The 56632-nt window shown below is 42.6% G+C and carries 43 protein-coding genes; 25 read left to right on the top strand and 18 right to left on the bottom strand.

Annotated features, from left to right (window positions below):
- The first annotated feature begins 114 nt into the window (after window positions 1-114).
- The 3 genes from DSL64_RS26150 to DSL64_RS26140 all read left to right on the top strand — a co-directional run bounded on the left by DSL64_RS26150 (window position 115) and on the right by DSL64_RS26140 (window position 2372).
- Entirely contained in the window at window positions 115-516 is a 402-nt protein-coding gene (locus tag DSL64_RS26150) for a hypothetical protein (RefSeq protein ID WP_115833915.1), read from the top strand.
- Window positions 517-629: 113 nt separating this feature from the next.
- The gene (locus tag DSL64_RS26145) at window positions 630-2093 is read left to right on the top strand and encodes a nicotinate phosphoribosyltransferase (protein WP_115833914.1); all 1464 of its coding nucleotides are present in this window, start codon (window positions 630-632) and stop codon (window positions 2091-2093) included.
- Window positions 2094-2135: 42 nt separating this feature from the next.
- A complete protein-coding gene (locus tag DSL64_RS26140; protein ID WP_115833913.1) occupies window positions 2136-2372 on the top strand; it encodes a DUF3820 family protein in 237 nt (78 codons plus the stop codon).
- Between the two features lie 61 nt (window positions 2373-2433).
- Here the strand turns inward: DSL64_RS26140 and DSL64_RS26135 are convergent, their stop codons facing one another.
- The 3 genes from DSL64_RS26135 to dinB all read right to left on the bottom strand — a co-directional run bounded on the left by DSL64_RS26135 (window position 2434) and on the right by dinB (window position 9639).
- Entirely contained in the window at window positions 2434-5241 is a 2808-nt protein-coding gene (locus DSL64_RS26135; RefSeq protein ID WP_115833912.1) for a M16 family metallopeptidase, read from the bottom strand.
- 158 nt (window positions 5242-5399) lie between these two features.
- On the bottom strand, window positions 5400-8363 hold the full coding sequence (locus tag DSL64_RS26130) for a DNA polymerase III subunit alpha (protein WP_115833911.1): 2964 nt from the start codon (window positions 8361-8363) through the stop codon (window positions 5400-5402).
- 46 nt (window positions 8364-8409) lie between these two features.
- A complete protein-coding gene (gene dinB, locus DSL64_RS26125; RefSeq protein WP_115833910.1) occupies window positions 8410-9639 on the bottom strand; it encodes a DNA polymerase IV in 1230 nt (409 codons plus the stop codon).
- Between the two features lie 129 nt (window positions 9640-9768).
- Between dinB and DSL64_RS26120 the strand changes: the two genes are divergently transcribed.
- Window positions 9769-10527 (top strand): LexA family transcriptional regulator, encoded by a 759-nt coding sequence (locus DSL64_RS26120; protein WP_115833909.1) that lies wholly within the window; start codon window positions 9769-9771, stop codon window positions 10525-10527.
- 11 nt (window positions 10528-10538) lie between these two features.
- Here DSL64_RS26120 and DSL64_RS26115 read toward each other — a convergent pair whose 3' ends face one another.
- From DSL64_RS26115 to DSL64_RS26105, 3 genes are all read right to left on the bottom strand, one after another.
- Window positions 10539-10931, bottom strand: a complete 393-nt coding sequence (locus DSL64_RS26115) for a type II toxin-antitoxin system VapC family toxin (RefSeq protein ID WP_115833908.1) — start codon at window positions 10929-10931, stop codon at window positions 10539-10541.
- Window positions 10922-11131: a hypothetical protein gene (locus tag DSL64_RS26110; RefSeq protein WP_115833907.1), complete on the bottom strand. Its 210-nt coding sequence runs from the start codon at window positions 11129-11131 to the stop codon at window positions 10922-10924. Before DSL64_RS26110 ends, DSL64_RS26115 begins: the two co-directional genes overlap by 10 nt.
- 85 nt (window positions 11132-11216) lie before the next feature.
- Window positions 11217-12998 carry an ABC transporter ATP-binding protein gene (locus DSL64_RS26105; protein WP_115833906.1) on the bottom strand — a complete coding sequence of 594 codons (1782 nt, stop codon included), beginning with the start codon at window positions 12996-12998 and terminating at the stop codon, window positions 11217-11219.
- Between the two features lie 466 nt (window positions 12999-13464).
- Here DSL64_RS26105 and nusB point away from each other — a divergent pair, with 466 nt between their 5' ends.
- The 6 genes from nusB to coaE all read left to right on the top strand — a co-directional run bounded on the left by nusB (window position 13465) and on the right by coaE (window position 17256).
- Window positions 13465-14631: a transcription antitermination factor NusB gene (nusB, locus tag DSL64_RS26100; protein ID WP_115833905.1), complete on the top strand. Its 1167-nt coding sequence runs from the start codon at window positions 13465-13467 to the stop codon at window positions 14629-14631.
- A 95-nt stretch (window positions 14632-14726) separates the two neighbouring features.
- Window positions 14727-15029, top strand: coding sequence for a YtxH domain-containing protein (locus DSL64_RS26095; RefSeq protein ID WP_115833904.1), 303 nt, complete (start codon window positions 14727-14729; stop codon window positions 15027-15029).
- 11 nt (window positions 15030-15040) lie between these two features.
- Window positions 15041-15481, top strand: a complete 441-nt coding sequence (locus tag DSL64_RS26090; protein ID WP_115833903.1) for a DUF1573 domain-containing protein — start codon at window positions 15041-15043, stop codon at window positions 15479-15481.
- A 50-nt stretch (window positions 15482-15531) separates the two neighbouring features.
- A complete protein-coding gene (gene yajC, locus DSL64_RS26085) occupies window positions 15532-15834 on the top strand; it encodes a preprotein translocase subunit YajC (protein ID WP_115833902.1) in 303 nt (100 codons plus the stop codon).
- Window positions 15835-15916: 82 nt separating this feature from the next.
- Complete coding sequence (locus DSL64_RS26080) at window positions 15917-16609, top strand: YbbR-like domain-containing protein (RefSeq protein ID WP_229217234.1); 693 nt, start codon at window positions 15917-15919, stop codon at window positions 16607-16609.
- Window positions 16610-16623: 14 nt separating this feature from the next.
- Window positions 16624-17256, top strand: a complete 633-nt coding sequence (gene coaE / locus DSL64_RS26075; RefSeq protein ID WP_115833901.1) for a dephospho-CoA kinase — start codon at window positions 16624-16626, stop codon at window positions 17254-17256.
- A gap of 185 nt (window positions 17257-17441) precedes the next feature.
- Here the strand turns inward: coaE and DSL64_RS26070 are convergent, their stop codons facing one another.
- Together DSL64_RS26070 and DSL64_RS26065 are read right to left on the bottom strand one after the other, a co-directional pair.
- On the bottom strand, window positions 17442-19208 hold the full coding sequence (locus tag DSL64_RS26070) for a DNA polymerase III subunit gamma/tau (RefSeq protein WP_115833900.1): 1767 nt from the start codon (window positions 19206-19208) through the stop codon (window positions 17442-17444).
- 35 nt (window positions 19209-19243) lie between these two features.
- Window positions 19244-20098 carry a glycoside hydrolase family 16 protein gene (locus DSL64_RS26065; RefSeq protein WP_115833899.1) on the bottom strand — a complete coding sequence of 285 codons (855 nt, stop codon included), beginning with the start codon at window positions 20096-20098 and terminating at the stop codon, window positions 19244-19246.
- 184 nt (window positions 20099-20282) lie between these two features.
- On the opposite strand from DSL64_RS26065, the gene DSL64_RS26060 reads away from it, so the two are divergent.
- The 6 genes from DSL64_RS26060 to DSL64_RS26035 all read left to right on the top strand — a co-directional run bounded on the left by DSL64_RS26060 (window position 20283) and on the right by DSL64_RS26035 (window position 29466).
- Window positions 20283-21287 carry a GSCFA domain-containing protein gene (locus DSL64_RS26060; RefSeq protein WP_115833898.1) on the top strand — a complete coding sequence of 335 codons (1005 nt, stop codon included), beginning with the start codon at window positions 20283-20285 and terminating at the stop codon, window positions 21285-21287.
- Between the two features lie 115 nt (window positions 21288-21402).
- A complete protein-coding gene (locus tag DSL64_RS26055; RefSeq protein WP_115833897.1) occupies window positions 21403-22509 on the top strand; it encodes an Mrp/NBP35 family ATP-binding protein in 1107 nt (368 codons plus the stop codon).
- 116 nt (window positions 22510-22625) lie between these two features.
- Window positions 22626-22883, top strand: coding sequence for a NifU family protein (locus DSL64_RS26050; RefSeq protein WP_115833896.1), 258 nt, complete (start codon window positions 22626-22628; stop codon window positions 22881-22883).
- 124 nt (window positions 22884-23007) lie between these two features.
- Window positions 23008-24738, top strand: a complete 1731-nt coding sequence (locus DSL64_RS26045) for a D-alanine--D-alanine ligase family protein (protein ID WP_115833895.1) — start codon at window positions 23008-23010, stop codon at window positions 24736-24738.
- A gap of 151 nt (window positions 24739-24889) precedes the next feature.
- On the top strand, window positions 24890-27580 hold the full coding sequence (locus DSL64_RS26040; RefSeq protein WP_115833894.1) for an MGH1-like glycoside hydrolase domain-containing protein: 2691 nt from the start codon (window positions 24890-24892) through the stop codon (window positions 27578-27580).
- Window positions 27581-27702: 122 nt separating this feature from the next.
- Window positions 27703-29466: a phospho-sugar mutase gene (locus DSL64_RS26035; RefSeq protein WP_115833893.1), complete on the top strand. Its 1764-nt coding sequence runs from the start codon at window positions 27703-27705 to the stop codon at window positions 29464-29466.
- A 56-nt stretch (window positions 29467-29522) separates the two neighbouring features.
- Here DSL64_RS26035 and DSL64_RS26030 read toward each other — a convergent pair whose 3' ends face one another.
- Together DSL64_RS26030 and DSL64_RS26025 are read right to left on the bottom strand one after the other, a co-directional pair.
- Window positions 29523-31256 (bottom strand): M56 family metallopeptidase, encoded by a 1734-nt coding sequence (locus DSL64_RS26030; protein ID WP_115833892.1) that lies wholly within the window; start codon window positions 31254-31256, stop codon window positions 29523-29525.
- Window positions 31257-31278: 22 nt separating this feature from the next.
- Window positions 31279-31647 (bottom strand): BlaI/MecI/CopY family transcriptional regulator, encoded by a 369-nt coding sequence (locus DSL64_RS26025; protein ID WP_115833891.1) that lies wholly within the window; start codon window positions 31645-31647, stop codon window positions 31279-31281.
- 196 nt (window positions 31648-31843) lie between these two features.
- Here DSL64_RS26025 and DSL64_RS26020 point away from each other — a divergent pair, with 196 nt between their 5' ends.
- The gene (locus tag DSL64_RS26020) at window positions 31844-32887 is read left to right on the top strand and encodes a carboxypeptidase-like regulatory domain-containing protein (RefSeq protein ID WP_229217233.1); all 1044 of its coding nucleotides are present in this window, start codon (window positions 31844-31846) and stop codon (window positions 32885-32887) included.
- A 5-nt stretch (window positions 32888-32892) separates the two neighbouring features.
- On the opposite strand, the gene DSL64_RS26015 is transcribed toward DSL64_RS26020, so the two are convergent.
- From DSL64_RS26015 to DSL64_RS25995, 5 genes are all read right to left on the bottom strand, one after another.
- The gene (locus DSL64_RS26015; protein ID WP_158547981.1) at window positions 32893-34197 is read right to left on the bottom strand and encodes an FG-GAP repeat domain-containing protein; all 1305 of its coding nucleotides are present in this window, start codon (window positions 34195-34197) and stop codon (window positions 32893-32895) included.
- A gap of 268 nt (window positions 34198-34465) precedes the next feature.
- Window positions 34466-36244, bottom strand: a complete 1779-nt coding sequence (locus tag DSL64_RS26010) for a RagB/SusD family nutrient uptake outer membrane protein (RefSeq protein WP_115833888.1) — start codon at window positions 36242-36244, stop codon at window positions 34466-34468.
- Between the two features lie 28 nt (window positions 36245-36272).
- Entirely contained in the window at window positions 36273-39848 is a 3576-nt protein-coding gene (locus DSL64_RS26005) for a TonB-dependent receptor (protein WP_115833887.1), read from the bottom strand.
- A gap of 203 nt (window positions 39849-40051) precedes the next feature.
- The gene (locus DSL64_RS26000) at window positions 40052-41137 is read right to left on the bottom strand and encodes a FecR family protein (RefSeq protein ID WP_115833886.1); all 1086 of its coding nucleotides are present in this window, start codon (window positions 41135-41137) and stop codon (window positions 40052-40054) included.
- A gap of 74 nt (window positions 41138-41211) precedes the next feature.
- The gene (locus tag DSL64_RS25995; RefSeq protein WP_115833885.1) at window positions 41212-41811 is read right to left on the bottom strand and encodes an RNA polymerase sigma factor; all 600 of its coding nucleotides are present in this window, start codon (window positions 41809-41811) and stop codon (window positions 41212-41214) included.
- 719 nt (window positions 41812-42530) lie between these two features.
- Here DSL64_RS25995 and DSL64_RS25990 point away from each other — a divergent pair.
- Complete coding sequence (locus tag DSL64_RS25990) at window positions 42531-42896, top strand: T9SS type A sorting domain-containing protein (protein WP_115833884.1); 366 nt, start codon at window positions 42531-42533, stop codon at window positions 42894-42896.
- A 376-nt stretch (window positions 42897-43272) separates the two neighbouring features.
- Here the strand turns inward: DSL64_RS25990 and DSL64_RS25985 are convergent, their stop codons facing one another.
- The 3 genes from DSL64_RS25985 to DSL64_RS25975 all read right to left on the bottom strand — a co-directional run bounded on the left by DSL64_RS25985 (window position 43273) and on the right by DSL64_RS25975 (window position 46354).
- Window positions 43273-44112: a hypothetical protein gene (locus tag DSL64_RS25985; protein WP_199539509.1), complete on the bottom strand. Its 840-nt coding sequence runs from the start codon at window positions 44110-44112 to the stop codon at window positions 43273-43275.
- Window positions 44113-44405: 293 nt separating this feature from the next.
- Complete coding sequence (locus DSL64_RS25980; protein ID WP_115833883.1) at window positions 44406-45443, bottom strand: Gfo/Idh/MocA family oxidoreductase; 1038 nt, start codon at window positions 45441-45443, stop codon at window positions 44406-44408.
- 65 nt (window positions 45444-45508) lie between these two features.
- Window positions 45509-46354: a sugar phosphate isomerase/epimerase family protein gene (locus DSL64_RS25975; protein WP_229217232.1), complete on the bottom strand. Its 846-nt coding sequence runs from the start codon at window positions 46352-46354 to the stop codon at window positions 45509-45511.
- Between the two features lie 441 nt (window positions 46355-46795).
- Here DSL64_RS25975 and DSL64_RS25970 point away from each other — a divergent pair, with 441 nt between their 5' ends.
- The 7 genes from DSL64_RS25970 (at window position 46796) to DSL64_RS25940 (ending at window position 56497) form a co-directional block, all read left to right on the top strand.
- On the top strand, window positions 46796-48091 hold the full coding sequence (locus DSL64_RS25970) for a Gfo/Idh/MocA family protein (RefSeq protein ID WP_115833882.1): 1296 nt from the start codon (window positions 46796-46798) through the stop codon (window positions 48089-48091).
- Window positions 48092-48242: 151 nt separating this feature from the next.
- Window positions 48243-48686, top strand: coding sequence for a tRNA (adenosine(37)-N6)-threonylcarbamoyltransferase complex ATPase subunit type 1 TsaE (gene tsaE / locus DSL64_RS25965; protein WP_115833881.1), 444 nt, complete (start codon window positions 48243-48245; stop codon window positions 48684-48686).
- A gap of 51 nt (window positions 48687-48737) precedes the next feature.
- The gene (locus tag DSL64_RS25960) at window positions 48738-49964 is read left to right on the top strand and encodes an alanine dehydrogenase (protein WP_115833880.1); all 1227 of its coding nucleotides are present in this window, start codon (window positions 48738-48740) and stop codon (window positions 49962-49964) included.
- A gap of 114 nt (window positions 49965-50078) precedes the next feature.
- Window positions 50079-50483: a hypothetical protein gene (locus DSL64_RS25955; protein ID WP_115833879.1), complete on the top strand. Its 405-nt coding sequence runs from the start codon at window positions 50079-50081 to the stop codon at window positions 50481-50483.
- Between the two features lie 210 nt (window positions 50484-50693).
- Window positions 50694-51608, top strand: coding sequence for an ABC transporter ATP-binding protein (locus DSL64_RS25950; protein ID WP_115833878.1), 915 nt, complete (start codon window positions 50694-50696; stop codon window positions 51606-51608).
- A gap of 61 nt (window positions 51609-51669) precedes the next feature.
- Window positions 51670-52986 carry an ABC transporter permease gene (locus DSL64_RS25945; RefSeq protein WP_115833877.1) on the top strand — a complete coding sequence of 439 codons (1317 nt, stop codon included), beginning with the start codon at window positions 51670-51672 and terminating at the stop codon, window positions 52984-52986.
- Between the two features lie 538 nt (window positions 52987-53524).
- Window positions 53525-56497 carry a glycosyltransferase family 117 protein gene (locus DSL64_RS25940; RefSeq protein ID WP_115833876.1) on the top strand — a complete coding sequence of 991 codons (2973 nt, stop codon included), beginning with the start codon at window positions 53525-53527 and terminating at the stop codon, window positions 56495-56497.
- Window positions 56498-56632 lie beyond the last annotated feature (135 nt).

Genomic DNA, 56632 nt, shown 5'->3' with positions numbered 1-56632 from the left:
CATTGCATTCTTTTCTCGCTTTTCCAGTAGAACGAGATCAGCAATGCTTTCCTTAATAATGTCAGCATATTTCATACTTAAATATACGACTTTTTATTTTGAAATTAGTATTATATGGATGGGACACTTATATTTTGGAAGTTTGAAAATCCGTTGACCCAAGGTTTTAACAAGCAGCAGGAGCTTGAATATTTTTATCGTTACGATTTCACTCCCGGTGAATCTTATGGTGGGGCGGGACTTGAGTTTATCGAAATTAATCTTCTGGCAATAGATCGACAATTGAGCATTGGATTGAGAGGTAAGGAGATACAATATGTCAAAAACGGACAGCTTGTAAAATCTGAAGTGTACGTGCAATATGGTGATTGTGAGAATGGATATCCTAATACTATTTACTTCGTGAAGAGACGTCTATGGCGCAGATTTTATGAAATCTTCTTTAAGGCGCGATCTGAAGAGGGATTTGTGACTAGAGAAATTGATCTGTCAAAAATTTTTGCTGGACTTGAATGATCTGTCGTTGGAATACACCGTTAACTCCTGCTATGAATAAGTATTAACGGAGTATGAAATTTAAATAGCCGGGATTTTTTAGTAAATAGGCATTTCAAACTAATGACACCAATATGATTAACCGGCTTTACGACACTTCACTTGGATTACTTACTGATTTGTACCAACTCACCATGGCTTATGGCTACTGGAAATCCGGAAAGGCAGAGCAGGAGGCTGTGTTTAATTTGTACTTTCGGAAACATGCTTTCCAGGGTGGGTTTACGATTGCCTGCGGACTAAGCAGCGTAATAGATTATCTGAACGAATATCGCTTCGACGAGGCGGATCTTGAATACATAGGCTCTCTTACAGGGAATGACGGCAAAAAGCTTTTTGAATCCGGTTTTCTGGACTACCTGAGTAAAATGGAGCTTAAATGCAGTGTAGATGCAGTTCCGGAAGGTACAGTTGTTTTTCCTAATGAACCTTTGCTTAGGATTCAGGGCCCGATACTGCAATGCCAGCTGTTGGAAACACCATTATTGAATCTGATCAATTTTCAGTCATTGGTGGCGACCAAAGCGGCTCGTATGCGTTTGGTGGCAGGTGATGATACTTTGCTGGAGTTTGGTTTACGCAGGGCTCAGGGCCCCGATGGCGGAATGACAGCCAGCAGGGCAGCCTATATCGGAGGATTTGATGCTACTTCGAATGTACTTGCCGGTAAGCTCTATGGAATACCGGTAAAAGGAACGCACGCGCATAGCTGGGTGATGTCGTTTGACAGCGAACTGGAAGCTTTTGAAACCTATGCACAGCACATGCCTAATAACGTAACGCTGCTTGTTGATACGTACGATTCATTACAGGGTGTGAAACATGCGATAACAGTAGGGAATAAGTTGCGCGAACGAGGTTATGATTTGGGAGCGATTCGACTCGATTCCGGTGATTTGGCCTATCTGAGTATAGAAGCGCGACGATTGCTGGATGAAGCAGGTTTTGAAAAAACGGGAATTGTAGCCAGTAACGACCTAGACGAATACATCATGGATAGCCTTAAAATACAGGGAGCCCGGATATCTGTGTGGGGAATAGGGACTAAGCTTGTCACAGCATTTGATCAGCCTGCACTGGGTGGTGTTTTTAAATTGGCCGCGATTCGAAATGAAGAAGGGGAATGGGATTATAAACTAAAACTTTCTGAGCAGGCTATTAAGGTTTCAACCCCGGGAATTCAACAGGTGCGTCGTTTTAAAGATCAGAAAGGTTTTGTGTCTGATATGATCTTTAATATTGAAATGCCACTGCCGGGCAAATCAACCATGATTGATCCTTACGATTTTACCCGAAACCGCTCTTTTTCGGAAGCCGTAGCTTATGAAGATTTACTTGTGCCGGTATTCTCGGATGGGCATCTGATCTATACCTTGCCGTCGATTCACGAAACGCGGGAGCGGGTGAAAGATCAACTGACACATTTTCACAAAGGCATCAAACGGTTTGTAAACCCGCATACTTATCCTGTAGGTCTGGAAAAGCAGCTGTTTGATCTGAAAACAGATTTGATTGTCAAACTCAGAACAAATGAATAGGTATGCTGACAACCAGCAAATTCATTTTAAAAATATAGATTGATGGAGAATGTACCGCCTTTTGATTCAACCATATTGAAAGAGCTGATCACCTATCGGATGCCATTTGGTAAACACAAAGGTCAGTTGATTATAGAATTGCCCGTTTCTTATCTTGAATGGTTTGAGCGCGAAGGATTGCCGCAGGGAAAATTAGGTGTCATGCTCAACACGATGTATGAGATCAGGTTGAACGGACTGATGTTTCTGATTGATGGCTTAAAAGCCAGAGTGAGGTGAAAAAACAGAACGGCGACCATGCTGGAATGCATAGCCGCCGTTCTGTTCCCAGAGAAAGTAATTACTTTTTCTCAGGCATCAGAACCATCTTAATCAGATTATCTTCATTAAAATATTTGTTGGCAGCCACTTTGGTGCTGTCGACCGTAATAGATTTAAGCAATTTTTCACGCTCGAATACTTCTTCAAGATCATCCCCCAGAAAAACATTGTCATCCAGGTAATCCAGCCAAAAGTTATTTGTTTTGATCGCAATTTCCATTTCGCGATTGCTTTCAGCTACAAACTTTTCAATATCCTTTTTGTCTGCACCGTTGGTTTTGATCTTACCGATTTCGTCAATCGTTCGTTTCACCAACTTGTCTACATTTTCGGGAGCGCAACCAAAACCGATACTGAAACGGTAATGTCCGGAGGGGATTTTTTCGGTGCTCTGAGACACACCTACGCCATAAACACCACTTTCTTCTTCACGAAGAGCCTCAATCAGTTTGATCTGTAAAACTTCCTGCAGTGCTTCAATCTGAACATTGTTTTCCGGGCTATAGTCATATTCTCCGCTCAGAATCAGCGATACCTTGCTCTTTGGTTCCATCCCTTTGTAAACCGTTTTTTCTATACGTCCCTTCGGCGGAAAAATGTTAGGATGTTTAAAAGTATCATCACGATCCGTTGAAGGAAGTCCTCCAATGTATTTTTCAAGAAGTGGTTTGATTTCTTCTATCTTGAAAGCACCTACAAATGTGAAGATAAAGTCAGAAGCATCCGCGAACCTGTCCTTATACATAGTCAGAGCTCTGTCCAGATTGACTTTGTCAATGGTCTCAGGAGTAAGCGGGCGGCGATCCGGATTATGATTGGTGAGTATTGCGTTGAGCGAGTCCGAAAACACTTTATCGGGAGTGACGGTTTTCTGCTGGTTTTCCAGGTAAGCTCTTTGATTCGCCAACAATCCACCTACTACTTCTGCGTCTTTCCTTGGTTCGGTGAAGTAAGCATACACAAGTTGCAATGTAGTCTCCAGATCTTTAGGATTAGTACTTCCGCCAATTCCTTCAGTCAGTTCGCTGATATAGGGCCCGGCATTAACAGTTTTTCCCGCCAGAAATTTCTGAAGCTGAGTCTGGTTATACGGCCCAACGCCGCCCGATTCCATCATGTAACTGCTGAACATACCTGTGGGACGTTCGCCTGGAAAGAGAGAATAGCCTCCTTTGGCAGTTGCTTTCAGTAAGATTTGGTCGTTTTTAAAATTGGTAGGCTTCAGCATCACTTTTACTCCGTTAGACAAAGTAAGCTCCGTCATTCCCAACTTTGGAAATTGCTTTTCAGAAACCACTTTTCCTGCTTTGGGTTCTGTGGAAAGCAATGGAGAGTCCAGCACATCGTCGACATAAGCCGTAACATCTTTTCCGCTTTCAGCGAGGATTTTCCTGATCTGAGCTTCTGCCAGCATATCCGCTTTGCTTTTTTCCGGACCCATCAGTACCACCGAGCGGTTTTTATCTGTAATGTATTTGCTGGCTACATGGTTGATTTCAGTAACTTTAATACCGTCAATATTCTTTTTCACCAGGTCAAAATAGGCTTCAATACCCATGAATGGCTTATCGTTCAGGAAATGGCCGATGTATTCCCTCGTGTAATTCACAGATTTCGTTTTGTCTTTTTCTTTAAAAGCTCGTTCTGACGCGTTTAGCATATCTTTTTTAGAACGATCCAGTTCTGCTTCTGTGAACCCGAATTTCTGAACCCGGGCATTTTCCTCTAAAACCGCTTTCAACGCGACTTCCATGGAGCCTGCGTCTTTGGCCAAGGCTACAGATGTATAGGCATCCAGGTCACCCATAAAACTGCCGTACTGGCTCATGCCAAATAAAAACGGAGGGTTGGCTTTCTGGGTAAGTTCCTGCATACGCTGGCCAATCATGGAGTTGTAAAGGCCGATAATGATATTGTCACGAACATCTTTCAGTGTTTTTTCTTTTTGTTCAGGTTGCTTGTAAATCACCTGAATCAGGTTCTGAGGATATTCCGGATCTGTTACAATGGCTACATTGGTGGAGCCGTCAAGCGGAATACGGTAGGTAGGTCTTTGTTTGGGTTTGGTCGGGGCAGGTATGGAACCAAATTTTTGCTTAATAGCTGCCTCGACCACATTCGGGTCAAAGTCGCCAACTGCTATCACAGCCATCAGGTCAGGACGGTACCAGTCTTTGTAAAAAGCTTTGATTGTCGCGGGTTTGAATGTTTTCAGAATACTGTCTTTCCCGATTGGCAAGCGCTCAGCATAGCGGGAGTTATTCAGAATTTGTTTCAAAAACTGATCACGCATACGTTGCTGCGCACCTCTTCCCATACGGGATTCTTCGAGCACAACGCCTCGTTCTTTCTCTATTTCTGACGGATCAAGTAAGGCACCGTGTGCCCAATCTTCAAGTACCAGAAGTCCTTTATCAAGCAAGCCTGCCGAATCAGTAGGAATGGGTAGCTCATATATGGTTTCATCAAAACTGGTATAGGCATTCAGATCCGCGCCAAAACGAACCCCGGTTTTCTGTAGAAAGTTGACAAGTTCGTTTTTAGGGAAATGCGTGGTCCCGTTAAAATTCATGTGCTCCATGAAATGTGCTAACCCCTGCTGATCGTCCGTTTCCAGAATAGATCCTGCTTTAATGGCAAGTCGCAATTCAGCTCTGTTCTTCGGCTCTTCATTTTTCCGAATGTAGTAAGTTAGTCCGTTTTTAAGTTTTCCGATCCGGACATTAGGATCCAACGGTACTTTTTTTGATAAATCCTGAGCAGATAAAGAAGGGGTTATGCCAGATGCAGCTCCGAAAAGACAACAAATGAAAAAGAGTTTTTTCATTATTTTTAGTTTGAATTGATAAAATACTTTAGAAACGAAATATATAGGTAATGCTTATCATTCCCAAAGTGTTGGTCAAATGTTTGAGGTGTTGTACCCGATCGGGTATATATTGACAATCATTTACATTTTTATATCTTATCGGGTATAGTTTACTCCTAAAACCTCTCCGCGGAATCCATTCGTGTCATTTCCGAAACTTCTATAGTCAGAAAGCCGAATTCTTCGGTCACCTTACCTGATATTTTATATACACCTCTTCCTGAAAACCGGTATCTGGCTGCAACAGGTGGGAAGTGAACAGTATCGATAAATTGGCCTTCCTGATCCAGAAACGTGCCAAAATACATGGTTTCCCCGTTGGCTGTTCTGGTGTTTTTAGTGGCCACCAAATAGCCGTATTGCACCACATCCTCATTGATATACAGATGAAGGTCACTTGACATTACACTTCGTGGAATCCCATATTTGACAAGTTCAAAAGGGCTGCAAAGCGGAAAGCCGATCAGTTCGATCTGGTCATAGGCATCGTCGATCGGGGAGGACTCGAATGACGGTAGCGCGAAATCTCTGGTTTCAGTTTGGAATAATTTTTTCTGAGGCGTTTCCTGCGTTTTATTGATGCGGAAATGTGCTTTCCATAATAATGTTTTTTTATCCAGACCTGTAAACCGGAATGCGTCAATACGTACCAGAATCGTGATCTGCTCAATCGATATGGCTACCCGATCAAGAAAATCGTTCAGAGATAAAAACTGGCCGTCTTCCTCTCTGGCACGGACAATTTTTTCAATTGTTTTCTCTTCGATGTCCTTTAACAATGAAAAACCGAGGTAAATATCTTTGCCATTGATAATCGTTTCACTACGACTGTGATTGACACAGGGTGCCATCATATTGGCTCCGAGCATCCGGGCTTCGTGTACATACAGCTCAGGAGAATAAAATCCGCCTCCATTGTTGAGTACTGCGACCATATATTCCAGCGGATAATAAGCTTTAAGGAAAAGTGTCTGGTAGCTTTCTACAGCATAGGAAGCAGAATGTCCTTTGGCAAAGGCATATCCGGCAAAGCTGGCAATCTGATTCCAGATATCATTCATCACTTTTTCTTCATAACCTCGCGCTTTGCAATTGATAAAATATTTACGTTTTACGCGTTCAAATTCATCTCTTCCGCGAAATTTTCCGCTCATTCCACGTCTGATCACATCCGCTTCTCCCAGTGTGAGTCCGGCAAAATAATGGGCTACTTTGATTACATCTTCCTGGTATACCATAATACCATAAGTATCCTTCATCAGATCCAATAAAATCGGGTGGGAATCTTTCATTCGTTCCGGTTTCTGATGGCGCAGGATGTATTCGCGCATCATACCACTTTTGGCAACACCCGGCCTGATAATAGAGCTGGCCGCCACAAGTCCGAGGTAATTGTCTACTTCCAGTTTTTTGAGCAGCATGCGCATAGCCGGCGACTCTACATAAAAACACCCGATGCACCTGGCCTCTTTAATCAGGTTATTGATTTTAGGATCTGTCTTGAATTTTTTGACGTCATCGATATCAATCTCCGGTGATTCAGGTCGGTTATAACGGATTACTTCCAGCGTTTCTTTGATTTTGGCAAGTCCCCTTTGTCCGAGTATATCATATTTATTCAAGCCTACATCCTCCGCAATGACCATGTCAAACTGTGTGGTAGGAAATCCTTTGGGCGGAACATCGGTAGCCGTGAAGTAATGAATTGGCTTTTCAGAAATAAGAATACCGCCCGCGTGAATGCTCAGGTGATTGGGTTGATTATTCTCCCTAAGATATTTAGCATAATTAATAACAAGGCCTGATAGCTGATCCAGTTTGGTTGGATCATATTTGCCGTCACTGAGTGCATCTATTTCATAAGCAGGCAATCCGAATACTTTTCCCAGTTCGCGAACTGCAGCACTGTGCTGGAATGTACTGTACGTTGCCAGTAAGGATGCCTGTCCGTTCTTTCCATAAGTATCAAAAATGTAGCGCGTTACATCTTCCCGATCACGCCAGGAAAAGTCTATGTCAAAATCAGGAGCATTTTTGCGGTGAATGTTCATAAACCGCTCAAAGTATAAATCCAGCTCAATGGGGTCAACATTAGTAATATTGAGCAGATAGGCAACAATGCTATTGGCGCCGCTTCCACGGCCTACATAGTAATATCCCTTGTGCCTGGCGTAACGCAGGATATCATGATTGACCAGAAAAAAAGGGATAAAGTTCTGCTTCTGGATCAGATCGAGTTCTGAGGCGATTCTGTCAAAAACCAAATCAGTGACGCTGTCACCATACCGATGACCGATTCCGTCGTAGGTTAGTTTTCTGATCAATTGATAATCCTCAGCTGCATTCCTGGTAAAAACGCGAAGATTTTGATGTTCTTTATTATCTCCGAATTGAAAGGAAATGTGACAGGATTGCATCAGCTTTTCGGTGTTTGTCATGATTGTGCCAAACTCTTTGAAGTGATAGCGGAGAATATGGCAGGGGAAGATTTGTTCGTTTTCGTTCGCGGTTTCTAATGGAGATAATTTACTGAGAATTGTATTTCCGTCTATTGCTCTGAGCAGTCTGTGGGCATTGAAATCTTTTTTTGTACGGAAAGTCAGCGGTTGCAAAATCACCATTTTCTTATCGGAGTGACGTAATGGTGAAAACTGAATTTTTATAGGGTCTGTGTGGGCGACACCTATGTATTCATCTTCAGTAAAAACTGTTTTTCCTGTTCGAAGCAGTTGCTCATAAGGATAAATAAATGCTATATTTTCTGAGCATGGAGCCTGATCAGGAAACGGCTCTCCCGAAAATAGGTGTTGAGACAAAAATGCATTTAACTCCTGGAAACCGGCATTGTTTTTGGCTAATCCTACGTATTGTTGCCCGTTGCCGTTCCTGAAATCGATACCTACAATAGGTTTGATGTCATATTTCGGAGCCATTCTGATAAAATTCAGGCAGCCCGAAGTATTATTGATGTCGGTAAGTGCAATGCATCCATAGCCATTTTCTTTGCTCAGTTTGAGCAGTTCTTCTTCGGGAATCAAACCGTAGCGGAGGCTGAAGAAAGAGTGGCAGTTGAGTAGCATTTTAAATCAAAATTGGTACAGGTCTTTTGTAATATATAATTAACCCTTATGCATTCCGATGGGCAGGAATAATAGGTGGTTCGCCGTTAAACGGATTTCCCATGCTCGCGATATTGGGTATTCCAAGTGTACTTCCCCAGCTCAAAATAGAGTTTCCACGCTCGTCTGTTCCATATCTGTTCCGGATATAATCCATCGCCATGTATAGGTTCAGTTTTTCTTCAGAGTCATCAAAAAGGTCAATCTGGTAGTTTCCGGTAACAAGGTCGCTGCAATGCACACCCACCAGTCTAACCATCATACGCCGGTTGTACAGCTGGTCAAAGAGGCGTTCAACGTGTGGTATAAGTATATGATCCGCAGAGGTATAAGGTATTTTCAATTGTTTCGAAAAAGTGTTAAAATCAGAATAACGGATCTTCACTGAAACACAGGAGGTAAGTTTATTGCCATTCCGAAGCTGATATGCCAGGTTTTCTGCCATCGCTCTGACCATCTCTCGCATGAGTTTTACATCTCCGGTGTCCTTGCCAAATGTGCGCTCATTGGAAATCGATTTTCGTTCATGAAACGGAATAATGGGAGAGTCGTCGCGTCCGTGGGCACGGTTCCACAATGCTATTCCATTTTTCCCAAGTACTTTCCCCATCATTTCCATGGGCATTTCCTGTATCGTTTTTACATAGCGTATTCCGAGGTTTTGCAGCAGTTGTGTCGTTTTTTCGCCGACCATCGGTATTTTTTGTATCGGCATAGGAGCGAGGAAAGTCTTTTCGTCTCCGCGCTCAATTCTTTTTTCATTATCAGGCTTTGCAACGCCCGTTGCCACTTTGGAAACCAGCTTGTTGGCTGAGAGACCAAAGGAAATCGGCAGACCACTTTCGCGTTTAATCTTCTGCCGTAGTTCTGAGGCCATCTTGTGGCAACTGTAAAATTTATCGAGTCCTGAAAGGTCAGCATAGAATTCATCGATACTGGCTTTCTCAAAAATGGGTACTGTTTCCCTGATAATTTCTGTTACAACTTTCGAATGTTTGGAGTAGGTGCCGCCATCGCCTCTGATTACAGTCGCTTCCGGACAAAGCTGACGTGCCATCTTCATAGGCATGCCGGAATGTATACCATAAGGCCGGGTCTCGTAACTGCATGCAGCCACAACCCCGCGATCGCCGATACCACCTACCAATACAGGTTTGTTATTTAAACGAGCGTCTATTTTTCTTTCGACAGATACAAAAAATGTATCAAGATCCATATGTAATATCGTGCGATCCATGATTTTGGAATTTTTACAAATATATGGAATATATCCAAATTTATGGAAATGATCCGGATATTGTCAAGGAAATATTCCAAAAAATATTATCTTTGAGATTGTCAATCAGTTAATCTTTAAATCGGTCTTATGTCAGTTGAAGAAGAATTCAAACGGTTCAAACAGATAAGAGAGGAATTGAAGTTAACCCAGGCTGTCTTTGCCGAAGAGCTTGGCATCGGATCTACCACAGCAGATATTGAACGTGGCAGAACCAGAATTCCCGGGCATGCTGTAAAGGAATTATTGAAGAAGTATCATATTAATCCGCTCTGGCTTTTCGGTGAAAGCGGGCAAAAATACCTGAGAGCTGAAGTTTCTGCAGGACCTAAAGTCATTACTGTGGATGGTTCAGGAAAAGAAAATATAGTTCTTGTAAATGCCAAAGCAGCAGCAGGTTATCCTCTCAATATCGGCGATGCACAGTGGTTCGAGAGTTTACCAGCTTTTGGTATTCCGCTTCCTGAGTATCGCAATGCAACTTTTCGGGGTTTTCAGGTGGATGGTGATAGCATGAAACCGGTGCTTCAATCAGGAGAATGGATACTTGGCCGGGCATTGGACGATTGGGATAATCTGGGTCGTAATAAAATGTATGTGGTTGTAACAGCCGACAGTATTCTGGTAAAGAAGATACAAAAAGATGCTGCTACTACATTTGTCAATCTGATATCACTCAATCCCGATTATGCTCCGATACGCCTCGACAGGAGTGAAATACGCGAAATGTGGCAGGTGAATAGTAAACTCAGTTTTGATCTGGAAGCCGATTTTCAAAATGTCAGCCTGCAAAGTTTACATCAGGAAATGAAGGAGCTGAAAGAAGAAGTGAGGAAAATGGCGAAGTGAGGTTTTTTTGTTCAAACCTCGTAGGGATTCAAAATTTTCAATTCGGAGATTTCTGAGAAATCTTTAACATTTCGGGTGATCAAAATAAGATTATAAACAATTGAGGTTGCTGCAATGATAGCATCCGGGAGTTTTATCTTATACGCTTTGCGTAGCTCTGCAGTTTTGAATTTGATTTCTTTTTCAAGCTCTATTACCACAGAATCTTTTACGAATTCATGAAGTATTATCAGATCTTCCGGAGTCGCGTATTTCCAGCAATATAACTCTATCTCGGTAATAGCAGAGATGGCTATTTTATAATTTCCGACAATATTATCAATTAGCTTTTCGGAATGGAGTGGAAATTGTTGCTGTAGGTAGTAGATAGATGTGTTGGTGTCCCATAGATATTTTATTCCCATCCGCTTCGCAATTCGTTTAGTTGTTTGTCAACTTCATACAATGGCTGTTTTTTTATAGCGCCCTTATATTTATGAATATTTGAATCTTCTGTTGGTCTGTTTGATTCTTTATGTAAACGTATAAGGTTCAGGCGCTCCAGATCAACCAGGAGGTTAAGTACCTTATCGTCAATAATATCCAGCATTATGGTCTGAGACATAGGGAATTTTTTAGGTGTATCGCTAATTTAGCAAATTTGTGGCAGAAGATAGAATTTAATAATGGTAAAATAAATCATCTATTTTTTAAACCTCCTCAGCCATCAACTGCTTATCATACAATTCCTTATATGACCCGTTCTTATTGATCAGTTCCTGATGTGTGCCCTGCTCGATGATTTTGCCATCGTCCAGTACCACAATGCGGTCGGCGAGCTTGGCCGATGAAACACGGTGTGATATAATGATTGATGTACGCTGATCCATTATCCTTTTCAGATTATTCAAGATGATGTTCTCAGTATTGGTGTCTACCGCTGAAAGGCAGTCGTCCAGAATAAGAATTTTGGGGTCACGGGCAATGGCGCGCGCAATGGAGAGTCTTTGCTTTTGTCCACCGGATAGAGTGATCCCGCGTTCGCCCAACATCGTCCCGTAGCCGAGCGGGAAGTTTTTAATGTTATTATAGAGATCTGCGTCTTTTACAGCCTGCTCAATACGTTCGAAAGGCATGTCGGTAGTTCCGAAGCGTACATTGTTTTCAATTGAATCAGAGAACAGGAACACATCCTGCGGTACGTAACCAATTTGGCGACGATATTCCTGAATATTGTAATCTTTCAAGGGAAGATTGTCAATCAGGATTTCTCCTTCGGTAGGATCGTAGAGCCGGCATATCAAATGAGCAAGCGTACTTTTTCCTGATCCTGTGGTTCCCAGAATAGCTACAGTTTCTCCCTTTTTCACCGTAAGATCAAAGTTTTCCAATGCCTGTATTCCCGAATCCGGATAAATAAAGTTGATGTTTTTGAACGTAATGGAGCCGTCCAACGGATGAACAATATTTTTTTCAGAAACCAATGTCGTTTTTACATCCAGAAATTCATTGATCCGCTGTTGAGACGAAGCTGCGCGTTGGATCTGGCTCGTTGTCCAGCCAAGAGCCATTACAGGCCATGTAAGCATATTCACATATAGGATGAACTCCGTGATGTTACCCGGTGTAAGGTTTCCGTTGATAATCTCTTTTCCTCCAACATAAATAATCAGAATGTTACTGAGTCCGATCAGCAAAAGAATAATCGGAAAAAAGAATGAATCGACTTTGGTAAGCTTCAGAGACTTATTTTTGAAATCTTCTGCTTCATTCTTAAAATTCGTAAACGAGTGTTTTTCCTGCACAAACGATTTGATCACCCGTATTCCTGAAAAGGCTTCCTGTACATAAGTAGACAATCCCGAAAGCTGTTTCTGGATTTCCTGAGAGCGCTTCATGATCATGCTGTTTACGATATACACGCTGATAGACAATAAAGGCAGAGGAAGCAACACATAGAATGTAAGCTTTACATTCACTGTCAGCATGTAAGAGATAACCAGAATAAAAAGTACGATCAGGTTGATTCCGTACATGAGCGCCGGACCAACATAGATACGCACATTACTTACATCTTCAGAAATTCTCGCCATTAAATCCCCCGTACTGTGTTGCCTGAAGAAACTGGTAGGGAGTGTCTGGTAATGCTGGTAAACGTCGTTCTTTAAATCAAACTCAATGTGCCGTGACATCACGATGATTGTCTGCCGGACAAGGAACAGAAAAATACCCTTCAATAATGCCATCGCCAATATGAGCAACCCGTACAACAGAATACTGAATGCGAAAATGTCGTACATTTTGCTTTGGAGTACTGAGCCTGAAAACAGGTAATAAATATCCAGCGTATCAATCACCAGATCCAGTGCATACCGAACCAATTGAGCGGGTATGATGCCGAAAAGGTTAGATATGACCGTGAAAATGATTCCCAGAATCAGGTACCATTTGTATTTAAGAAGGTACTGGTTGAGGTACTTTAGAGCTTTCAAGAGATATAGAATTAAAAAACAAATGCTGCGGAGCAGGTGATTTAATAAGCCAAAACTGTATGAAAATGTTCACTTTCAGTCTTCCGGGCTTCAATTTTTGCCAAAGTTAAAGAAGAAGGCGGATGTGCGGTACAGAAACGTCGCAGAATATCAGTTTTGTGAAAGACGGAGAATGCCAATTTTCCCTGTACTAAAAATGTGCTTTCCCATATTTAATGAGGATTGATGCCGGTGATGCCAAATATCAATTTGTTTAAAGACCAGTTTAGGCTCTTCCGGTAGCGCATCATTGTGAAAATAAGCATGAATGCATGTCTTCATTTTTTTCTATTGTTAACAAAATAGTCTAATTTTGCGCTCTATTTAAATAAAGAAACGCGGGGGTATTGTAACTACTAACCTTGCATTAAAATGCAGACACGTTCTTTGGTTTACTGTACCTTTTTATCCATTAGTATTCCGGCATATGCTGAATAGAAGATTATTAAGAACTAAGGCTGTTCAGGCGCTTTATGCGCGTAAATTAACTGCTGATGCCAACAGGCTGATTGCATTAGATCAAATTGAAGAGGCTTTTGCGCCGGATCTTAACTCCATGGAGTTTCAGGATCGTGCAAAGCTGACTGCCATGAAAAAGCAGGCTGGTGTGATTCTGGATGAGCTCATCAATACCGGAGATGCGAAAGAAGGAGAAGATGTTCCTGCAAAAGTGAGTGTTGTTGCCAAAAGCGCATTTCTTGCTTATCAGAGACAAACTAGCAGTGACGGACAGAAAATGGTTCGTCGTGTGCTGAATGAAACAGAAACCATTTACGATGATTTTATAAGAGTCCTTTCAATCTTTATTGAATTGTCGCATCAGGCAAGGATCGACAGAGAAAGAAAGTACGATGATCCCGAAGCCCCTTTCCCAAAGGACGGAGGATTGAATTCCAACCGGGTAATCCAGGTTCTGGAAACAGACAAAACACTTGCTGAAGAGATCATTCGCAGCGGTATCAACTGGTCAAACGAAATGAATCTGATCCGTAAGATTTACCGTGAAGCGCTCCGCAAAGATGAAGAGTACACCAAATACTGCAGCCAGGTAGAGCATACTCCGGAAGAAGATCAGCTGATCGTTCAACATATTCTTCGTCAGGTACTTCTGAAACATGAGATTCCATTAGGCTATCTGGAACAACGTGATTTGTACTGGACAGACCACAATGAATTGATCCGCAGCCTTGCTATCAAAACTTTGAAAACTGCGGACAGCAGTGAAACCATGCAGCTTGCCCCATTTACGAAAGACTGGGAAGAGGATAGTTCATTCGTGGAAGAGCTGTATGAAACCGTTGTGAAGCAAAACGATCAGTATGACAACTATCTGGACGATCAGTTGAAAAACTGGGAGCTCGACAGGATCGCACTTGTAGATTTGATTATTCTGAAAACAGCTTTGGCAGAATTGATAAACTTCCCGGGTATACCTGTGAAAGTAACGATCAATGAGTACATAGAAATCGCAAAAAGGTACAGTACGCCCAAAAGTGGTAAGTTTATAAATGGTGTATTGGATGTGTTGTCTGTAAAGCTTGCCAAAGAAGGAGTTATCCGTAAGAGTGGCCGGGGATTGATCGACAACAAATAATAAATGAGGGTTTGTTTGTTGGGTATGGAATAATTTTTTGACAAAATTGACTTACTTGCGGCGCAATGCCGTGTGAAATAAAAAACTAACAAACCATGAGCAAAACAACAAATGGCTTGATCGCATTCCTGACCGGATGTGTGACAGGAGCAGCACTTGGGGTACTATATGCACCTGATAAAGGAGAAGTATTACGTACGCAATTAACATATCGTTTGTCGAAATACCGGGAGAAACTTCAGGAAGTAATTGAAGACCTGGTGGACAAGAAAGATCAGCCAGACAGCTTCGCCCGGGCAGAAGGAGAAAAAGTGGTGAATGATGCGCGGGAGAAAGCAGAAAAGCTGCTCGAAGATGTTGACCGATTGATGGCGCAGATCAAAGGGCAGGCAAGCTGATATTCGAAACTATGAAGAAAATATGCACTTATGCATTTCTTTTGGTGATTGCACTTGCAATGGTAAATTGCTCAGGCAGTGAGAAAAACAAAGATTCCAAACAGGCAGACTCAAAACTGCCTGTTTTGGCGCTTATAGACAGCTCCTCATTTGATTTTGGTACCATTCAGGAAGGTGAGGTTGTGGAGCATACTTTCAATTTCAGAAATGATGGTGAGTATCCGCTCATACTGAGTAATATTACCTCTTCATGCGGATGCACAACGCCCGAATGGCCGAAAGAACCGATTAATTCGGGAGCAACTTCCAACGTCAAAGTACGATTTGATAGCAGAAATAAAGTGGGGCCGCAGGTAAAAACCATTACGGTTTATGCCAATACAGAACCTGCTTACACAGAGCTGAGATTGAGGGGCATCGTGAAAGCGGCACCCAAAGCAGCTACTGAATAACAGACTTAGTAATACAATTAATTAGTTAAAATCCGATCTCTTCTTTTATAATGAAATTATCTCTTTTAGCACAAGCTGCAGCAGGCGGCGATCAGGCCATGATTTACCAGGTAGTAATGTGGGTGGGTATCATTGGTGTATTTTATTTCTTTATGATCCGTCCGCAGCAAAAGAAGGCCAAAGAACAAAAAACATTGTTGGGCAATCTGAAAAAAGGCGATTCAGTCGTTACTATTGGTGGGATACATGCAAAAGTTTATGCAGTTGAAGAAACAATAGTGATACTTGAACTGGATAAGGGTGTAAAATTAACCGTCGAAAAGTCGGCGATTTCCCGTACAGTAGCGGAATAGGAAAGCAGAAAAGTGATAGTTGTTTGTTGAAAAACAATTCCGCATCTTGCTTTTCAATGATTAAACTAACCTGTGATTTACTGTGAGTGAAGTTCCTTCAGGAAAGAATAAAATAAAGACATTTATTGGCTGCGTACTGGCAGCCACATTTTTTTGGTTAATGAATGTGCTCAACAAGGATAACTATTCTATCAAGCTTAGTTATCCTCTTTCTGTTGAGTATGACAATTCCGCCTATGTGCCGTTGGAGCCGCTGCCAAAGCGCGTTTCGGTAAATGTTTCGGGCAATGGCTGGAATCTGCTCAGAAAATCCTGGCTTAACTTCAATGCGGCGCCTGTTGTATACAAAGTGAATAATCCTAATATGTCGAGTTATATCAATTCGACTGCACTTACGGATCAGATCACAGAATTGTTTCCCGATTTACATGTCAATTATGTCGTTTCCGACACGTTTGAACTTAGTTTTGAACGTAAGATCAGGCGCATCATTCCGATACGCGTCGACAGCGCAGGAATTGACATTCCTGAAGGATATGCAATTTCCAGCATCATTAATGTTTCTCCGTCATTGATTTCAGTAGATGGTCCGGTATCATTGATCAGAACTTATCCTGATACCATCAGAATTCGTATCCCCGTTCCAAAAATTCAGAGCCATTTTGACGAAAGCCTGCCTATACCTTTGCCGGTATCTCCATTGGTGGAAGTGAGCCACAGATCAGTATATGTCAGCTTCGAAGTAGCGCAATTCCTGAATCAGCCTAATCAATAAATTTCTCCCTGGATATGGCCACAGCACAAAGCTTGCCTCTGCAAATCGGAATTACAGGAGGAATAGGGTCGGGAAAAAGTATTGTGTGTAAGGTATTTGCTTGTTTGGGTATATCCATTTATGATGCCGATACAAGAGCAAAGTGGCTTACAAATCATCATCCTGAAATAAAAAGCAAAGTGATAGGGTTGCTTGGTGACGAAGCTTATAACATACATGGTCAATATAACAGACCTTATGTTGCTTCCAGGGTGTTTGATAACGAGCCGTTGTTGAAAGAACTGAATAAAATTATCCATCCTGTTGTGTTTCAGGATACCGAGGAATGGATAGCCGGGAAAGCTGGTGAGCCTTATGTAATTAAGGAAGCTGCATTGATGAAAGCTGCAGGAGACGGCAATACACTTGATTACGTAGTAGTTGTTCAGGCTCCTGAGGCGATCAGGATTCAGAGAATTTTACATCGCGACAACAGGAGTGAGCCGGAAATCAGAGCGATTATTGCACGACAGGTTTCGGATGAAACACGTGCTGCTATTGCGGATTTTACAATTCTGAATGATGGTGATACAGCCCTGATCCCGCAGGTACTCGATTTGCACAAGCAGTTTATGGCTCTTGCGAGGGCTTCGACAGGCTGGGACTGACAGTAGCTTGAACAAGCTCTAACACAAAAGTCTTCGCGTCCTTTGCGCATTTACTTCGTGCCTTTGCGTTTAAATATTTTTGTAGGCGAATTTCTATTTGGAATGAGAGTTGAGGGCTTCGACAGGCCTGACAAAGTGCTTGTGTATCTATTGTGTTATCACTTTGAGCTTAAGTGTTTATGATCTTAGAAATCCACATCCAACCCCAGTGCCTGTCTCAATTCCAATAAGTGCGGGTTTTTTTCTGCAAGGAAACTGAATTTTTCGGCTGGGGTATAGGGCAGGCGATTTACTTCCTGTGGTGCAACACGCGGGTTAATATCCAGTCGGGACTCATTAAAACGGCTTTTCAGGAATCCGAGCAGGTCATAACGCATGCCCTGAATTGCTTCCAACTGGTGGTCATTATCCAGAATGACTTCTATAATAAAGCCGTGGAGGCGAAATTCTTTCCTGAGCGCAATTTCTTCTGTAGTTGAGTTTTTTGACTGTCTTCTCTTTTCGGCAAATTCGTACCAGGCACTTTGAAGTGTTTCAAAAGACAATTCTTCTGTTCTGCCTGCGGGAGTGGTAGTCCGTAGATTTTCTGCTTCGGTACTGCTCTTTTGTTCAGGAGCAGCAACAGTCGCCGGCATCTGGGGCGTAAGCTGGGCTGTACTTTTTAGCTTAGATGGTTTGGCAGGTTGGGTAACCGGTATGGCACCATTTTGGGATGGTGCATTTGGAGGAGATGATGTAACAGCTGCCCTTTCAGAAGTAACGGCAGTTTGCAGATTGTTTACTGGCTGAGATTGTTCTGGCTCAACTTTTTTTTTTGCCGTTTCATCAACGGCTGTAAGAGAATTAAGTTGAAGAACGTGTGTCAGGTTGGCCAGTTTCATCAGGCAAAGCTCTACATGCAACCGCTGATTCTTCGCTGATTTGTAATTGATATCACATTGGCTGGCTACACTAAGTGCTGACAACAGGAAACTCATATCAGCAGACACAGCCTGTTCGAGATACTTTCTTTCAGCTGCTTCTGATACCTGCAAAAGCGTAACAGTCGCAGGATCTTTACATACAAGCAGGTTTCGGAAATGCTCCAGTAAGCCCACGACAAACAAATGACCGTCGAAACCCTTTCTCAGAATTTCGTCAAAAAGAACCAGTGATCTCGCTACACTACCGGCAGTTAGGGCGTCTGTAATTTTGAAATAATAATCATAATCAAGAATGTGCAGGTTCTCCAGCACCGCCGCGTAAGTCAGGTGGTTGTCTGTTGAGAATGTTACATTCAGGTCGAACATCGAAAGCGCATCGCGAAGCCCGCCGTCTGCCTTCTGTCCGATCAGTTCCAATGCTTCCTGCTCCGTTTGTATGCCTTCCTTTTTTGCTATATCAGCAAGGTGGTAGGCTATATCTTTAGGCTGAATTCTATTGAAATCGAAGATTTGGCAACGGGATAAGATCGTTGGCAATATCTTATGCTTTTCCGTCGTAGCCAGGATAAAAATGGCGTAGCCCGGTGGCTCTTCCAACGTCTTCAGGAAAGCATTAAAAGCCGCCTGAGAAAGCATGTGAACCTCATCAATAATATAAATTTTATACTTTCCGGTCTGAGGCGGATAACGTACCTGGTCAATCAGGTTTCGTATGTCTTCCACAGAGTTGTTAGAGGCAGCATCCAGCTCATGGACATTGAATGATGCATTATTCTGGAAGCTGACACAGGATTCACATTGTCCGCACGCTTCTACTTCCTCACTCAGATTCTGGCAATTGATTGTCTTTGCCAAAATACGTGCACACGTGGTTTTTCCAACCCCCCTCGGACCGCAAAACAGGAAAGCCTGCGCCAGGTGATTGGTACGTATTGCATTTTTAAGTGTAGTAGTAATGTGTGACTGGCCAACAACCGAGTCAAAGGTGACAGGGCGGTACTTTCTGGCCGAAACAACGAAATGATCCATGGTGCAAGTTACTTCCCTTGTCTGGGATTTCAAAGCTACTTTTTTTCAAGCAGAGGGTAAACACGCACGTAATCGATCTCTAGTTTTTGCGGGAAAATGCTGTCATCCACGCCTTTCTGTCCTCCCCAGTCACCGCCAACAGCGATGTTCAATAAAAGATGAAAAGGTTTATCAAATGGCCATTCTTCCCAGCCGTAGTTGATATTCTTTCTGAATTTGAAATATTGGACACCATCAATTGAAATCGTGATTTCTTCGGGAGTCCACTGGCAGCCGTATACATGATATCCGGTAGAAACATTGGTTGTCATGATCTTACCACCTTTGTTTGTTTTGATGCTATGGTTGAAAGCTTTGGTGTGGATATTTCCGTGAATTCTGTTGGGATCAAATCCTACATGTTCCATAATATCGATCTCACCGTTGTCGGGCCAGCCGTTATTCCCATATGTGCCATCACTTGGCAGCATCCATATAGCAGGCCAGGTTCCTGTGCCGGCTGGCAATTTGGCTTTGATCTCAAATTTCCCATATAAAAAATCTCCTTTTCCTTTTGAAATGAGACGTGCTGAGCTGTAATTCAATTTTCCTGAAGATTCCTTTTTTGCTTCAATGATCAGTCTGCCATCTTCGACCCGCGCATTTTCGATCCGATCCGTATAGTTTTGTAATTCATGATTTCCCCATCCATGATCGCCAAGATCGTACCCCCATTTTGTAGTATCGGGTTTGCCGGTATAATCGAATTCATCTTTCCAGACAGGAATTTTACTGAATTCATATTTCTTCGGAACAGGGTTCTTTGGGATCACAAGTTGCGCATGAGCTTTCAGTATAGGCAAAGAAAATGTCAGAAACAGCAGGCTTTTTATAAGTATTTTCGGGGTCATTGTAAATCAGGTTAATAGTTTTCGGGAAGCGGCAAGTCACCATGACATGTGAGTTTCCTTTCATTCTTAAACGAAATGAGGCATCAAAACTGCTCCTTTAAATGCAAATAAACAAACGGAAGTCTTCTCTTGATAATACCTTGGGATTTCGTATTAATTTTGCAGCCTACTCGATTTTTTTAACATGAAGCCTTTTAAATTGAATACACAGGTGGCAGTTCCTGCCTCTGAATGGAAAATTAACCTCGATTCCAAAATAGTAACAATAGGCTCTTGTTTTGCGGAAGTAATGGGGCAGCAGTTGGGAAGTTATAAATTTCCGGTTCTTAATAACCCCTTCGGTACTGTATTTAATCCACTTACCATTTGCAAACTGTTAGATAGTGCATTGAGTGAAAGACTTCCATCGCCGGCATTATATACTGAAAATGCAGATAAAATATGCTTTCATCATGATTTTCATTCGTCATTGTGGGCTCCTGACAAAGCTCAGCTTGAACAGAAACTGACAAGAATACTTTCTGAGGTAAAATCTTTTCTGAATATTGCTGATGTGCTTGTTATCACATTCGGGACTGCTTATGCGTACAGGCATAAGCTGGCGAATACCCTGATCGGTAATTGTCATAAAGTGCCGGCAGATCGATTTGTGAAGGAGCTCTTACATCCCGATCAGATCAACATTCCTTTAGAGCAACTGATATTGAAATTGCGTTCTTTTCGTCGTGATCTGCGCGTCATACTCACGGTAAGTCCGGTAAGGCATACCAAGGATACACTGCCATTGAATCAGGTGAGTAAATCTACGTTGCGTTTGCTATGTCACCGTCTGTCCGAGCGCTTTCCGAATGTTGATTACTTCCCTTCCTACGAAATTATGATTGATGAGCTGCGGGATTATCGTTTCTATGAACAAGATCTTATTCATCCGAATAGCATGGCAGAGGAGTATATCTTTCGTACTTTTGCGGACGCATTCATTGATCCGTCTCTGACAGATTTCATGAAGGAATGGGAGAGTGTCAGGCAGTTAATGCAGCATCGCCCGCTTTATGGTCATACAGAAAGTCAGTATAAAATGCTTCAGAATGTGCAGGCGCGGTTGACCCGCGTTGCGGATGTAACGGATGTTTCTGCAGAGTTGGCAGAAGTGGCGAGAAGAATTAGAGAATTTCCCGGAAATTATTAAACTCATTAGGGCATATTGGTGTTGCATAATATTGAGATACAAATAAGAATTGGCGAAATAAAATTTAACAATACCGGGATTTTAACATTTACAGCGAAAATCCTCAATCAGTATAATGGGAGAGTTTACAATTAATAAGGAAAAGGTTTTACAGGCGCTGAGTACTGTGGAAGAGCCGGACTTGAAGAAAGATCTGGTGACACTTGGAATGGTTCGTGATATTGAGGTAGGGGTAAACCAGGTGAAATTTACGGTAGTTCTTACAACGCCTGCCTGTCCTTTAAAGGAATTGATCAGGAGAAGTTGCGTGGAAGCAATTCATACGCATTTGAGCCCTGATGTAGAGGTAACGGTAAATCTGACAGCCAATGTAACTTCTGCCAGAGATGCAGGTCCGATGATTCCGGGCGTGAAAAATGTGATTGCAGTGTCGTCTGGTAAAGGTGGAGTGGGGAAATCTACAGTAACTGCCAATTTAGCAATGGCATTACACCGTTCAGGAGCGCGTGTTGGAATTATAGATGCTGATATTTCGGGGCCATCAATGCCTTTGATGTTCGGAGCAGAAAATATGCAACCAACCATCACACCGAAAAATGGTAAGAATTATATCAACCCGATACGTCAGTACGGAATCAAGATTATCTCTATCGGATTTTTGACTCCTCCTGATAGTGCAGTGGTATGGAGAGGACCCATGGCGAGCCAGGCTCTGAAACAGTTCTTCGGAGATACGGATTGGGGCGAGTTGGATTACCTGCTCATAGATCTTCCTCCGGGAACAAGTGATATACACCTGACTTTGGTACAAACGGTTCCGGTAACAGGAGCTGTAATTGTTACAACACCTCAGAAAGTGGCAGTAGCCGATGCTATCAAAGGATTGTCGATGTTCCGTCAGCCACAGATCAATGTCCCTATTCTGGGTGTGATTGAGAACATGGCGTGGTTTACACCAGAAGAATTACCCGACCATAAATATCATATTTTCGGTCAGGGTGGCGGACAATTACTTGCTGATAAGTTTGAGGTGCCGGTTTTAGGTCAGATTCCTTTGGTACAGAGTATCAGAGAAGCTGGTGATGACGGCAAGCCGGCCATTATGAATAATAATGAGGTTGTAAACGAAGCCTTCAATAATGCCGCCGAGGCACTTGCACGCCAGGTAGCAATCAGAAATGCTTCGATGGAAAAAACGAAGCCGGTCGAGCTACAGGTTTAGCAGAAGCCGGGAAAAGGTGACAATGATAGAGGTTTGGTTACATAACTCCATTATTTGGTTACATTTTTTGACTTTAGTGATAAGTTTTTGGATATTAGCGAATAGATTTTTTTACAATGGATTCAAAAGAAAAAACAATAGAGCTTATAGAGCAGGCGCTCGAATCAGTACGCCCTTATCTGCTTGCTGACGGTGGAGACGTTAAGTTTGTAGAGTTGACAGACGAAATGAATGTTGTACTTGAACTTCAGGGATCATGCCAAAGCTGCCCGATGAGTGCAATGACATTTAAGGCTGGACTTGAAGAGTCGATCAGGAAAGCTGTTCCTGAGGTCAACAAGGTTGTAGCATCAAACGTAGCCGCTCTGGCCTGATTTCTGAAATCAGACACGGACTCAGGTGAAATATTTCCTGTGTGCAGGTCGTCCGGAATTGATTCATCTCAAATACTGCCTTATATTGCGGCAACTATTTGAATGAAACAATCAGGATAACTTTATGCGCATAGGAGTGTTTTTCGGAGGCCCGTCACGTGAAAGGGAGATTTCTTTCGCCGGTGGTAAAACCGCCTTTGAATATCTGGACAAATCTCTCTTTCAACCTATTCCTGTCTTTGTAGACAGCTTCGGTCGCTTTATTAAGCTGGAACATAGTTTTATGTATTCCGGCCAGATCCGCGACTTTTATCCTGCCCCTGAACTACAAACAGACGGCTTCAAAACCTATATAGATTCCTATCCGGAATTGGCCAATAAGCCTGTGCCAGCTGCCATTGGCAGTGAAATAGCTCCGGCCCAATTCAAAGAGCACTTCGATTTTGCCTTTCTGGCGATGCATGGTCCTGGTTGTGAAGACGGTGCCATACAAGGCCTGCTTGAATGGTATAACATTCCGTACAGTGGTCCTGGTATGATGGGGTCTGCAGTTGGAATTGATAAAATCCTTCAAAATGAAATGATTGCCCTGGTAAATGGTCAGCAAAAGAAAAGCTGGACGTTACGCTACAGCCAATGGGTTCCTAACGAATATTCAATATTATTTCAGGTTCTGAAAAAACACCTCGGACTTCCGTTAGTGATTAAGGCACCGCATCAGGGCTCTTCCATAGGTGTTGCTATTGTAAAGCAGGACTCCCTTGATGAGTTTGTAGCTGCAGTAAACCAGTGCTTTTTCCAGGTTGAGATCCGGGCTTCGTTCTGGCGTTCGCTGGATGCTGATGCCAAAAAGGTATGGGCGCAAAAAGTAGCTAATCTGGACGAGGGCATAGGTTTTCCTGTAGTAGCTAATGGGAAAAGTATTTATTTGCCTCAACAGCTGATTGAGACAATTGATGCTTACTTTACTCAGCAGGAAGATTCTCTTTTTATCAGCAGCTCTAATGCTGAAGATCAGGTGCTGATTGAAGAATACATTGAAGGGCAGGAATTCTCCTGCGGTTGTATTCAGACTGCTGACGGAAAATCCCTGGCATTACCGCCAAGTGAGGTTCTCAAATTGGTCGATGTCTTCGATTTTAATGCAAAATATAAGGCCGGAGCCAGCCGTAAGAGAATACCTGTTGATACCTCACTGGAAAAAAATCAGGAGATACAGTATGTTATAGCCCAAGTTTTTGAGCAACTCGGAATCAATGTTTGTGTGCGGATTGATGGCTTCCTGACACCCGATGGCACTATTTTATTACATGATCCGAATACGATTCCAGGGATGTCGCCGACTTCTTTCATTTTTAAACAAATGGCGGAAATTGGGCTGAATGTAACACAGGCTTTGACTTATTTGATCAGACAGTCGATAAGAGAAAGGATTAGAAGCGGGAAAAATACCTGGCAGCTTCGTGAACAGCTCGATCATCTGGACAACAGAATTCAGGTTGAAACAAGTAAGCAAAAACCTTTCAAAGGTATTTTGTTTGGACAATCTGATGAGCAATATGTTGCGGCAAGGCTTATGTATGGGCAGATTAATGCTGCCGGAGAATACAAAGCTGTACCGGTATTGCATGGAGCGGACGGCAGATATTACAAATTGCCAAATCCTTTTATGTTCAAAGAATATATAGAGGATGTGCTTGCGCTGTTGTCGGAGGACAGGCATCCGTTACTGGTCGAAACTTCTGGAAAGGCAGCAGATACAACTGCTTTTTATGCCGGAGATGTAGATTATTCGGTTCAGGTAACCAGCAATATTGCTGATTTCAGCAGTATTGCAGAATGGAATAAAATCTGAGATTTAGGATAGTGAATTAGCTGTGTTCTGGCGGTTACTAGTTGCCCGACCTATAATTTAATATAGAGACTAATGGCTATTTTACCACTGATCTCTATATATTGTACTCGTTTACAGGGAAATCGATTCATCAAGAAAATAGACTACATTAATGGCACTAGGCGCTGAAAAAGTAAGGTTAAGCCTTCAAAAGGAAAATAAGGGATGGAAGAAGTGGGGGCCCTATTTATCAGAACGTCAGTGGGGAACGGTGAGGGAAGACTACAGCGGGAATGGTGATGCGTGGAATTATATTACCCACGAAATGGCCTATTCAAAAGCATATCGCTGGGGTGAGGATGGTATTGGAGGATTCTCGGACAATAAGCAGCATATCTGTCTGTCATTTGCGTTTTGGAACCACCAGGACAAACTGATAAAAGAAAGAATTTTTGGTCTTACCAACCGTGAGTCCAATCATGGTGAGGATGTGAAAGAGATGTACTATTACCTTGATAGTTCACCTACGCATTCGTATACAAAAATGCTCTATAAATATCCTCAGCAGGCTTTTCCTTATGATAATCTGCGTCAGGAAAATGGAAGGAGAGGAAAGCAGGATCCTGAATATGAGATCATGGATACCGGCATTTTCGACAACAATGAGTACTTTGATATTTTCATCGAGCATGCCAAGGCTGATGAAGAGGATATATTAATGAAGGTTACGGTATTCAACAGAGGTCCGAAAGACGCGCCAATTACCGTATTGCCAACAATTATGTTCAGAAATACCTGGTCATGGGGATATGAGGCTTTCAACTATAAGCCCATGATGAATGGTATTTCACACAGACTTATAGAAGTTACGCACCGGAAGCACGGTAAGTATAACCTTTATCTGGATGGTGCTGATGAATTGCTGTTCTGTGAGAATGAAACCAATTTCAGAAAACTATATAATACTGCCAATACGACTGCTTATCCGAAAGACGGCATTAACGATTATATCGTAAGTGGTGGAAAAAGCAATACCGTAAATCCGAACAGTATAGGTACCAAAGCATCTGCTCGTTTTACAAGAACGATTAAGGCCGGAGAAAGTACTACCTTCCGTATGCGCTTTGTTAACCATACTATTTCTGAGCCTTTTGGTGGATTTGAGGATCTTATTGTGAAGCGCATCCGGGAAACGGATGAGTTTTACGACGATTTGCACAAGGATGTTACAGATCCTGAATTGAAATCAATTCAGAGACAGTCTTACGCAGGTATGCTTTGGAGTAAGCAGTTTTACTACTACAATGTATATGAATGGCTGAAAGGCGATCCTGCACAACCTGGTCCTAATCAGGGGCGAAAATGGGGGCGAAATTCAGGATGGAAACACCTATATGCAGCCAATATTATTTCGATGCCTGATAAATGGGAATATCCATGGTTTGCTGCCTGGGATCTCGCTTTCCATTGTGTTCCTTTGGCACGTGTGGATGCTGATTTTGCGAAACGCCAGCTGGAAATACTGCTTCGAGAGTACTACATGCATCCTAATGGCCAGATTCCGGCTTACGAATGGAATTTTTCGGATGTAAACCCGCCGGTTCACGGTTGGGCAACATGGAAGGTGTATGAGATAGACCGTGAGCAGAATAATGGCGTCGGTGATATAGAGTTTCTGGAAAAGATTTTTCACAAACTTCTCTTGAATTTTACGTGGTGGGTAAACCAGAAGGATGATACGGGAAATAATATTTTCAGCGGTGGATTCCTTGGTTTAGATAACATCGGCGTATTCGACAGGTCAACTCCGATGCCGTTTGGAGGAAAACTACAGCAGGCAGATGCAACAGGCTGGATGGCGATGTATACGCTTAACATGCTCCGGATTTCGGTAGAGATTGCTCTGGCGCATCCCGTGTATCAGGATATGGCTTCCAAGTTTTTTGAGCACTTCCTGCACATTGCCGGTGCAATGGAATCTATCGGAGGTAAAAATTCATCAATCAGTCTTTGGGATGAGGAAGATCAGTTCTATTATGATGTGATTCATATTCCTAACGGACAAAGTATTCTTTTGAAGGTGCGTTCGATAGTTGGATTGATTCCTCTTTTTGCAGTTGAAATTCTTGATCCGCAGAATTTGGATAAAATGCCGGTGTTCAAGCGTAGGGTAGAATGGGTGCTTGCAAACCGTCCGGATCTAGCCCGGTTGATCTCGCGTTGGTTTGAATCAGGAAAGGGTGAAAACCGACTGTTGTCAATTCTGCGTGGTCACCGGATGAAAATGATTATGAAGCGGATGTTGGATGAAAACGAGTTCCTGTCTGACTATGGAGTGCGCGCACTTTCAAAATACCACGAGGAGAATCCTTACAAATTCTATATCAACGGAGAGGTTTTGCAGGTTGATTATACACCGGGCGAGGCACTTACAGATATTATGGGTGGAAATTCAAACTGGAGAGGTCCTATATGGTTCCCGTTGAATTACCTCATTTTTGACTCCCTCATGAAGTTTCACGCCTATTATGGTGAAGATTTTATGGTGGAATATCCGACGGGTTCCGGTAATCTTGTCACGATTAAAGACGCTGCTGTAGGTATTGCCAACCGTCTTATTAATATTTTCAGAAAGGACGAAGATGGAAAACGGGCAGTATATGGAACAGATAAGAGACTTCAGGAAGATCCGAACTTCAATGAGCATATTCTGTTTTATGAATATTTCCATGGAGACGATGGCCGTGGATGCGGTGCCAGTCACCAAACAGGTTGGACAGGGCTGATTTCTGAATTGATTCATAAGACTTCGAAAGAAACAGTCAAAGAATTGACCAGTGCAGAATTTGAACAAAGCAAATAAATATTTAAAAGAATAAATTACTCAACATAAACCAGGCTGCTTTTAGTCTGTTTAATATCAAACAGATTACGGGTAACCTCCACATTAATAAATTACCTTAAATCTTTCTACTAAAATTAATTATGACCGCAAAACTGGAACCGGGTGTAATGGCCAAAGTCAATAGCTGGCTTAACGGCGATTATGATATCGACACCAAACAGGCAATTCAGCAACTGATTGATCAGGCAAATGATACGGAATTAACAGACGCTTTTTATAAAGATCTTGAATTCGGAACGGGCGGACTGAGAGGATTGATAGGAATTGGTTCAAACAGAATGAACCGTTATACCGTAGGTGCTGCGACGCAGGGATTGGCTAATTACATTAATAAAGCGTTTCCTTCCGGAGCAAAAAGTGTAGCTGTGGCTTATGACAGTCGCATTAAATCGGATGAATTTGCAAAAATCATTGCAGACATTTTTTCAGCCAATGGAATAGACGTTTACCTTTTTGAGGCACTTCGTCCTACGCCGGAACTTTCATTTGCGATTCGTGAATTGGGATGTAAAAGCGGTGTGGTAGTAACTGCATCTCACAATCCGAAGGAATATAACGGATACAAGGCATACTGGGACGATGGTTCTCAGGTGGTTGCTCCACACGATGCGAATATCATTGATGAAGTGAATGCAATTCAGACAATCGATGAAGTGAAGTTTGATGGTAACCCTGCAAGAATCACGAAAATTGGTGCTGATATTGACGAAAAATATTTGAATCACATCTTATCGCTTTCAATTTCAAAAGATGCTATTGCGCGTCAGAAGGATTTGAAAATTGTCTATACTCCATTGCACGGGACAGGTGTGACGTTGGTTCCTTCCTTGCTTGCGAAAATGGGCTTTGAGGCAGTCACTGTCATCGAAGAACAGGCTGAGGCAAGTGGTAACGGACAGTTTCCTACTGTGGTTTATCCTAACCCTGAGGAAACAGAAGCGATGTCCAAAGCTGTTGAAAAAGCGAAGGAAATTGATGCAGACCTTGTAATGGGTACTGATCCTGATGCAGATAGAGTAGGGGTGGCAGTGAAAAACCATCATGGTGAAATTCAGTTGCTGAATGGCAACCAGACCGCCAGCGTATTGATCTACTATCTTCTGAATGCATGGAAAGATGCAGGTAAACTTACCGGAACGCAGTTTGTATGTAAAACCATCGTAACTACTGACCTGATCGACAAGATGGCAGCTGCTTATGATGTGAAGTGCTATAATACGCTGACAGGTTTCAAATATATCGCGCAGGTAATTCGTGAGAAAGAAGGCGTTGAACAGTTTATCGGTGGTGGTGAGGAAAGCTACGGTTATCTGATCGGAGATGCTGTTCGTGATAAGGATGCAATCGCTTCCTGCGCTATGGTCGCTGAGCTTACTGCCTATGCGAAGGACAAAGGCCTGAGCCTTTTCGATATGCTGATGGAGATCTACAAGCAGTTCGGATTCTATTACGAAGGACTGATTTCTCTTACCAAAAAAGGCAAAGCTGGTGCAGATGAGATTCAGCAAATGATGGCTGATTTCAGAGCGAATCCTCCTAAAACGATTGCAGGCTCACCTGTTGTTAGAATGGACGATTACAAAGCTTTAACCAGTACAGACTTCAATACAAATGCTACAGTTTCTATTCCGTCAGGAGAGATGGGAATTGAGCCTTCGAATGTACTGCAGTTCTTTACAGAAGATGGTACCAAGTTCACTTGTCGTCCATCCGGAACTGAGCCAAAGATTAAATTCTATATCGGAGTAACAGCTGCTTTGGAAAAAAATGAAGATTTTGACCAGGTGTACGCTGATCTGAAAGAGAAGGTAAAGGCAATCGGTGAAGAACTGGGATTGAAATAAATTCGAGAAGAGAGAAATGAGGCAGGCTGTCAGAATTACCGACAGCCTGCCTTTATTTATTTTCTACGGATGGAAACGTATTTCTTATCTTCTCCCTGAATGATTTTGATTGAAATGATCTGATCCAGAGATAATGCACTCAGTTCTTCACGGTTGGCTGGTTTGGTATTAATATATAATTTGCTGGTATTGAGCGCGTCAGTGATCAGTAGCTTTTTATCAGCTGTAGCGCCGAGTCCGTCCTTGGCAAGTATCGACGTAGCTCGTTTATCAAGAAACGCTGCTTTATCCAGTGAATATTCTGAATGATACGGGAATTGACCTGCAAGCTGTTTTTCAAAATACGGCACTTCATTTTCTTTGTATATAGAGAGCGCATTTTCGTAATCGTTTTCAACTGCTCTGGAAAGTGATGGAGGTAGTTCATTACCTATACCGAACTCTCCGTTTCTGACAATGAATCCGGAAAATGCACGGGCTGGTTTATATTTTTCGGTAGAAGAATGACTGCTGTTAGCGGAACCGTTTCGGGACTCAACCTGAACAGCAAGTGAGGTTATGTATTTTTGAAACGGATCATATTCAATCCGGTTGATGTTTAATGTACTTCCAAAGTCCTTAACATCTTGTTTCATCAAATTGATATCTTCCCAGGTATGCAGCGGCGATATTGTCCAGAACAACGTATCACCGGTAATGACGACCCATTTACTTTTTGTCTTCACAAACTCCTCAACGGAAGCACCGGAAGCTATCACCTTCGGTTCGACGATCGCTGAACTTGTCTCGTGAATTTTCGTGTTTCCAGAATTTGAATAGTTCTCATCATCTGAAAAAATGCTATTAATAGAAGAGGTAGCTTCTGGTAGCAGCGCCGCAATATTCCGCTCGTAAGGAGCAACAAAAGCTGAAGAAATATAGAGCGTGCCAATGAGCAAGGCATATTTTCCGGATACGCTTGCACCTGAGGGTTTTCTGTTCATCATTTTGATCCGTTTTTTTAGTAGAGATTGTGTAAATGAGTTAGTAAGAGGCACATTTTTGGTTCCGATAGCAACTCTCAGCAGGTTGAATTGGTATTCTTTCTTTTCAAAACTACCTTCCAGCACCGCTTTGTCGGCAAGGTATTCCAGATTCTCCTGTACGCACTGCTGATGGATCCTGGCAAATGGGTTGAACCAAAGAAAAATTCGTTGTATTTCAGAGAGCAACAGGTCCAGGCTGTGTAGTTGGCGTGCATGGGTAATCTCATGTGCAAGTATAACCTGCAACTCCTGCTCTGAGTGCTTATCCGGGCTATAAACAATCCATCTGAAAAATGAGTAAGGTGACGTTGCAGCAGGACTTGATATCAGCGATATTCCTTTTTCTGTCTTAAAAACAGGCTGTTTCCGGAGAGTCAGAAAAAGTTTTCCAGCCTGGTAAGTGAACGTGAACAACATATAGATCACTCCGCATAAATAAATCAGCAGAAAAATACCCGCCAGGTATAGCTGAGGTGTTGCTTCAACGGCTTCGTAAGAACCATTGCTGACAATTTCTGCTACTTTAGGTGTAATGGAAGGAGCAAGATTTACGATATCCGGAATAGTTTTATGAAATTCCTGCTGTATCTGCACGGCTCCCCAGTCCGGTAGTGGAAGTATCGGAATGACCCATGCTGCCACAACATTCAATATCAGCAATACTCTGTTGAGTCTGGGAAAGGTCTCGAACTGAACAAGCCAGCGATAACCGAGCGTAAGTATTGCCAGCAGGAAACTGACTTTGATAAGATAGACAAACAGCATATTCCAATAGTTAAATGTGAGATTACTCTCCTTTTTCTATCATTGTAATAATCTCCCGAAGCTCATCAGGACTTATCTTTTCTTCTTTGGCAAAATAGGCCACCAGATCCCGGTACGAATTGTTAAAGTACCCGCCAACGACTTTGTTAAGCACAAAATTATTTTGATAATCCTGTTTACTGACAACAGGAAAATACTGGTAGGTGTTGCCAAACTGCCTGTGTGCCACATATCCCTTTTCTTCAAGATTCCTGATAATAGTAGACAGCGTGTTATAGTGTAATTTGGGCTCGGTAAATAATGGCAACATGTCTTTAATAAATGCTGCTTCCATATTCCACAGAACCTGCATTACTTCTTCTTCTTTGTTCGTTAGCTTTTCTGATTCCATGTCTCAAATATGTAAACTATTTTTATAGTTAACAAACTATTTTTATAGTAGTTTATTTTTATTTTATCTTCGGGTCAAATATCCGGCCTCGTCTACTTGTCTTATCATGTTTTTTTACAGAACTATTTTTGTTCAATTCTTTTTAACTGTGTTTTTGGTGGGTGCTTTTTTCAGGGCCCAGGCACAGCAAACAAACATGGTGACCCTGACGGGCACGGTAACTGATGAAAAAACAGGCAAGCCCCTTCCTTTTGCAAATGTCTTTATCAACAACTCTACCATTGGTACGAATGCGGATGGAGACGGGAATTACAGACTGCCCAACCTGCCAATCGGTAATCTTGAAATAGGAGTATCCTTCCTGGGATATGAAACGCTCCGGCAAACACTGCGTTTTGAGCAGCAGGGTAGTAAGAAAGTTATGTTCAAGATGAAAGAGGGGATGGAACTTCAGGGCGTGACTGTGTATGCAAAAAAGAATAAAAGGCGTGAAAGAAATCTGAAGATTGTTACCAGAGAGTTATTGGGTACCAATTCGTTTGCCAAATACTGCCGGATCATAAATCCTGAGGTGCTCAGGATTTATGATGAGGATAACGGGCACCTGGGAGCCCAGAGTACTAAGCCGATTATTATAGAAAATAATGCACTTGGTTACAGGATTATTCAGGATCTGGATGACTTTGATTTTTATCAGGGGAAGGTGTATTATGGTGGAAGTACCCGTTTTGAATTATTGAAACCTAAGGATGAGGCGGAAAGGAAGCGATGGAGGTCCAATCAGGAAACGGCGTATGCGGGTTCTATGAAGCATCTCCTTGCCAGTATGGTTTCGGATAGTCTGATAGAAGAAGGGTTTAAGGTGTATCAGGTAATACCTGACTCACTCCGGATTTTCAATACCGTACGATCAGTGAATGGTCAGAATTTGTTATCCAATCACTTACATAATCGCATTGAAGCCATTCGTGGTATGCGGCTGATCCGTCCTGGAGAGCTGGAAACGGAGCGTCTGCTGGTTTCGGGAACTGCATTGGAAATTTTTTATATGAAGAAACGGGAAAGGTCACCTTATTCCGATATGCCACACCCGTTTACGCAGATATCATTGCCTAATGGTTACGCGGTGATCACGCCACAAGGATGGGTTGTGATGCCAATGGGAATAGAGATAGCGGGCGATCTGGGTAAAGATCGTTTTTCATCATTGTTACCGGCCGACTGGAAACGTAAGGAATAGCAGCTTTATCTGGTTTTGTTTTTTAGAAGGATGAACGGGGTACTGATGTTCCAGTCAGGTGTGAAATTTCTCTCATTCAGAAAGCCTTTGGAATAGTTTCCTAATATCACATCCGGATCCCCGTCTCCGTCCGCATCTTTCACATCCATTGTAATCCATCGCCCTTCTCTATTGACAGGAATGGCATGAGGCGTAAAGTTGAAATTGTTTCGATCTGCCGGATTCTGGTTTTCAAAATACATGACTCCTTCCTGCGGGTTATTTTTCAGATCGGCAAAAAATGCGATGGATATTAAATCGGTATCTCCATCCAGATCAAAATCCGAAGCTACCACCTTTGTGGCACCATTTATGGGGTAAAAATACCGTTGTTTGAAATTCAGCTCACCTTCATTGGTGAAAATATACAGACCATGGTAAGGCTTCAATATTCTTGAATAATCGCTGTTGTCACCCGAAGTGTAGATAATGTCAAGCTTACCGTCTTTATTGATATCAGTGAGTTGAAAACTGCTTGATCCGTATACAGGAGGGAAACGCAACAGGTTTTTTGTTTCAAACCCGCCTTTTTTATCATTCAGAAAAAGCCAGATTCCTTCATCTCCATGTGCGAATAACGTGACGATATCAGTCCAGCCATCATTATTGAAATCGACTACTATACTTTGTGTTGCACCGGCTACTTCCCGGATCGGAATAGTTTCGAACTGGTTATTACTTTTTTGTCTGGTCAGGTAAAGTCCGCCTTTGTTATGCCCGAAACTGGATGTAACATAATCTGTAAGTCCGTCTTTATCGAAATCTGCCGAGACGGTATGTATAGGCCTGATCAGATTGGTGGCTACAGGCGTTGCGCTATGTATGTCGTTCTTTGCCAGCAGGACAGCTCCGGAGGCAATGTCCATGGCTTTCATTTCTCCGATAGCAGTAATGAGTGCCTGTTTATCGGAACTAAACTCAATGTGAACAGCTGGTGACGGAAGCTGGGATGAACGCGTGAGATTGAGATTTTTATCCCATTGATATAGTTTGCCCGTTTCTGAATCGCTGGTGAAAATGTTGCCCGTGTATTGATTTATTACAGCCAATGTGGTGGTAGCAATGGAAGAGGAAATTTTGGGCTTTTGTAATTGGAATATTGACCAGTCTTTCGCCGGCGCCACTGGCACTTTTGCAGCACTGAGCTGAACCGGAGCCCATGAATCGTAATAGGCCAAAATGCTGTTCCAGTCTTCAATAGAAATCGCAGATTGCGGATTTTGATAATAACCGCTGTTCTGGAATACTTCCAGTCCTAATTGCTTCGCCATAGCAGGTAAAACCCGTTTTTTCCAGGTTTCCTTATCAAGCGTTTCAGGAGAAACAGGCAGGTGGCAAGAGCTGCAGTACTTGTCGGACAGCTGTTTGCCGGCAACTTCTTTTGCATTATCCTGACTTTTTTTGCAGCTAAAACATAAAGTCAGACAAATAAGAAATAATAAAACTCTGGTCAAGACAATGGTGAATAAGGAATGGGAAAGCTTAAATATACAAAAAGAGGCAGTTTGAAAGCTGCCTCTTTTTGTATCGTTGTCAAGTTTATTGGTAACCGGGGTTTTGTTTGAGAGAAGAGACACCATTTTTGGTGCTCAGGTCAATCTGACGTTGCGGAATAGGGAAGTATTCGTTAACACCTTTTACAAATTTGCCACCGCTTACGTCTGGTGTGATTTTGCTTTCAAATGCGATGTAGGCATTCAGAACCTGATCCGCTATACCCCAACGAGATAGATCGAAGAAGCGGTGTCCTTCCATCGCAAGTTCAATTTTCCTTTCGAAGTAGATAGCTTTCAACGCACCATCCTTACCTTTTGCTGTAAACGCACCTGCAGGATAAACTGCAATTTTGTAATTAGCAGCCGGTGTAGTCGTGAAGCCTCCCATAGGTTTGGTATTGTCAGCATAAGTATAAACCATGCTCTCGGGTTTGGCTGCACGGGCGCGTACTCTGTTAACATATTCCTGCGCTTTGTCGAGATTTCCAAGCTGAGCCTCAGTTTCTGCCGCCATCAATAATACATCGGCAAAACGAATGATCTGAACATTGATAGCCGTTCCGGGCGCCCATGAGTGCTGGTCAGAATATTTATCCTGGGTTGCCTGCCAGTACATGTTTTTCTTCGGAGAATATGGACCTGCATAAGTCTGATCACGGATCCATGCTTGTCCCGGGTGGTTGCCCCAATCCAGAAACGGAATACCACGGCGTCCTACTGTCCAGTCGATGCGGGGATCTAGTGGAGTGGTGCCGTCATTGGTATAGGCAGCATCCGATTTGATACCCATGTCGTTCTTCAAAGTTGTTGCTATATAGGTGTCGACCAGAGGCAAACCTGTAGCATCCGTTTTGAAAGAATTGGCAAGATCAAGGCTAGGCTGATAGAAACCGCAGCAACGGAAGGGTGAGTTGTAGGGGAAATTCAGCATACCTCCGGTATTGGCATTATCAATGGTGTTGGTACCATCATTGGCAGCCATCTGAACAGCAAAAACAGACTCTTCCAGATTCTTCTTGGCAGCGTCGAAGTTGTCCTGATATTTCGGCATCAGATTGTATTTCGTACCACTACTGGTTACACCCTGTGCAATTACCTGATCGAAGATGGTTTTCGCCGGTGCATATTTTTTCTGATATAACAACGTTTTTGCCAGATAAGCAGCTGCAGCCCATTTGTTGGCACGGCCCACTTCCCCCTGAGTTGCAGGAAGATTGTCCATTGCAAACTGGAAGTCGGCTTCAATATTAGCCCAGATATCGGCATCATTAGTTACGGCAGCCGGATCCACGGTTGTTTCATCTACCCATGGCACTTTGTTGAACATCTTTTTCAGTTCTGAATAGTAATGTCCTCTCAGGAACCTTGCTTCAGCAGTATAATTTTTCTTTTCTGCATCTGTGATGTTCGAGGTTACCAATGGGATAAATTTGAGGACGGTATTGGCACGGTTGATACCCTCGTAAGCAGCTCTCCACTTGCTGTTGAAGAAGCCATTACTTGGTCCGGCACTATAGATCATGATGGAGTTAATACCGGGCTGATCGGCACCATCACTACCTTTTTTCGCATCGCCACCAGCTATACTTCCATATATCCAGTTGTCTGCAGCAGCATCCCATGCGCTGGCTGCACCTACACCATTTCCATCAAGCGCAGCGTATGCGCCGATCAATAGATTTTGTACACCTGCTTTTGTACTAAGTTGTGCATCACTTAGTGAACCCAACGCCGGTTTTGTCAGGAAATCGTCGTTACATGAATAGGATGCGATACCGAATGCAACGATGAGTGCTATTTTTGAAAAGCTAATTTTTTTCATCTTCATTTCTGTTTTATAATACAGTGAACTAGAATGTCAGATTTAAACCAATCAGGAATTGACGAGTATTTGGGTAAACACCTTCATCCAAACCAAATGCTGTAGAACCTTCAACCTGGCTTTGACCGATCTCAGGATCCGGGCCAGAATACTTGGTGATGGTAAACAGGTTGGCTGTTTGAACATAAATTCTTGCTTTGTCAATTTTGATTTTACTCAACACGCTTTGAGGAAGTGTATATCCGATTTGCGCATTTTTTGCTCTCAGGTAAGAACCTTTTTCTACGTAGTAAGAGTTAGGAACGTTGGTTGTACTGAATGAACCTGTGTTTTCCTGAATAGGAGCAGTTGCGTTATGATTTTCAGGAGTCCATGAATCGTACAGAGCAGTGTTACTTTTCGCCCCCTGGAAGTTGGTGTAGAAGTCATGCCACCATTTCAGGTTGTTCCAGATGTCGTTTCCTTGTACGCCGTAGAAGAAAATACCAAAATCAAAGCTTTTATAAGTTGCTCCAATGTTCAGACCGTAGCTAAATTTCGGACTTGGATTACCCAGAAATACGCGGTCGTCGGCAGTGATAATGCCATCACCATTGGTATCAGCATAACGGAAACGTCCCACTTTAACTTCATTCTGATAAACAGCGGCAGTATTTTCTGTTCTTGTTCTTGCCTGCTCGTTAGCCTGATCAATCTCAGCTTGTGAATTCCAGAAACCGTTGATCTGGTAGCCGTAGAACTGACCAATAGAATGGCCTACTGCATTTCTTACGATTGTACTACCATTGAAACGACGTCCTTCCTGATCGAAATAGGTCACACCATCGGTGATTTTAACGATCTTATTATTGTAAGTTGTTAAAGTAGCTGTGGCATTCAGTTTAAGGTCTTTTGTAACATTCTTTTCAGCATAAACAGAAAGATCTATCCCTTTGTTTTTCATTTTACCAATATTCACGGCAGGCGCAGTGCCTTGGCCTACAGTTCCTGCAAGTTCAGGAGAGAATAAAAGATCTTCGATGTTTTTCTGGTAGTAATCCACTGTCACGTCCACTGCTCCGCCGAATAGTTGCGCATCAATACCAATGTTAGAGTTGATGTTACGTTCCCATCTTGCATTTGGATTCCCTACACGCGTTCTCTGAAAACCAAGCACGGTGCTGTTTCCTGTGCCCTTTATGTCATAGAAGGAATGACTTCTGTTCTGGCCATAAGTTGTAAACGCGTTAGCAGTGGCAATGTTGAACTGATTCCCCATGACGCCATAACCTCCGCGTACTTTTAATTCTGTAAGCCAGGTTAGCCCTTTCATGAAATCTTCCTGCGTTACGCGCCATCCTGCACTTACCGCCGGGAAAACTGCATACTGCGTAAGGAATTTGGAAGATCCATCCCGACGGACGGTTCCGCTCAACAAATAGCGGTCTCTGAAACTATAATCAATACGGCCGATGTAAGAGAAAAGAGATTCTTCCCATCTTGCACTTCTGTTGGTTGGTGTTCCTGAACCTGTAGATAGGTTGGTGAAATCAGGGTCAAAGGAGAAATATCCCTGAGTAGTTCCACCCACTTCGCGGCCCATTGAGTTGTATGCTTCTGTACCCAAAAGTACTTTTACATTGTGTATTTCATTGAAGTTGTGCTCATAGGTAAGTGTATTGGTCCACGTCCAGTTATATCCATTTTGCCAAAGTTCTGTGTAGGAGTTGGTAGTGGTGTTTTCAGCATTCTCCCATTCAGGATAACCAAAGGTGTTGGAAGTAGAAGAGTACATCGTTCCACCAAAAGTAGATCTCACGGTAAAGTCTTTCAGGAAATCGAATTCGGCAAACATGTTTCCGATAAGTGCATTGCCAAGACCTTTGTTATTTCTTGCTCTGTCACGAATCGCAACCGGATTTTTAGCATTACCAAGACCACTACCGAATGAACCTGCAAAGTTGCCCTGTACGTCATAAACAGGAATAATTGGTTGCATTCTGAAAGCCATACCAATACCACCGCCTTCTTCCAGAATACCTGTTCTTGGGTTATCCACAAGTGATAAAGCGATATTTTCACCAATACGGAAATGCTTACCGATATTATACTGGGTGTTAGCACGTATCGTATAGCGTTTCAGATAGGTATTCATTAGGTTTCCCTTCTGATTAAAATGGTTGAAAGAAAACAGATAATTTCCTTGCGGACCGCCACCACTCACAGTCAGGTTATGGCTTTGAAGTGGAGCATTTTTGAATACTTCGTGAAACCAGTCAGTTCCCTGCTTGTTGGCTTTTACGATCCTGTAAAACGAATCCATATCCGATTTTTCAGTGTAATTCGGGTTTACATAGTATTTGGAAAAATCAATGTCAGATTCTTTGGCACCTGTAGGAACGATATAGTCGGGCAATACAGCATTTGGCCCTTTTCCATACTGAGGATCATCAATGGCAGTAGTACCTGAATTGCGTAGCGCCATAAATTTCAGATCGGCCATTCCTTGCGGAGAAAGGATGTCATACACATTTCCTCTCGGCGTAGTTTGCGTTCCAAAGTAGGTGTCGTAGCTGATCTTTACCTTTCCGGATCCACGTTTGGTTGTAATGATTACCACACCATTGGAAGCGCGTGAACCATAAATTGAAGCTGAACCTGCATCTTTCAGAACCTGCATGGTAGCAACATCATTTGGGTTAAGGTTATTGATATCCTGAGTGGGTACACCATCCACTACATAAAGAGGAGCATTATTTCCGAAGGAGTTGATACCGCGGATACGTACCTGAGGAGCTGTTCCAGGCTGTCCGGAACTCAATACTGTAACTCCGGAGGCTCTTCCTTGCAGCTGGTTGGTCAGGTTAGAGTTAGGTTGTTCAGTCAGTTCGCTTACTTTCACTACGGATACCGAACCTGTCAGATCTTTCTTTCTGGCTGTACCATACCCTACAACGATCACTTCGCTCAATTGCTTTTCATCTTGCGAAAGTACTACGTTAGCGGAAGTCTGGCTGCCGGAGATTTCTACGTCCTTTGGCAAAAAACCGACAAAACTGAATGTCAGCGTAGTATTCCCGTCGGGTACTTCAATTTTGTAGTTACCGTCGGCATCTGTGTTGGTTCCGCGTTGTGTGTTTTTCACTACAACAGATACGCCTGGCAAACCCGCGCCGTTGTTGTCGCTCACTACCCCGGTTATACTGCGGTCGAGTGCATTGTTCTCGCGGTAGATGGTAGGAGTCAGATTGCCTGTCTGTCGCTGTATACGTTTCAGGATTATTTGTTTGCCGGAAACTTCAAAACCCAGATTTAGCGGGTTGAGAATTGTTTTGAGAGCAGCTCCAAGTTGCTCCTGGCGAATGTTTACTGTTACTTTTCTTTCCGATTTTACAAGGTTGGAACTGTATAAAAACTTGACATTAACCTGTGATTCAATGCTGGTTAGAACTTTTCGAACATCCTGATTTTGCATATTCAGGGTCACGCGGCTGTTGAGTACTTCCTGAGCCTCACTGATTTTCGCAAAAGCAAAGCTGGATAGTAACGCCGCAATGATGAGCTGTGTACAACTAAATCTCATAATGGTATGCCAGAGAGGATAGTTAGGATAGGTTTTTTGCATAACTTTACAAAGTTTTGTTAAACATGGAAAAAATGGGACAAAACGATTCCTCCACCCGTTGCAAGCAGGTGTACTTAATAAAGGATGAGGAGAAATGAGAAGGCTGGTGATGGTGCAAACATCGCTGGCCTTTTTTTGCAGGTTACTATGAATTCATGGTATTGTGGGTTAAGATGAACGGATTGTTAGGTTTGTTTTAATATTTAGTTGCATCCCCGGCCTGTGATCACAATTTGTGCATTCACAATGGCAAATTCTGCTTCAATTCCTTTGCAGATCAGCTCTACTTTATCATATAGTGATTCTTGTGTAAATGACGCCGTAAGCAGGCAATTCTTCAACAGGTGCTCATCGTATTGAATGGCGATCCCATAAGACTGTTCAATATTCTTCAAAATGTCAGTGACAGGAGCATCTTCAAAATCAGAAATAGCTGGTGTTACGGCGGCACAAACAATAATCTCAGGCGCATCTACCAGATACTTTTTCATGATTTCTTCTTTCCTGGAATAAAGCACGCGATGATTAGGGGTGAGTATGGTTTCATTTTGCGGCGCGTTCAAATCTGTTTCACTATTTCTGGTGAAAACAGATACTCTCCCGGTTTTTACTACCACTTCCATTTGCTGATCGTTTTCAAATGCCTTCACAGTAAAACTTGTTCCGAGTACTTTGGTAACCAGCTCGTTGGCATATACGAAAAAAGGGCGTTCAGGGTTTCGTTCGATCTGAAAAAATGCTTTTCCTAAAAGATAAACCTCTCTTGTTTCTTTTTCCATGAAATCATTTGGATAGCTGATTGTACTAGCCGGCTCCAGAGTGATTTTGCTGTGATCAGGTAATTCAATAATAATGGGTTTGTCTGTAAGGTTCTGTTTCTCTATCAATTGGTCGGGGGAATCGGAAACCAGGGTAGTGTAAGTAAATTGCGGTTTTTTATTCTCGACACGCATGAGCCAACCAGCAGCAAGAATAATAAATAACAAACTTGCTGCTATTCCGGATAGCCGTATCCAAAGTGCCCGTTGATTTTTCGGCTGTGAAGATGTACCATAACTGATTTTCTTCCACATCAGCGCTACCTGGTCATGATGAGGAAATCCGTCGCCCACTTCAGCAGAAACAGACAGCAGAACTCCTTTCGCTGCAGCTACAACCTCAGCTTTCTCGGGGTAGCAGAGAAGGAAGTTGTTCCAGAATTGAACAGACTCATGACAAGGATTGCTGACCCACTCTTTGAAGTAGCTGTCCTCCAGGAAATCTTCCAGCTCAAAGTCTGCGTACGACATAATGGTATAATTTCGTGTTTAAATTAGACACGTATTATAGGTAAGAGGAAGGTTAAATCGGATTTAACTCACTTTTACAGAAAAAAATTTAAAAAAATTGCGAGAAGGATATTGTGAAGAGAAAGTTGGCGCAGCTTGAGTACAGCGCGTTGTATCAGATTTCGGACAGATTGTTCATGAATAGACAGTATTTCAGCGATTTCCTGATAGCTGAAATCTTCATAATAACGAAGCATAAGTACTTCATACTGTCTTACAGGTAGTGCCTTAAGCCAATGCGTCAGATCCTGCTTTTGCTTGCGGGTGCTTTCAGCTTCCATGATGTAGAATTCTTCAGGAAGAGTAACCGGCAGCAAATCGTCGGGCATAGTTTCCCAATTATGTGCGGTAGGGTGGTTGGCAGGCAGCGCTTTGTAAATCCGCCTGCGGAGTGCCCGGTAGAGATAAAATCTTGGCGAGTCGATATCTGATAACCGCTCTCTGTTTTGCCATAGATCTATAAACAGATCCTGAATCAGGTCTTCAACTGCATCGTCGTCGGGAAGGAGTTTTTTTCCGTATGAGTATAAAACTCTTACATGTCTTTGATATAATGAGGTAAATGCAACTTCATCGCCAAGCCTGAAAGCCTGCCAAAGGAGCTTGTCGTCGTTAGGGGTAGAAGTTGTCTCCAAGTGTCATACGTTGTTTGGTCAAAAGTATTAAAAAATCTTGAAATAGATCAATTTAAAAAGTTATACTTTACTTATTTTATCTCTTTTCTACTCAATTTTGATCTATTCTTAACACGGACATTCATCCTGCTTTTGCCCGGGGAATTTAGACAAAAGCAAGAAATAGGTGTAAAGCTCTCTTCTGTTGTACTTTTCCTGGTATTTGGTTCTGTCTGTTTAGTGTATCATTTCCATTTTTTATGGGAAGGAACACGAGTATATGTGTAAAATAAACTTATATCCAGCCTATTAGCTTTCTGTTGTTTATCAAAAATATCACCTTTTTGATATAATCTATAAATTTAGTTCACTATTACTTTTCCGTGGTGAAAGCCATTCTTTGAACAAATTCCTTCGAATGATGGTATTTATTTGAAAAGTACAACGATGTTTTCTTTTCTGTGTCTTTATGTTGCAGGTAAATTTGAAGTTATTTATTGCACTTTTGCGCCAAACATAGGATTATTTTAATATTTATAGATAACTGGAAAAAGAACTTTTTGTAAACTAACTCGCTGCTATTGACATTTATAAACGTTTGGTAGTACCTTTGAATCATCAAATCGGGAATAGCAAAAAATAACCCTGAAGCGAAAATAAACTTTAAGTGCAATTTTGGATTATCTGAAAAGTACAATTTGGTTTACTAAAAAAAACGACTTTAAAAAATTAGAAATATTATGAAAAAATTAATCTTATCCGTTGCAGTTTTGGTGGGAGTATCTGCTGCAAACCTTTCAGTAGCTGGTGATAAAGTAGCTAACAATTCAGCTGCTATCGAATTAGTTTCTTCAAGCGACCTGAAATTCAAACTGACACTTGAAAACGTTAAAGAAAGATCTTCTGTAGTAATTAAGGATGGTGACGGATCTGTAGTATATAGCTCTACTATTCCTCAGTCTGAAAAGTACACTAAGATTTTCGATCTTTCGAATCTTCTTGACGGAAACTACAGCTTTGTAGTTAACAACGGTGGAGATATTACTGCTAAGCCATTCTCTATCGCAACTGAAACAAAACGTCTGGTTACAGCGGTAGTTAAATAACAACACGGTTCGTTACTGACTCTGTCAGCTATATTATAGGAAACGGGTCAGAAAGTTCATCAACTTTCTGACCCGTTTCTATTTTACAGCCGTTTCATGGAGTTGTGAATATTACTTTTAGAGTACTATAAGCAATCAGTATGGATATTTGTCTGCTGCGAGGGCTTCTATTCATTTGTGGTATGGATAGGGGGTACTTGGAATTAAAGTATGTGTATCCGGTAAAATTGGAGTAGCAGTGCTTCCTGGGTAAATAGTAATCAGTAGAAGATAGAAACGCCTCGTAAATAATTTCTTGCTGACTACAATCGTCTGTAAACTATGAAGGCGCCACAGATGGATTTCTATGACGCCTTGATGATCCGGAGATTCTGTTTTAGAATTTAAAGCTTACACCCATATTGGCATTTGCCTGTGCAAAGAAGAAATGTTGAGAAGCACGATCACCTTTAAAATTGGTAGTCAGAATGTCCGGCATATTTATGTATCCGCCTTTCACCTCGCCTTGTACAAAGAAGTGTTTGAAAAATGTCACGTTAAGCCCGGCGATCAGGTTTACTCCGTAGCCCGCCACATGCCATTGGTCGTTTCGCTCATAGTTCATCAGCTGCACATTTGATTTTGGGAACATCACACCTGCTCCGATTCCCTCAATAAAATTGACATCAATATTCTTGACCCTCAGTATTTTTTGATCCAGAATGTTGTCCATTCTTCTTAATTCAAGATTGAGGTAATTCAAGCCATCAGTATGTTCGAACTGCAGGAAATCTTCGGTAAGCTGTATCTCATCGTTGTCATAAATGCCTTCGTGATTTGCGTTCGCACCGGGAGCTATTTTTCCGCTGATCTTCACAGTCTGATTTTGCTTCATAACATACTTCATATGATCGAAACCAAATGAAATGCTGTATTTGGGATTGAAGAAATATCCTATTCTGAAGTTGTACTGAGGAATTGTTATTTTCAAAGGATTGAAATAAGCGCCGGTAAAGGGAGACTGGCGATCTTTAGCTATCACATTTTTCAGTTTGAAGTCATACTCTTCTCCTTTAAAACTGATATTTGATTTGGTATATGCGCCGCGGTTCCATCCCCATGAGACAAATATTTTACCTTTATTGTTATGCGCAGGATTGGGATTGATTATCTGTGAGTAACTACTGACAGACTGGAAGGCCATAAGACCACCAAGCACTAATGCTTTAATTTTCATATTGATGAAGTGTTTACAGATACTGGTGGAGCATCAGAGCTCCGGAAATTCTTGTTGGATATAATTGGTGATGCAATTCTTCGGTGGCAGTATTATAGCCGGAATTGCGCAGCAAATTTACGTATATAGGATTAATTTAATATCGTATTGGAGGTAATATTTCTGTGTGAAATTGGAAATGTTATATGCTTTAATTAAACGTTTATACTCATTACGTGAAACTATATACGAAAAAACGGCAGGCCTGGAAATAGTTTCCATAACCTGCCGTCGCAGTTGAAGATTTTGAACGATTAATACGCCATCACTGCCTTTTTGTTGCTACTTTCAAAAGCAAGGTCAATAACCCGACAGGTTCTCAGAATCTCCTCCGGTTTCACTGCCAGCTCTGCTCCATTTACGATAGCATCATATACATTCTGGTAGAACGGAGCGTAATCGCCGATCTCACTTTCAATGATACCGGTAAAGTCCTCACTGTATAATTTTCCCCACCGGTTTTCCGGTTCGCGGCCCAGTGTCTGCTCTGTGGGCAGCACATTCTGACGCAGCGTTTCTTCCTGAGGATCAAGCCCGCCTTTGATGAATGAGCCTTTGGTGCCATGAAGGTTATACCTGTTGAAATTCTCGTACACCATCAGACTTGATTTTACGATCACCAGTTTGTCGTCATACCCAAGGCGGATATCGAAGTAATCGTCAATCTCACTTCCCGGACGTACAGAGCGAATGTCGGCAGTGACGGTATTGGGTTCGCCAAAAAGAACCAGCGCCTGGTCAAGCAGGTGAGGGCCTAAGTTATAGAGATTTCCTCCTACAGGTACCGCTTTTTCTTTCCATGATTCCGTTGGTACTACCGGGCGAAAGCGGTCGTAGCGGCATTCGTATTCTACGACGTCTCCTATTTTGCCTTCTTCTATAATTTTCTTGATGGTTAGAAAATCAGAGTCCCAACGGCGGTTTTGGTAGGCAGTCAGAATCAAACCTTTTTCTTTGGCCAAAGCCACCAGTTGTTTGCCTTCCTCAGCAGTAGCAGAGAATGGCTTTTCAATCACAACGTGTTTACCATTTTCCAATGCGTCCATGGCATACGAAAAATGCGTATCGTTCGGTGTACATATAAAAACCAGGTCGATGTCCGGGTCGCTTAGTAACTCATCGGTCGACCGGGCATTTTCTATTTCCGGGTCAAATTCCTGCGCTTCGTTTTTGCTGCGCTCTACTACCGTTTTGAGTTTGAAATTTGGATTGGTACTCAGGAACGGTGAATGGAAATACCGTCCCGAAAGTCCGAAGCCGATCAAACCCACATTAAGAACTTTTGATGACATAATATGAAATGATAATTAAGAGTATAAGATCTGATTTTAAATAATATTAGGAAAACAGTTTCATGCTACGCCTTTTCCCAGAGCTCCTTCGCTTTCGCCAGGTCGCGTTTCATGGCGTCAAAAACTACTTTTTTGTCAACTGTGATTTTATCAGCGCCCTGGTCGGCACCACCCAGAGGATATTCCAGATGGAGGCACACAGGTACTTCAATTTTGTTTTGTTTGATAAATTTGAAGTAGGTGTCAAAATCCACCATTCCTTGCCCCAACGGAACATTGTGGATCGTACATTTTCCGTTTTTATTCTCCCAGGTAGTGTCTTTAAGTACGATGGTTTTAATATGTGGCTGAATCAGATTCAATCCGGTTTGCCATGAAAGGCCGCCTTCTACCGTTGCGTGACGGATATCATATTGTGTTCCCATAAACTTAGGATCGGCTTTTTGCAATATCTGCCACACCTCAAACAGAGAAGCGCCAACCATTCTTCCCGCATGGTTCTGGTAGCAACCGGTAATGTCAAGTTGTTTATTCAATTGGCTCAGGCCTGCGACTTTTTCTGTATATTCATTTAGTGCTGCCGGAATTGATTGCGGATTAGGATAGCGGTACCAGTTCATGCGGTAATATTTGAAACCCTGTTTCGCTGCTGTTTCGAGTAATTTCTTGTCAACAGGATTCGCGGCATCTTCCACAGCAGTACAAAAAAGAGAAGGCTGTATACCGACCTTTTTCATCGCCTCAACAGCAAGCGGCAAATCATCCTCTACTCTTTCGGGCAGCACATGTCCTTTGGGGCGGATTGTAAGATCTATACCGTCAAACCCAAGCTCCTTGGCTACCTCCGACATATCCTTGTAATTCAGGAATTGAAGGTGTTTGGAGAAAATATGGATCTTGGGAAATTTCATATCTGACGAGGTTTCCTTACCGATAGTGGGCAAAGGTAAAAATGGTAAGAGGCTGCCAGCGGCAACAGTATTCATCAAAAAGTTTCTCCTTGAAATGGGTTCGGATGTCATGATACCAGCGATTATTATATTTAAATGACGACTTTTTTTGAGCTTACCCGCCTTGGTTTTCCTGCACGATATTAAATACCGTTGCTTTTTTCAGTGCTTTGGAAGTAAAGAATACTATTATCCCTGTTCATTGTAATACTTGTTCCCTTGTGCTGTCGGGAAATTCAAAGATACTTGTCAAAGTTTGGGATCACAGGATACAAGCCGGTTTTTACGAGAATAAAGGATTATGTAGCGGATTATTTACTTGACAGGCACCGGATTGACTAAGTAGAAAACAACTTCCTTCACTTTATATTATTCATAGAAAATGAACCCCTAAACAAGCTTATGGAATCTTCTCAGAAATTGAAAAGACGGGATTTTATCAAAGCCTCCGCGGTTGTAGCCTCATTTTTTATTGTTCCCCGCCATGTGCTGGGAGGTAAGGGCTATATGCCGCCAAGCGACAAAATTAATCTTGGGTTTATCGGGTGTGGCCGCCAAAGCGGAGGTTTGCGTAATCGCTTTCTGGGAACTTCACAGGCACAGATAGTAGCCGCTTCGGATGTTTATAAAGTCAAACAACAGCATTTTGTAGATGCTACTAATAAATGGTACGCTGAGAAAGCCGGTAAAGATGCCTATACTTCCGCCGTAGGTATTGAAGACTTCAGAGAATTGTTATCCCGAAAAGATATTGATGCCGTTGTGATTGCTTCTCCCGATCACTGGCATGCAGCTATGGCGGTGAAAGCTGCTGAAGCAGGGAAGGATATTTATTGCGAAAAACCGCTCGCGCTGACGGTTAAAGAAGGCAGGGCGATGGTGAATGCAACACATAAACATAACCGCGTCTTCCAGACGGGCAGTATGCAGCGGTCAGCGAAGGAATTCAGACAGGCAGTACAACTGGTCAGGAGCGGAGCAATAGGAGAAGTGAAAAAGGTATATGTGAATGTCGGCGGACCACCCAAAATCTGGGATTTGCAGGAAGAGACTTTGCCGGATGGATTGAACTGGGATTTATGGATGGGGCCTAATACCAGCAGGCCTTTTAACAATGTGCTTGCCCCTGATATGCAAGCTACGTTTTGGCCTAAGTGGCGGGACTATCGTGATTTTGGTGGTGGTGGTATGACAGATTGGGGCGCACACATGTTTGATATAGCACAGTGGGGGCTGGGCATGGACCAGAGCGGGCCATCGGAGATAGTATATTCAGAGCCTGGGAAAGGTCTGATTTATAAATATGCCAATGGCGTTGAAGTAATTCATCGTCCGGTTCAGGACAGTAAGCAACATTGTCATTTTGTGGGAACGGACGGCGAAGTCTGGGTAGCGAGGGGCGAAATCCGTACAATGCCTGATGCTTCGCTGAAAGACAAAATATTCTCTGATGGTGTGCACGGGGTTTACATAAGTGACAACCATTATACAGATTTTCTCGAAGCGATCAGAAAAAGAAAACCGCCCATTTGTGATGTTGAAACCGGGCACAGAACATCGTCTGTATGTAATCTGGGGAATATTGCCTATCAGCTGGGGCGATCACTGAAATGGAACCCTGTAAAAGAGGAAATTGAAAAAGATAAGGACGCGGCCAAACTTCTCGGAAGAGAGATGCGAAAGGAGTGGAGGGTTTGAGCAGTAATTGTTGAATTTGTAGGAAAAGGATAAAAAAGTAGCTGTCGACGGTCCGTTAGTTGAATGATATACATGGTAACAGACACTGCAACTTTGTATTTGTACAGGTCTGCCTATACATTCAGATGCTAAAAAGTGGTATTTTTGTCGCATGAGTGGAATAACTAACGTCCTTCGTTTCAAAGAGCTCGAAGAGCTGGGAAATATATCCGAAGAGATACTGGAGCTGGGTCAAGAGGTGCCTGTATGGTTATTTGAGGGGCAGATGGGGGCTGGCAAGACAACCCTGATACGGGCATTGTGTCACAAGCTCGGGGTTGTCTCTTCCGTACACAGTCCTACTTTCTCATTGGTGAATGAATACATTGGTGAGCAGAAAAACATCGTATATCACTTTGATTTTTATCGGATTAAAGATGAGTCTGAAGCGTGGGATATCGGCTTGGAGGAGTACTTCGATTCAGGATCTTTCTGTTTTGTGGAGTGGCCTTCGCAGATCACATCTTTGTGGCCGGAGCGATATATGCTGCTCAATCTGATAGTAGAAGATGATGGAGGAAGGGTACTTACAATTACTGAAATTGGCAATGCCTGACTAGCCTTCGGGAAGGAATTCAACAAACATTATTGAATAGCAAGACAAAAAATGGCGCAACCTCAGATACACGGATTTAAAGATCTCGCAAAACAAACAGAGCTTTATCCTCAGGAGTCATTACTGGCCGTCCGCAAGGATCAGAACTCTCTGTTGATAGGTTTGCCGAGGGAGGTGTCCTTACAGGAAAACCGTATTGCACTTACACCGGATGCTGTTAGTATTCTGGTGCGTAACGGGCATGAAGTATGGGTTGAAAAGGATGCCGGTGTAGGTGCAAATTTATCGGATCATGAATACAGCGAAGCAGGTGCCAGAATTGTAAATAGTCCGGAGGAAGTGTATAAGGCTAATCTTATACTGAAAGTTGAACCTTTGGTGGATGAGGAGTTCGGATACATTAAGCCAGGAACGACACTAATTTCAGTTCTCAATTTGCCGGCACTTGAAAAGAGTTATTTTGAAAAACTGAATCAGGCCAAAATTACCGGAATTGGCTATGAGTTGATTGAAGACAAAGTAGGGGGGAAGCCTATTATCAGGGCTATGGGCGAGATTGCAGGTAGTACGGTTTTGCTTATTGCTGCGGAATACCTTTCAACACCAAATGGCGGTCGTGGTATTATTTTGGGAGGTATTACAGGTGTACCGCCAACCAAAATTGTGATTCTGGGAGCCGGAACGGTTTCCGAATATGCAACCAGGGCTGCGATTAGCATGGGTGCGGATGTCAAAGTTTTCGATAAACATGTGTACCGGCTGCAAAGACTCAAATATGCCATCGGACAGAATCTTTATACTTCCATTATTGACTCTGATACACTGGGCGAAGCGATTAGTCGTGCGGATGTAGTGATCGGTACCATGCGCGCAGAAAACGGACTGAGCCCGCTGGTGGTTACCAGGGAAATGGTGGAGCAAATGAAGCCAGGCTCGGTAGTGATTGATGTAAGTATCGATCAGGGAGGTTCTTTCGAAACCTCTAAAATGACGACGCACAAGAATCCGATATTCAAACACAATGATGTAATTCATTACTGCGTACCCAACATTCCTTCCCGTGTAGCACACACAGCCAGCACGGCATTGAGCAATGTGTTTCTTCCGTTTTTACTTCAGACAGGAACGATTGGCGGAATAGAAGAAATGATTTACGCGAACCGTTGGTTTATGAAAGGGGTTTATTGTCACAAAGGGACATTGACCAATTCACACATTGCCCGCAGTTTCAATATGAGATATAAGGATCTGACGTTGCTGCTGGCAGCGAGAATGTAGGCAGCGTTTAGCTATTAAGCCATAAGCTGCTAGCTCAGTACTTTAGATAGATTTTAAGAATCATAATTATAACATCGCAGCTAAAAGCTGGCTGCTAATAGCTAACCGCTAAAAATGATTAGTAACAGCAATGAAAATGCCATGATGGACGATGCCAACTCTCCGGAGATTAACAGGCAGATCATGGGGTTGATTTCGGAGGATTTTGTAAAGATTTCGGATCAGCTAAAAGAAGCATCTTATCAGATACGCAAGCGTGGTTTTTCGGATTACCCGATTTTTGTACTGGCGTATACGGAAGTTGAATTAGGACTTTTACTGATTGGTGCAGAGGAACTCTCGAACCGGTACAGCTATAAAGCCTCCTATATGCAGGAATTTGTAGACAGAAAGCTGATCGGAGAAGAGTCTATTGAAGCATTTAAAGAGAATTATAAAAATGCTGATGAATACTGCTGCCTGTTTGCGCTGCTGGGTGATTTTTCAGGGTTTGTATATGTGCCATATCCCGAAGACTAACAGCATTTAGAAGAAGGTAAAAGAATATTAATTGAACGAGCGGATGACCCGCTCGTTTTTTATTTGAGGCCATTAGTCATTTAAAACGGGGTGTTCGTAATACTTACTTTTGAGAAAGCGTCGATAGTTTGCATCTTTGAATAATGGCGATCCGATCAGAGCCGATTCAGCCTTATTTCTCCCAAATCTTAGTTCCTTTAAACTATCGATATGAACATTATTGAAGTACAACATGTAACCAAAGAGTATGCAACTCACAAAGCATTGGACGATGTGAGTGTTAATATTCCAAAAGGTTGCATTTTTGGATTACTCGGCCCGAATGGCGCAGGGAAAACATCACTCATCCGGATTATCAATCAGATCACAGGTCCTGATGCGGGGCAAATTCTTTTCGATGGTCAGCCGCTTCATGCCGGTCATATATCAAGAATTGGTTATCTGCCGGAAGAGCGTGGTTTGTATAAAAAGATGAAAGTAGGAGAACAGCTTCTCTATCTTGCACAGCTGAAAGGTTTGTCGCAAAAGGAAGCGATGGATAAACTTAAAGTGTGGTTTATCAAGTTCGATATTAAAACCTGGTGGGACAAAACGGTATCCGACCTTTCTAAGGGGATGCAGCAAAAGGTACAATTCGTATCAACTGTTCTTCACGAACCTGATCTGATAATCCTCGATGAGCCGTTTTCCGGATTCGATCCGATTAATGCCAACCTGATCCGTGATGAGATTCTGGAGTTGAAACAAAAAGGAAGCACGATTATATTCTCTACGCACCGTATGGAAACCGTGGAGGAATTGTGCGATAATATTGCTCTTATTCACAAATCGCATAAGGTTTTGGATGGTGCCAAAAGGGATATCAAAGAGCAATTCAAAACCAACACGTACTTTGTAGAGTATAAAGGAGAGTTGGCAATAAATCCGGACAGATATACATTAGAGAATAGTAAAGAGCTGGAAGGTGGTTTCAGGCGAACCAATATCCATTTGCCATTAGGCGCAACGCCAAATCAATTGCTGGGTAACCTTTTAAATCAGGTTGAGATTCGTTCATTTGGTGAGAATATCCCGACAATGAGTGATATTTTTATGAGGGCTGTCAATGAAGTGCCTGAAGGTTAATGGTCATTTCAACTCAACAAACAATATTTTATATCGAATTAAACATTAACAAAACTAGCTAATGCGTAATATATTTCTGGTTATCAGACGAGAATATCTGGTGCGGGTCAAAAAGAAGTCGTTTCTGATTATGACGATACTGGGACCTTTACTGTTTGCTGCGTTTTATGCCGCTGTAATCTGGATCGCGATAGGCTCGGTAGAGCTGAAAACTGTGCAGGTGGTGGACGAAAGCAATATGTTCACCAATCAGTTTAAAGATTCAGAATCGCTGAAATTCGACTACTTGTCTTCTCAGATTGATTCTGCCAAGAAGGAATTCCAGAAAAGCGGTGCGAATGCGCTGGTGTATATTCCTAAAAATGTCATCAAAGAGCCTAAAAGTGTACGGATTTATGCTGCCAAAAATGTGAGCATGGAGCTGAAATCGGGAATTGAAGACGTAATCGAAAAACAGATTGAAGAAATTAAACTTTCTGAAGCTGGTATCACACATAAAATTCTGGAAGATTCCCGTGTGAATGTCAAGTCTGAAACGATCAGTCTGAGCGCAGAAGGAGAGAAAACAAGTAGTTCCGGTGCGGCAACGGTCATTGGTGGCATCTGTGCTTTTCTGATCTATATGTCCGTCTTTATATACGGAACGCAGGTGATGCGCGGAATTACTGAAGAGAAGACGAACAGGATTGTAGAGGTGATAATTTCTTCTGTAAAACCTTATCAGCTGATGATGGGTAAGATTATCGGCGTGGCTCTTGTAGGGCTCACACAATTTGTTCTGTGGATTCTTCTCACAACGTCTTTATCCTCGGTAGCCACCAATGTTATGAGTGATAAAATAGCTACAGAAGCGAAAGCTGTGACAGAAATGCAGCAAAAAAACATGCCTGCCAACGGAATGCCGGGTGGTAATGTACAGAATCCGGTTGCAGAAGTGATGGGAGCTATCAGTAGTCTGAATATCCCTTTGATTCTTTCTTGTTTCCTGTTCTATTATCTGGGCGGATATCTGCTGTACAGTGCCCTTTTTGGTGCAGTGGGGGCGGCGGTTGATAATGATGCGGATACACAACAGTTTATGTTGCCTATAACTTTGCCTATCATTTTCTCTTTTGTTTTTGCCCAGTTCGTCCTTCGTGATCCAGACGGAAGTCTGGCTTTCTGGACATCCATGATACCTTTTACATCCCCGATTATTATGATGGTCAGGATACCTTTTGGTGTACCTGCCTGGGAGATTGCACTGTCAATGGTTCTGCTTGTGCTCGGGTTTGCCGGAACAATATGGCTGGCTTCCCGTATTTACCGCGTTGGTATTCTGATGTACGGCAAAAAAGTTACTTACAAGGAATTAGCGAAGTGGATATTTTATAAGTAAGGAGTAGAGGAGTTAGGAAGTTAGAGGAGTTAGGACGCTGCATTTGGCGTCAATTCCGGTCTGAACGCTACAGTGGTCTGAACGGATAGTTAGCTCCTTTAAACATCTCTTAACTCCTCAGCTTTTTTATTCATTTTCATTACCTACTCTAACTTCTCTACTTTTAATTCCCGTTCAGCCCGCCTTTCGGCGTATAGACCGGAGGTAACTACTTTAACTTCTTCTGACTCGCTTTATCTTCTCTTTAATCTGCGGCTTTTCCGTTCAGCCCGCAAAAAGCGTGCAGACCCGAGGTAACTACATTCACTTCTTCTGACTCTCTTTACCTTCTTCTTAACCTGCTGCTTTTCCGTTCAGCCCGCGAAGGCGCGTGCAGACCGGGGGCTAACTTCTCGCTTTAACACTTTTTAAGACCGGCGAAACCTTGCGGTTGAGGTTATTTTGCTAATTTTGACCCGATCATTATAATCGCGGCCATGTAGGGCGCATCAGTTTGTGTTCATTTGCTATTCAAATTTTACATTTTAGATTCTAACTAATGACCCGTTTCAATCGTGCCAACAACCTTACGGGTTGGATTGTTTTCGCCATTGCGCTCATTACTTACACACTCACCGTCGAAAGGACGGCCAGTTTTTGGGATTGCGGCGAATTTATTGCCTGTGCATTCAAGTTGCAGGTTCCTCACCCTCCGGGTGCTCCTTTCTTTCTGCTGATAGGTCGTCTTTTCGCCCTTTTTGCATTTGGTGATCTCACCAATGTAGCCTATTGGGTGAATATGGTTTCTGTAATGAGTTCGGCATTTACCATTCTGTTCTTATTCTGGACCATAACACTTCTGGCCAGAAAGTTGATCGGAAAAGCTGATAAGGACCTCACACAGGGCGATATCATTCTATTGTTAGGATCTGGTATCATAGGATCGCTGGCCTACACATGGTCGGATTCATTCTGGTTTTCGGCGGTAGAAGCTGAGGTTTACGGGATGTCTTCGTTCTTTACGGCTATCGTGATTTGGGCTGTTTTCAAATGGGAGCGTATTGAAGATCCTGCGGCGGAAAACCGTTATCTGATTTTTATCGCATATCTGGTAGGTATTTCAATCGGAGTCCATTTGCTTAACCTGGTTACGATACCGGCACTTGCTTTGGTATATTATTTCAAGAAATACCCTAAACCAACTGTATTTGGCGGTATCATTTCGTTTGTATGCGGTCTGGTTGTATTGGGAATTATCAACAGCGGAATCATTCCCGGACTCCCAAGTATGGCAGGAAAGTTTGAGATCTTCTTCGTGAACTCACTGGGAATGCCTTACAAATCGGGTGTGATATTCTTCATCGTTTTGTTCCTTGGAGCACTTATCTGGGGTATCCGTTATTCTCAACAGAAAAATAAAGTTCTTCTGAATACTGGTCTTCTCTCACTGGCTTTCGTTTTGGTGGGTTACGCAAGTTATCTGATGGTTCTTGTTCGTGCTGAGTACAATCCTCCGATCAACGAAAACAATCCTAATGATGTATTGAGCTTTGTATCATACCTTAAAAGAGAGCAATACGGTAGCCGTCCGCTATTATTTGGACCATCTTTTGTATCTCGTCCGGTGAGCCAGAAACGTGGTGCGCCTATGTACCGCAAACAGGATGGGAAATATGTGATCTACGATTACCGTCCTGAGTATGAATACGAACCAGGTGCAAGTATGCTTTTACCTCGTATGTACAGCACACAAGGTGGGCATCCTCAGCTGTACCAGCAAATGACAGGCTTGGCAGAAGGACAAAAGCCTACAATGGGACATAATTTGTCGTTCATGTTCTCGCACCAGATCGGGCATATGTACTGGCGTTATTTCCTTTGGAATTTTGTTGGTCGTGAGAGTGATGAGGAAGGTGCCGGCAACCTGTTGCCGTGGGATGCAGCCAAGAAATATCCATCAATCATTGCCAATAACAAAGCACATGACAACTACTTCATGCTTCCGTTTATACTGGGGCTTTTGGGAATTGTAGTAGCTTACTATCGTCAGAAAAAAGATCTGCTTATCCTCGGGCTTTTATTTCTGCTGACTGGTCTTGCGCTGGTGATATATCTTAATTCTCCACCGGTTGAGCCAAGAGAACGTGACTATATTTATGTTGGGTCGTTTTATATTTTCTGTATCTGGATCGGGTTTGGGGTAATTGCTATTGCAGATGCCATAGGTAAATTCATAAAAGATGGCCCTGTCCGTGCAGGTGTGGCTACTGCGATCTGTTTAATTGTTCCAGGGTTAATGGGTGCCAAAGGTTGGGATAACCACAACCGTGCGCACAGATTCCATTCTGTTGATTTTGCGAAAAACCTTTTGAATTCGTGTGCACCGAATGCAATCCTTTTTACAGGTGGTGATAACGATACATTCCCATTGTGGTATGTGCAGGAAGTGGAAGGCTTCCGTACCGATGTACGTGTTTGTAATCTGAGCTTGCTGGGTACCGACTGGTATATTGATCAGATGAAACGTAAGACTTATCTGTCTGAGGCATTACCAATATCTTTGGATAAGAACAATTACGCATTTGGTAAGAACGACATTGTTCCTTTTTACGAGATTCCAAGCGTAAAAGGTGGAATCAACCTGAAGGAGTATATGAGTCTTGTTAAAACAGAAAACAAGGCGATTCAGGTACCGTTGACGAGTGGTGACATGACCTCAATTCTGCCATCATCGGTTTTATTCCTGCCGGTTGATGCGGAAGCGGTGAAAAAGATGAATATCATTAAGAGTGATCTGGTGCCTTTCGTAACTGACTCTATCAGCTGGACAATAGGAAAAGGTGATTTGTATAAATCAGATCTGATCATGCTGGATATTATAGCAAGTAACGATTGGAAACGTCCGATCTACTTCTCGTCAACTTTGGGGGGATCAAGCTATCTGAGCATGAAAGAATACATGCAGTTGGAAGGTTATGCATACCGTTTGTTGCCTGTACGTGTACCCGGTGCGCAGGATGGTTATGTGAATTCTGATGTCATGTACAAAAACATGATGACAAAAATGGAGTGGAGAGAGCTGGATAACCCAAATACGTATTACGACAATACTTACCTTGGATCTCCGGTAGCTACTGCACGTATCGCATTCCTTCGTCTGGCAGGTCAGTTGATCGCAGATGGAAGAAAAGACGAAGCGAAGAAAGCTGTAGAACGTTCGCTGTCAACCATGCCGGATAAGAGTATTCCTTACGATAACTTCTCGGCTAATTTCATAGGTATATTGTTTGATTTGGGTGAGAATAAAAAAGCGCTTGAAATCGCAGAGACTATGGCTACCCGTGCCGACGAGGTGCTGACATGGGCCAAAGATAATGGAACAACCAAACGCCGCGACAGCAATCTGTATCTGTATATTATGCAAACTATAGTGCAGGAATGCCGTGAAGCGAAGCAGGAAGACGCTGCGAAGAAATATGAAGCTATTTTCCAGAAACACCTTGCCGCATTCAATATGTACGGAGGACAGTAAGTAGAATAGATAAACCTTGTCTCAGCGGAGATCGTAGCAATACGGTCTCCGCTTTTTTGTGTGTGTCAGGCATGTTCTATATCTATAGGGTGCAAGTCCCGAACGAGAGTTGCAGTACTTATCGTTAGCTGATGG

It is taken from the genome of Dyadobacter luteus, assembly GCF_003383615.1.
GTDB classification, from domain to species: domain Bacteria; phylum Bacteroidota; class Bacteroidia; order Cytophagales; family Spirosomataceae; genus Dyadobacter; species Dyadobacter luteus.
Note: the sequence above shows the minus strand (reverse complement) of the source record. Positions and strands in the feature narration are given on the sequence as shown.

Bases quoted from the DNA above. Each gene is read 5' to 3' on its own strand.
- DSL64_RS26150 (WP_115833915.1), top strand. From the start codon at position 115: ATGGATGGGACACTTATATTTTGGAAGTTTGAAAATCCGTTGACCCAA.
- DSL64_RS26145 (WP_115833914.1), top strand. From the start codon at position 630: ATGATTAACCGGCTTTACGACACTTCACTTGGATTACTTACTGATTTG.
- DSL64_RS26140 (WP_115833913.1), top strand. From the start codon at position 2,136: ATGGAGAATGTACCGCCTTTTGATTCAACCATATTGAAAGAGCTGATC.
- DSL64_RS26135 (WP_115833912.1), bottom strand. From the start codon at position 5,241: ATGAAAAAACTCTTTTTCATTTGTTGTCTTTTCGGAGCTGCATCTGGC.
- DSL64_RS26130 (WP_115833911.1), bottom strand. From the start codon at position 8,363: ATGCTACTCAACTGCCACTCTTTCTTCAGCCTCCGCTACGGTTTGATT.
- dinB (WP_115833910.1), bottom strand. From the start codon at position 9,639: ATGGATCGCACGATATTACATATGGATCTTGATACATTTTTTGTATCT.
- DSL64_RS26120 (WP_115833909.1), top strand. From the start codon at position 9,769: ATGTCAGTTGAAGAAGAATTCAAACGGTTCAAACAGATAAGAGAGGAA.
- DSL64_RS26115 (WP_115833908.1), bottom strand. From the start codon at position 10,931: ATGGGAATAAAATATCTATGGGACACCAACACATCTATCTACTACCTA.
- DSL64_RS26110 (WP_115833907.1), bottom strand. From the start codon at position 11,131: ATGTCTCAGACCATAATGCTGGATATTATTGACGATAAGGTACTTAAC.
- nusB (WP_115833905.1), top strand. From the start codon at position 13,465: ATGCTGAATAGAAGATTATTAAGAACTAAGGCTGTTCAGGCGCTTTAT.
- DSL64_RS26095 (WP_115833904.1), top strand. From the start codon at position 14,727: ATGAGCAAAACAACAAATGGCTTGATCGCATTCCTGACCGGATGTGTG.
- DSL64_RS26090 (WP_115833903.1), top strand. From the start codon at position 15,041: ATGAAGAAAATATGCACTTATGCATTTCTTTTGGTGATTGCACTTGCA.
- yajC (WP_115833902.1), top strand. From the start codon at position 15,532: ATGAAATTATCTCTTTTAGCACAAGCTGCAGCAGGCGGCGATCAGGCC.
- coaE (WP_115833901.1), top strand. From the start codon at position 16,624: ATGGCCACAGCACAAAGCTTGCCTCTGCAAATCGGAATTACAGGAGGA.
- DSL64_RS26070 (WP_115833900.1), bottom strand. From the start codon at position 19,208: ATGGATCATTTCGTTGTTTCGGCCAGAAAGTACCGCCCTGTCACCTTT.
- DSL64_RS26065 (WP_115833899.1), bottom strand. From the start codon at position 20,098: ATGACCCCGAAAATACTTATAAAAAGCCTGCTGTTTCTGACATTTTCT.
- DSL64_RS26060 (WP_115833898.1), top strand. From the start codon at position 20,283: ATGAAGCCTTTTAAATTGAATACACAGGTGGCAGTTCCTGCCTCTGAA.
- DSL64_RS26055 (WP_115833897.1), top strand. From the start codon at position 21,403: ATGGGAGAGTTTACAATTAATAAGGAAAAGGTTTTACAGGCGCTGAGT.
- DSL64_RS26050 (WP_115833896.1), top strand. From the start codon at position 22,626: ATGGATTCAAAAGAAAAAACAATAGAGCTTATAGAGCAGGCGCTCGAA.
- DSL64_RS26045 (WP_115833895.1), top strand. From the start codon at position 23,008: ATGCGCATAGGAGTGTTTTTCGGAGGCCCGTCACGTGAAAGGGAGATT.
- DSL64_RS26040 (WP_115833894.1), top strand. From the start codon at position 24,890: ATGGCACTAGGCGCTGAAAAAGTAAGGTTAAGCCTTCAAAAGGAAAAT.
- DSL64_RS26035 (WP_115833893.1), top strand. From the start codon at position 27,703: ATGACCGCAAAACTGGAACCGGGTGTAATGGCCAAAGTCAATAGCTGG.
- DSL64_RS26030 (WP_115833892.1), bottom strand. From the start codon at position 31,256: ATGCTGTTTGTCTATCTTATCAAAGTCAGTTTCCTGCTGGCAATACTT.
- DSL64_RS26025 (WP_115833891.1), bottom strand. From the start codon at position 31,647: ATGGAATCAGAAAAGCTAACGAACAAAGAAGAAGAAGTAATGCAGGTT.
- DSL64_RS26020 (WP_229217233.1), top strand. From the start codon at position 31,844: ATGGTGACCCTGACGGGCACGGTAACTGATGAAAAAACAGGCAAGCCC.
- DSL64_RS26015 (WP_158547981.1), bottom strand. From the start codon at position 34,197: ATGGCGAAGCAATTAGGACTGGAAGTATTCCAGAACAGCGGTTATTAT.
- DSL64_RS26010 (WP_115833888.1), bottom strand. From the start codon at position 36,244: ATGAAAAAAATTAGCTTTTCAAAAATAGCACTCATCGTTGCATTCGGT.
- DSL64_RS26005 (WP_115833887.1), bottom strand. From the start codon at position 39,848: ATGCAAAAAACCTATCCTAACTATCCTCTCTGGCATACCATTATGAGA.
- DSL64_RS26000 (WP_115833886.1), bottom strand. From the start codon at position 41,137: ATGTCGTACGCAGACTTTGAGCTGGAAGATTTCCTGGAGGACAGCTAC.
- DSL64_RS25990 (WP_115833884.1), top strand. From the start codon at position 42,531: ATGAAAAAATTAATCTTATCCGTTGCAGTTTTGGTGGGAGTATCTGCT.
- DSL64_RS25985 (WP_199539509.1), bottom strand. From the start codon at position 44,112: ATGAAAATTAAAGCATTAGTGCTTGGTGGTCTTATGGCCTTCCAGTCT.
- DSL64_RS25980 (WP_115833883.1), bottom strand. From the start codon at position 45,443: ATGTCATCAAAAGTTCTTAATGTGGGTTTGATCGGCTTCGGACTTTCG.
- DSL64_RS25975 (WP_229217232.1), bottom strand. From the start codon at position 46,354: ATGAAATTTCCCAAGATCCATATTTTCTCCAAACACCTTCAATTCCTG.
- DSL64_RS25970 (WP_115833882.1), top strand. From the start codon at position 46,796: ATGGAATCTTCTCAGAAATTGAAAAGACGGGATTTTATCAAAGCCTCC.
- tsaE (WP_115833881.1), top strand. From the start codon at position 48,243: ATGAGTGGAATAACTAACGTCCTTCGTTTCAAAGAGCTCGAAGAGCTG.
- DSL64_RS25960 (WP_115833880.1), top strand. From the start codon at position 48,738: ATGGCGCAACCTCAGATACACGGATTTAAAGATCTCGCAAAACAAACA.
- DSL64_RS25955 (WP_115833879.1), top strand. From the start codon at position 50,079: ATGATTAGTAACAGCAATGAAAATGCCATGATGGACGATGCCAACTCT.
- DSL64_RS25950 (WP_115833878.1), top strand. From the start codon at position 50,694: ATGAACATTATTGAAGTACAACATGTAACCAAAGAGTATGCAACTCAC.
- DSL64_RS25945 (WP_115833877.1), top strand. From the start codon at position 51,670: ATGCGTAATATATTTCTGGTTATCAGACGAGAATATCTGGTGCGGGTC.
- DSL64_RS25940 (WP_115833876.1), top strand. From the start codon at position 53,525: ATGACCCGTTTCAATCGTGCCAACAACCTTACGGGTTGGATTGTTTTC.